Annotated in this window: 57 protein-coding genes (1 of these 57 running past the window's edge); 17 read left to right on the top strand and 40 right to left on the bottom strand. The window is 76.0% G+C overall.

Annotation, left to right across the window (positions count from 1 at the left end; translation table 11 throughout):
* The 3 genes from ACI796_RS17725 to ACI796_RS17715 all read left to right on the top strand — a co-directional run.
* On the top strand, positions 1-845 hold the 3' portion of the coding sequence (locus tag ACI796_RS17725; RefSeq protein WP_387992337.1) for a bifunctional o-acetylhomoserine/o-acetylserine sulfhydrylase. The gene continues 448 nt to the left of window position 1, outside the view; only the last 845 of its 1,293 coding nucleotides appear in the window; its start codon lies beyond the left edge, outside the window; the stop codon is at positions 843-845.
* 10 nt (positions 846-855) lie between these two features.
* Positions 856-1,929 carry a homoserine O-acetyltransferase MetX gene (gene metX, locus ACI796_RS17720; RefSeq protein WP_456942538.1) on the top strand — a complete coding sequence of 358 codons (1,074 nt, stop codon included), beginning with the start codon at positions 856-858 and terminating at the stop codon, positions 1,927-1,929.
* 86 nt (positions 1,930-2,015) lie between these two features.
* Positions 2,016-3,083 (top strand): threonine aldolase family protein, encoded by a 1,068-nt coding sequence (locus tag ACI796_RS17715; protein ID WP_456942537.1) that lies wholly within the window; start codon positions 2,016-2,018, stop codon positions 3,081-3,083.
* Between the two features lie 76 nt (positions 3,084-3,159).
* Here the strand turns inward: ACI796_RS17715 and ACI796_RS17710 are convergent, their stop codons facing one another.
* Positions 3,160-3,747, bottom strand: coding sequence for a gamma carbonic anhydrase family protein (locus tag ACI796_RS17710; RefSeq protein ID WP_456942536.1), 588 nt, complete (start codon positions 3,745-3,747; stop codon positions 3,160-3,162).
* A 44-nt stretch (positions 3,748-3,791) separates the two neighbouring features.
* On the opposite strand from ACI796_RS17710, the gene ACI796_RS17705 reads away from it, so the two are divergent.
* Both ACI796_RS17705 and ACI796_RS17700 read left to right on the top strand, forming a co-directional pair.
* The gene (locus tag ACI796_RS17705) at positions 3,792-4,829 is read left to right on the top strand and encodes a uroporphyrinogen decarboxylase family protein (RefSeq protein WP_456942535.1); all 1,038 of its coding nucleotides are present in this window, start codon (positions 3,792-3,794) and stop codon (positions 4,827-4,829) included.
* Between the two features lie 28 nt (positions 4,830-4,857).
* Positions 4,858-5,424 carry a YdeI/OmpD-associated family protein gene (locus ACI796_RS17700; protein WP_456942534.1) on the top strand — a complete coding sequence of 189 codons (567 nt, stop codon included), beginning with the start codon at positions 4,858-4,860 and terminating at the stop codon, positions 5,422-5,424.
* 3 nt (positions 5,425-5,427) lie between these two features.
* Here ACI796_RS17700 and ACI796_RS17695 read toward each other — a convergent pair whose 3' ends face one another.
* The 7 genes from ACI796_RS17695 to ACI796_RS17665 all read right to left on the bottom strand — a co-directional run bounded on the left by ACI796_RS17695 (position 5,428) and on the right by ACI796_RS17665 (position 12,572).
* Positions 5,428-6,912 (bottom strand): APC family permease, encoded by a 1,485-nt coding sequence (locus tag ACI796_RS17695; protein ID WP_456942533.1) that lies wholly within the window; start codon positions 6,910-6,912, stop codon positions 5,428-5,430.
* A 50-nt stretch (positions 6,913-6,962) separates the two neighbouring features.
* Positions 6,963-7,991 (bottom strand): C40 family peptidase, encoded by a 1,029-nt coding sequence (locus tag ACI796_RS17690; protein WP_456942532.1) that lies wholly within the window; start codon positions 7,989-7,991, stop codon positions 6,963-6,965.
* A 174-nt stretch (positions 7,992-8,165) separates the two neighbouring features.
* Positions 8,166-8,639: a hypothetical protein gene (locus ACI796_RS17685; RefSeq protein ID WP_456942531.1), complete on the bottom strand. Its 474-nt coding sequence runs from the start codon at positions 8,637-8,639 to the stop codon at positions 8,166-8,168.
* 102 nt (positions 8,640-8,741) lie between these two features.
* A complete protein-coding gene (locus ACI796_RS17680) occupies positions 8,742-9,044 on the bottom strand; it encodes a hypothetical protein (protein WP_456942530.1) in 303 nt (100 codons plus the stop codon).
* Positions 9,045-9,298: 254 nt separating this feature from the next.
* Positions 9,299-10,687 carry a metallopeptidase TldD-related protein gene (locus tag ACI796_RS17675; protein WP_456942529.1) on the bottom strand — a complete coding sequence of 463 codons (1,389 nt, stop codon included), beginning with the start codon at positions 10,685-10,687 and terminating at the stop codon, positions 9,299-9,301.
* Positions 10,684-12,195, bottom strand: a complete 1,512-nt coding sequence (locus ACI796_RS17670; protein ID WP_456942528.1) for a TldD/PmbA family protein — start codon at positions 12,193-12,195, stop codon at positions 10,684-10,686. Before ACI796_RS17670 ends, ACI796_RS17675 begins: the two co-directional genes overlap by 4 nt.
* A gap of 38 nt (positions 12,196-12,233) precedes the next feature.
* The gene (locus tag ACI796_RS17665) at positions 12,234-12,572 is read right to left on the bottom strand and encodes a UBP-type zinc finger domain-containing protein (RefSeq protein WP_456942527.1); all 339 of its coding nucleotides are present in this window, start codon (positions 12,570-12,572) and stop codon (positions 12,234-12,236) included.
* A 117-nt stretch (positions 12,573-12,689) separates the two neighbouring features.
* Here ACI796_RS17665 and ACI796_RS17660 point away from each other — a divergent pair, with 117 nt between their 5' ends.
* A complete protein-coding gene (locus tag ACI796_RS17660) occupies positions 12,690-13,535 on the top strand; it encodes an MBL fold metallo-hydrolase (RefSeq protein WP_456942526.1) in 846 nt (281 codons plus the stop codon).
* A gap of 92 nt (positions 13,536-13,627) precedes the next feature.
* On the opposite strand, the gene ACI796_RS17655 is transcribed toward ACI796_RS17660, so the two are convergent.
* The 5 genes from ACI796_RS17655 to ACI796_RS17635 form a co-directional block, all read right to left on the bottom strand.
* Positions 13,628-14,035, bottom strand: coding sequence for a VOC family protein (locus tag ACI796_RS17655; protein WP_456942525.1), 408 nt, complete (start codon positions 14,033-14,035; stop codon positions 13,628-13,630).
* On the bottom strand, positions 14,028-14,510 hold the full coding sequence (locus ACI796_RS17650) for an SRPBCC family protein (protein WP_456942524.1): 483 nt from the start codon (positions 14,508-14,510) through the stop codon (positions 14,028-14,030). The genes ACI796_RS17655 and ACI796_RS17650 overlap by 8 nt, the downstream gene beginning before the upstream one ends.
* Complete coding sequence (locus ACI796_RS17645) at positions 14,507-14,869, bottom strand: metalloregulator ArsR/SmtB family transcription factor (RefSeq protein ID WP_456942523.1); 363 nt, start codon at positions 14,867-14,869, stop codon at positions 14,507-14,509. The genes ACI796_RS17650 and ACI796_RS17645 overlap by 4 nt, the downstream gene beginning before the upstream one ends.
* Positions 14,870-14,930: 61 nt before the next feature.
* Positions 14,931-15,770 (bottom strand): endonuclease/exonuclease/phosphatase family protein, encoded by an 840-nt coding sequence (locus ACI796_RS17640; protein WP_456942522.1) that lies wholly within the window; start codon positions 15,768-15,770, stop codon positions 14,931-14,933.
* A 50-nt stretch (positions 15,771-15,820) separates the two neighbouring features.
* On the bottom strand, positions 15,821-17,116 hold the full coding sequence (locus ACI796_RS17635; protein WP_456942521.1) for an amidohydrolase family protein: 1,296 nt from the start codon (positions 17,114-17,116) through the stop codon (positions 15,821-15,823).
* Between the two features lie 89 nt (positions 17,117-17,205).
* Here ACI796_RS17635 and ACI796_RS17630 point away from each other — a divergent pair, with 89 nt between their 5' ends.
* From ACI796_RS17630 to ACI796_RS17620, 3 genes are read left to right on the top strand one after another with little or no spacing between them, the layout of a single operon-like run.
* On the top strand, positions 17,206-17,889 hold the full coding sequence (locus ACI796_RS17630; protein ID WP_456942520.1) for a DedA family protein: 684 nt from the start codon (positions 17,206-17,208) through the stop codon (positions 17,887-17,889).
* Positions 17,886-18,542 carry an HAD family hydrolase gene (locus tag ACI796_RS17625; RefSeq protein WP_456942519.1) on the top strand — a complete coding sequence of 219 codons (657 nt, stop codon included), beginning with the start codon at positions 17,886-17,888 and terminating at the stop codon, positions 18,540-18,542. The genes ACI796_RS17630 and ACI796_RS17625 overlap by 4 nt, the downstream gene beginning before the upstream one ends.
* Positions 18,539-19,180 (top strand): alpha/beta hydrolase family protein, encoded by a 642-nt coding sequence (locus tag ACI796_RS17620; RefSeq protein ID WP_456942518.1) that lies wholly within the window; start codon positions 18,539-18,541, stop codon positions 19,178-19,180. The genes ACI796_RS17625 and ACI796_RS17620 overlap by 4 nt, the downstream gene beginning before the upstream one ends.
* A 140-nt stretch (positions 19,181-19,320) precedes the next feature.
* On the opposite strand, the gene ACI796_RS17615 is transcribed toward ACI796_RS17620, so the two are convergent.
* From ACI796_RS17615 to ACI796_RS17580, 8 genes are all read right to left on the bottom strand, one after another.
* Positions 19,321-20,418: an SRPBCC domain-containing protein gene (locus ACI796_RS17615; protein ID WP_456942517.1), complete on the bottom strand. Its 1,098-nt coding sequence runs from the start codon at positions 20,416-20,418 to the stop codon at positions 19,321-19,323.
* Between the two features lie 92 nt (positions 20,419-20,510).
* A complete protein-coding gene (locus ACI796_RS17610; RefSeq protein ID WP_456942516.1) occupies positions 20,511-21,368 on the bottom strand; it encodes an FAD binding domain-containing protein in 858 nt (285 codons plus the stop codon).
* A gap of 28 nt (positions 21,369-21,396) precedes the next feature.
* A complete protein-coding gene (locus tag ACI796_RS17605) occupies positions 21,397-23,898 on the bottom strand; it encodes a xanthine dehydrogenase family protein molybdopterin-binding subunit (protein ID WP_456942515.1) in 2,502 nt (833 codons plus the stop codon).
* Entirely contained in the window at positions 23,895-24,389 is a 495-nt protein-coding gene (locus ACI796_RS17600; protein ID WP_456942514.1) for a (2Fe-2S)-binding protein, read from the bottom strand. Before ACI796_RS17600 ends, ACI796_RS17605 begins: the two co-directional genes overlap by 4 nt.
* Positions 24,390-24,607: 218 nt before the next feature.
* Positions 24,608-25,831, bottom strand: coding sequence for an MFS transporter (locus ACI796_RS17595; protein ID WP_456942513.1), 1,224 nt, complete (start codon positions 25,829-25,831; stop codon positions 24,608-24,610).
* Positions 25,832-25,926: 95 nt separating this feature from the next.
* The gene (locus tag ACI796_RS17590; RefSeq protein ID WP_456942512.1) at positions 25,927-27,249 is read right to left on the bottom strand and encodes a GAF domain-containing protein; all 1,323 of its coding nucleotides are present in this window, start codon (positions 27,247-27,249) and stop codon (positions 25,927-25,929) included.
* A 79-nt stretch (positions 27,250-27,328) separates the two neighbouring features.
* Positions 27,329-28,762 (bottom strand): mycofactocin biosynthesis glycosyltransferase MftF, encoded by a 1,434-nt coding sequence (gene mftF, locus ACI796_RS17585; protein WP_456942511.1) that lies wholly within the window; start codon positions 28,760-28,762, stop codon positions 27,329-27,331.
* On the bottom strand, positions 28,759-29,298 hold the full coding sequence (locus tag ACI796_RS17580; RefSeq protein ID WP_456942510.1) for a cysteine hydrolase family protein: 540 nt from the start codon (positions 29,296-29,298) through the stop codon (positions 28,759-28,761). Before ACI796_RS17580 ends, mftF begins: the two co-directional genes overlap by 4 nt.
* A gap of 81 nt (positions 29,299-29,379) precedes the next feature.
* On the opposite strand from ACI796_RS17580, the gene ACI796_RS17575 reads away from it, so the two are divergent.
* Positions 29,380-30,393 (top strand): iron-siderophore ABC transporter substrate-binding protein, encoded by a 1,014-nt coding sequence (locus tag ACI796_RS17575; RefSeq protein ID WP_456942509.1) that lies wholly within the window; start codon positions 29,380-29,382, stop codon positions 30,391-30,393.
* Positions 30,394-30,398: 5 nt separating this feature from the next.
* On the opposite strand, the gene ACI796_RS17570 is transcribed toward ACI796_RS17575, so the two are convergent.
* The 3 genes from ACI796_RS17570 to ACI796_RS17560 form a co-directional block, all read right to left on the bottom strand.
* Positions 30,399-31,901 (bottom strand): purine-cytosine permease family protein, encoded by a 1,503-nt coding sequence (locus tag ACI796_RS17570; protein ID WP_456942508.1) that lies wholly within the window; start codon positions 31,899-31,901, stop codon positions 30,399-30,401.
* A 66-nt stretch (positions 31,902-31,967) separates the two neighbouring features.
* Entirely contained in the window at positions 31,968-32,651 is a 684-nt protein-coding gene (gene mftE / locus ACI796_RS17565) for a mycofactocin biosynthesis peptidyl-dipeptidase MftE (RefSeq protein ID WP_456942507.1), read from the bottom strand.
* Between the two features lie 37 nt (positions 32,652-32,688).
* Positions 32,689-33,951 carry a multidrug effflux MFS transporter gene (locus tag ACI796_RS17560; protein WP_456942506.1) on the bottom strand — a complete coding sequence of 421 codons (1,263 nt, stop codon included), beginning with the start codon at positions 33,949-33,951 and terminating at the stop codon, positions 32,689-32,691.
* 90 nt (positions 33,952-34,041) lie between these two features.
* Here ACI796_RS17560 and ACI796_RS17555 point away from each other — a divergent pair, with 90 nt between their 5' ends.
* Positions 34,042-34,533, top strand: coding sequence for a pyridoxamine 5'-phosphate oxidase family protein (locus tag ACI796_RS17555; RefSeq protein ID WP_456942505.1), 492 nt, complete (start codon positions 34,042-34,044; stop codon positions 34,531-34,533).
* A gap of 265 nt (positions 34,534-34,798) precedes the next feature.
* Here ACI796_RS17555 and mftC read toward each other — a convergent pair whose 3' ends face one another.
* From mftC to mftA, 3 genes are read right to left on the bottom strand one after another with little or no spacing between them, the layout of a single operon-like run.
* Positions 34,799-36,043: a mycofactocin radical SAM maturase gene (gene mftC / locus ACI796_RS17550; protein WP_456942504.1), complete on the bottom strand. Its 1,245-nt coding sequence runs from the start codon at positions 36,041-36,043 to the stop codon at positions 34,799-34,801.
* A complete protein-coding gene (gene mftB, locus ACI796_RS17545; protein WP_456942503.1) occupies positions 36,040-36,333 on the bottom strand; it encodes a mycofactocin biosynthesis chaperone MftB in 294 nt (97 codons plus the stop codon). The genes mftC and mftB overlap by 4 nt, the downstream gene beginning before the upstream one ends.
* A gap of 10 nt (positions 36,334-36,343) precedes the next feature.
* The gene (gene mftA / locus ACI796_RS17540) at positions 36,344-36,469 is read right to left on the bottom strand and encodes a mycofactocin precursor MftA (RefSeq protein WP_456942502.1); all 126 of its coding nucleotides are present in this window, start codon (positions 36,467-36,469) and stop codon (positions 36,344-36,346) included.
* 133 nt (positions 36,470-36,602) lie between these two features.
* Here mftA and mftR point away from each other — a divergent pair, with 133 nt between their 5' ends.
* Complete coding sequence (gene mftR / locus ACI796_RS17535; protein ID WP_456942501.1) at positions 36,603-37,337, top strand: mycofactocin system transcriptional regulator; 735 nt, start codon at positions 36,603-36,605, stop codon at positions 37,335-37,337.
* Here mftR and ACI796_RS17530 read toward each other — a convergent pair.
* Both ACI796_RS17530 and ACI796_RS17525 read right to left on the bottom strand, forming a co-directional pair.
* Complete coding sequence (locus tag ACI796_RS17530; protein WP_456942500.1) at positions 37,280-38,494, bottom strand: cysteine desulfurase-like protein; 1,215 nt, start codon at positions 38,492-38,494, stop codon at positions 37,280-37,282. The genes mftR and ACI796_RS17530 overlap by 58 nt on opposite strands.
* Positions 38,495-38,566: 72 nt before the next feature.
* Entirely contained in the window at positions 38,567-39,535 is a 969-nt protein-coding gene (locus ACI796_RS17525) for an oxidoreductase (RefSeq protein WP_456942499.1), read from the bottom strand.
* A 164-nt stretch (positions 39,536-39,699) separates the two neighbouring features.
* On the opposite strand from ACI796_RS17525, the gene ACI796_RS17520 reads away from it, so the two are divergent.
* Positions 39,700-40,164: an SRPBCC family protein gene (locus tag ACI796_RS17520; protein WP_456942498.1), complete on the top strand. Its 465-nt coding sequence runs from the start codon at positions 39,700-39,702 to the stop codon at positions 40,162-40,164.
* Between the two features lie 67 nt (positions 40,165-40,231).
* Here ACI796_RS17520 and ACI796_RS17515 read toward each other — a convergent pair whose 3' ends face one another.
* From ACI796_RS17515 to ACI796_RS17505, 3 genes are all read right to left on the bottom strand, one after another.
* On the bottom strand, positions 40,232-42,481 hold the full coding sequence (locus ACI796_RS17515; protein WP_456942497.1) for a glycoside hydrolase family 15 protein: 2,250 nt from the start codon (positions 42,479-42,481) through the stop codon (positions 40,232-40,234).
* A gap of 151 nt (positions 42,482-42,632) precedes the next feature.
* Entirely contained in the window at positions 42,633-42,863 is a 231-nt protein-coding gene (locus ACI796_RS17510) for a hypothetical protein (RefSeq protein ID WP_456942496.1), read from the bottom strand.
* 17 nt (positions 42,864-42,880) lie between these two features.
* Entirely contained in the window at positions 42,881-44,341 is a 1,461-nt protein-coding gene (locus ACI796_RS17505; protein WP_456942495.1) for a bifunctional 3-(3-hydroxy-phenyl)propionate/3-hydroxycinnamic acid hydroxylase, read from the bottom strand.
* Positions 44,342-44,393: 52 nt separating this feature from the next.
* Between ACI796_RS17505 and ACI796_RS17500 the strand changes: the two genes are divergently transcribed.
* The 3 genes from ACI796_RS17500 (at position 44,394) to ACI796_RS17490 (ending at position 46,641) form a co-directional block, all read left to right on the top strand.
* Complete coding sequence (locus ACI796_RS17500) at positions 44,394-45,200, top strand: class E sortase (RefSeq protein ID WP_456942494.1); 807 nt, start codon at positions 44,394-44,396, stop codon at positions 45,198-45,200.
* Between the two features lie 11 nt (positions 45,201-45,211).
* Positions 45,212-45,376 (top strand): hypothetical protein, encoded by a 165-nt coding sequence (locus ACI796_RS17495; RefSeq protein ID WP_456937563.1) that lies wholly within the window; start codon positions 45,212-45,214, stop codon positions 45,374-45,376.
* Positions 45,377-45,513: 137 nt separating this feature from the next.
* Positions 45,514-46,641, top strand: coding sequence for an NDMA-dependent alcohol dehydrogenase (locus ACI796_RS17490; RefSeq protein WP_456942493.1), 1,128 nt, complete (start codon positions 45,514-45,516; stop codon positions 46,639-46,641).
* Between the two features lie 142 nt (positions 46,642-46,783).
* Here ACI796_RS17490 and ACI796_RS17485 read toward each other — a convergent pair whose 3' ends face one another.
* From ACI796_RS17485 to ACI796_RS17450, 8 genes are all read right to left on the bottom strand, one after another.
* Complete coding sequence (locus ACI796_RS17485; RefSeq protein WP_456942492.1) at positions 46,784-48,649, bottom strand: AAA family ATPase; 1,866 nt, start codon at positions 48,647-48,649, stop codon at positions 46,784-46,786.
* 39 nt (positions 48,650-48,688) lie between these two features.
* Positions 48,689-49,267 carry an MOSC domain-containing protein gene (locus tag ACI796_RS17480; RefSeq protein ID WP_456942491.1) on the bottom strand — a complete coding sequence of 193 codons (579 nt, stop codon included), beginning with the start codon at positions 49,265-49,267 and terminating at the stop codon, positions 48,689-48,691.
* Positions 49,268-49,354: 87 nt separating this feature from the next.
* A complete protein-coding gene (locus tag ACI796_RS17475) occupies positions 49,355-50,020 on the bottom strand; it encodes an ATP-dependent Clp protease proteolytic subunit (RefSeq protein WP_456942490.1) in 666 nt (221 codons plus the stop codon).
* Positions 50,017-50,283 (bottom strand): helix-turn-helix domain-containing protein, encoded by a 267-nt coding sequence (locus ACI796_RS17470; protein WP_456942489.1) that lies wholly within the window; start codon positions 50,281-50,283, stop codon positions 50,017-50,019. Before ACI796_RS17470 ends, ACI796_RS17475 begins: the two co-directional genes overlap by 4 nt.
* Before the next feature lie 39 nt (positions 50,284-50,322).
* On the bottom strand, positions 50,323-51,444 hold the full coding sequence (locus tag ACI796_RS17465) for an XdhC family protein (RefSeq protein WP_387991691.1): 1,122 nt from the start codon (positions 51,442-51,444) through the stop codon (positions 50,323-50,325).
* Entirely contained in the window at positions 51,437-52,486 is a 1,050-nt protein-coding gene (locus ACI796_RS17460; protein ID WP_456942488.1) for a vWA domain-containing protein, read from the bottom strand. Before ACI796_RS17460 ends, ACI796_RS17465 begins: the two co-directional genes overlap by 8 nt.
* Before the next feature lie 121 nt (positions 52,487-52,607).
* The gene (locus ACI796_RS17455; RefSeq protein ID WP_456942487.1) at positions 52,608-53,519 is read right to left on the bottom strand and encodes an AAA family ATPase; all 912 of its coding nucleotides are present in this window, start codon (positions 53,517-53,519) and stop codon (positions 52,608-52,610) included.
* 160 nt (positions 53,520-53,679) lie between these two features.
* A complete protein-coding gene (locus tag ACI796_RS17450) occupies positions 53,680-54,663 on the bottom strand; it encodes a PRC and DUF2382 domain-containing protein (RefSeq protein ID WP_456942486.1) in 984 nt (327 codons plus the stop codon).
* Between the two features lie 324 nt (positions 54,664-54,987).
* Between ACI796_RS17450 and ACI796_RS17445 the strand changes: the two genes are divergently transcribed.
* Positions 54,988-55,797: a DUF3097 domain-containing protein gene (locus ACI796_RS17445; RefSeq protein ID WP_456942485.1), complete on the top strand. Its 810-nt coding sequence runs from the start codon at positions 54,988-54,990 to the stop codon at positions 55,795-55,797.
* Positions 55,798-55,895: the final 98 nt, after the last annotated feature.

Genomic DNA, 55,895 nt, shown 5'->3' with positions numbered 1-55,895 from the left:
ACACCAAGGCGTTCTACGGGGAGTCGATCGGCAACCCGAAGGGCGACGTCCTCGACATCTCCGCGGTGTCGGAGGTGGCGCACCGCAACGGCGTGCCGCTGATCGTCGACAACACCATCGCCACGCCGTTCCTCGTCCGCCCGCTCGAGCACGGCGCCGACGTCGTCGTCCACTCGGCCACCAAGTACCTGGGCGGCCACGGCACCGCGATCGCCGGGGTCATCGTCGACGGCGGGAACTTCGACTGGACCCGCGGCCGGTTCCCCGGCTTCACCACGCCGGACCCGACCTACCACGGCGTCGTCTACGCCGACCTGGGCGCCCCGGCCTACGCGCTCAAGGCCCGGGTGCAGCTGCTGCGCGACCTCGGCCCGGCGATCAGCCCGTTCAACGCCTGGCTGGTCGTGCAGGGCATCGAGACGCTGTCGCTGCGCATGGAGCGGCACGTGGCCAACGCCCAGCGGGTGGCCGAGTTCCTCGAGGCGCACGACGAGGTGGAGTCGGTGCACTACGCCGGCCTGCCGTCCTCGCCGTGGCACGCCGCCCAGCAGCGCTACGCCCCCCGTGGGGCCGGCGCGGTGCTGGCGTTCGAGATCCGCGGCGGCGTCGAGGCGGGCAAGCGCTTCGTCGAGGCGCTGGAGCTGCACAGCCACGTGGCCAACATCGGCGACGTCCGCAGCCTGGTCATCCACCCGGCGTCGACGACGCACTCGCAGCTCACGCCGGAGGAACAGCGGACCACCGGCGTCACGCCCGGCCTGGTGCGCCTGGCCGCCGGCCTGGAGGGGATCGAGGACATTCTCGCCGACCTCGAGGCCGGGTTCCGCGCCGCGAAGGGCGCCTGACGTGGGCGGGGTGCGGGACCTCCCGGGGTCCCGCACCCCGCCGCGCACCGGCGGGTGGCGCGACGGCGACCCCGCCGGGGACCGGCTGTTCCTCGACCTGGACGGACCGGTCCGGCTCGAACGCGGCGGGGTGCTGCCCGGCGTCCGGGTGGCCTACGAGACCTGGGGCACGCTCGCCCCCGACGGCGGCAACGCGGTGCTGGTCGAGCACGCGCTCACCGGCGACAGCCACGTCACCGGCCCCGCGGGGCCCGGCCACCCGACGCCGGGCTGGTGGGCGTCGCTGGTCGGGCCGGGCGCGGCGCTGGACACCGACCGGTTCTTCGTCGTCTGCGCCAACGTGCTCGGCGGGTGCCAGGGGACGACCGGGCCGTCCTCGACCGCGCCCGACCGCCGGCCGTGGGGGCAACGGTTCCCCGAGGTGACCGTCGGCGACCAGGTGCTGGTCGAGGCGGCGCTCGCCGACACGCTCGGCGTCGACCGCTGGGCCGCCGTCGTCGGCGGGTCGATGGGCGGGATGCGGGCGCTGGAGTGGGCGGTCGCGCTGCCCGACCGGGTGGCCGGGCTGTTCTTCCTCGCCTCGGGCGCGGCGGCCACCGCCGACCAGATCGGCACCCAGACCACCCAGCAGGCCGCGATCCGCGCCGACCCGGTCGCCGGGCTCGGCGTCGCCCGGCGGATCGCGCACCTGACCTACCGCAGCGCGTTCGAGCTGGAGGAGCGGTTCGGCGCGACCGTGCAGGCCGACGGCCGGTTCGCCGTCGCCTCCTACCTCGACCACCACGCCGACAAGCTCACCCGCCGGTTCGACGCCGGCAGCTACCTGGTGCTCACCGAGGCGATGAACACCTGGGACGTCGGCCGCGGCCGGGGCGGGGTCGAGGCGGCGCTGGCCCGGGTGACCGCGCGGGCGGTGGTGGCCGGCGTCGACTCCGACCGGCTCTACCCCCTGGAGCTGCAGCGGCGGGTGGCCGACGCACTCGGCGTGCCGCTGCGGGTGGTGACCTCGCCGTACGGGCACGACGGCTTCCTCATCGAGGCCGGCCCTGTCGGCGCGCTCCTCCGCGAGCTGCTCGACGCCTGACCCGTCCCCCGGTCGAGATCGCGCGATCTCGCACGCTCCCCCGGCCCCGGGCGTGCGAGATCCCGCGATCTCGACAGACTGGGGCCGTGGACGACGACCTCGACGCCCTCCGGCTGGCCTGCGACCGCGCCCTGACCGGCCACGGACCCCAGCGCGCCGCCGACCTGCTGGCCAGCATCCCGCCGGACACCGCGCTGGACCGGTACGGCGCGGGCGGCGTCGTCGCGGAGCTCGAGGCGGAGGTCGCGCGGCTGCTGGACAAGCCGGCCGCGGTCTACCTGCCCAGCGGGACGATGGCCCAGCAGGCGGTGCTGCGGGTGCACGCCGGGCGCAGCCGCCGGTCCACCGTCGTCGCCCACCCCGAGTGCCACCTGTTCCGGCACGAGGGCGGCGCGCTGGCGCGGCTGCAGGGCCTGGTCGAGCGGCCGGTCGGCGACCGGCACCGGATGCTGCTGCGCGCCGACCTCGACGGCGTCGCCGAGGCGCCGGCCGCGCTGGTGGTGGAGCTGCCGCAGCGGGACCTGGGCGGTCCGCTGCCGCCGTGGGACGACGTCGTCGAGCAGGCCGCGTGGGCGCACGACGTGCACTCGGTGGCCCACCTCGACGGCGCCCGGCTGTGGGAGGCCGCCGCCGGCTACGAGATGCCGCCGGCCGACGTCGCGGCGCCGTTCGACACCGTCTACGTCAGCTTCTACAAGGGGATCGGCGCGCTGGCCGGGTGCTGCGTGGCCGGGCCCGCGGACGTCGTCGCCGAGGTCCGGGAGTGGCGCGGGCGGATGGGCGGCACGCTGTTCGGCCTGTGGCCGGGCGCGGCCTCGGCGCTGTCGTGCCTGCGCCGCCGGCTGCCGCTGTTCCCCGCCTACCTGGAGCGGGCGCGGGAGGTGGCCGAGACCGTCCGCGGCCTGCCCGGGGTGCGCGTGGTGCCCGACCCGCCGCAGACACCGATGCTGCACCTGCTGCTGTCGACCACCCCGGACGCCTTCGGCGCCGCCGCCCGCGCGCTGGCGGAGGAGGGGCTGTGGACCTGGGCGCAGGCGGGCGTCACCGGCGACCCGACCGTGGTGCGCGTGGAGCTCCCCGTGGGCGACGCGACGCTGGCGCTGTCCCTCGACGAGGTCCGCGACACGGTCGCCCGCCTCGCCGGCGCCCTCTGAGGTGACGTGAGGGAACGGCCGCCCTCCAGGGGCCCGCGCCGAGCATGCGAGGCGTGGGGGGAAGGGCGGTCCTTCGTCAGTCCGCGGCGTCGCCGGGGGTGTAGCCGGCCGGGGGCAGCGGACGGCGCACCACCGGCCGCACCTTCCGCGCCGCCTCGAGCCGCTCGGTGTAGCTGGCCGCGTTGAGCCGGATGTGGGTGAGGTCGTCGTCGGTGGTCGGCCGCAGCACCCGCGCCGGGACGCCGGCCACCAGCGACCCCGGCGGCACGACCGTGCCCTGGGTGACGACGGCGCCGGCGGCCACGATCGAGCCGGCGCCGATGTGCGCGCCGTTCATGACCACGCTGCCCATGCCGACCAGCACGTCGTCGTCGACGCGGGCGCCGTGCAGGACGACGCGGTGCCCGACGGTGACGCCGCGGCCGACGAGGAGCGGGAAGCCGGGGTCGGAGTGCAGCGTGCTGCCGTCCTGGATGTTCGAGCCCTCGCCGATCTCGATGACCTCGGCGTCGGCCCGGGCGACCGCGCCGTACCAGATGCTGGCGCGCGGCCCCATGGTGACCGCGCCGACCACCACCGCCGTCGGCGCGACGAAGGCCTCCTCGTCGATGGCCGGGGCGCCGAAGGGCAGTTCCGCGATGTAGTTGTCCGCCACGGCGTCCACCCCAGCACACCCGGAGCCCGGTCGGCGCGGGCAGGATCCTCCCCGTGCCCGCTTCCCTGCCGCCGCTGCCCACCACGGTCGTCGGGAGCCTGCCCCAGCCCGGGTGGCTCATCGACCACGAGCGCCTGGCACACCAGTTCCCGCCCCGGGTGCGCGCCCGGGAGCTGTGGCGGCCGGCGCCGGACCTGCTCGAGGAGGCGCAGGACGATGCGACGCTGCTGGCGGTCCGCGCCCAGGAGGCGGCCGGCCTGGACCTGGTCGGCGACGGCGAGCAGCGGCGGGAGTCCTACTCCAACCACTTCGCCACCGCGCTGGACGGCGTCGACGTCGACACCCCCGGCACCGTGCTCAACCGCTCGGGCCGGCCGATCCCCGTGCCCCGGGTGGTCGGCGAGCTCCGCCGCCGCGGCCCGATCCAGGCCCGCGACGTGCGGTTCCTCCGCGCCGCCACCGACCGGCCGGTCAAGATCACGCTGCCCGGCCCGTTCACCATGGCCCAGCAGGCGGCCGACGAGCACTACGGCGACGACCGGGCCCTGGCGCTGGCCTACGCCGACGTCGTCCGCGAGGAGATCGCCGACCTGTTCGCCGCGGGCGCCGACGTCGTGCAGATCGACGAGCCGTGGCTCCAGGCCCGGCCCGAGGTGGCCCGCCGGTACGGCGCCGAGGCGGTGACCCGCGCCGTGGAGGGCGCGCCCGGCCCGGTGCACCTGCACCTGTGCTTCGGCTACGCGGCCATGGTGAGCGAGCGCCCCGAGGGCTACTCGTTCCTGCCCGAGCTCGCCGACACCCCGGTCGACACGGTCTCGGTGGAGACGGCGCAGGCGCACCTGGACCCGGCGCAGCTGCAGCCGCTGCGCGGCAAGGGAATCGCCCTCGGCGTGCTGGACCTGTCCACGCCGGAGGTGGAGACGCCGGAGGTGGTGGCCGACCGCGTCCGGCGGGCCCTCGACGACGTCGACGTCGACCGGCTGGTCCTCACCAGCGACTGCGGCCTGAAGTACCTGCCGCGGGCCTCCGCCGAGGGCAAGATGCGGTCGCTCGCCCGGGCGGCGGAGGTGCTGCGCGCGGAGCTGTCGTGAGCGCCCGGCAGGGGCCAGGATCCCCGTCGTGACCCCGCCGACCGACCTGCCGGTCCTCGCCTTCTCCGATCAGGCCGCGTTCGAGGCGTGGCTGGAGGCCGAGCACGCCACCGCCCCGGGCCTCTACGTGAAGCTGGCCAAGAAGGGGGCCGGCGTCCCCTCGCTCACCTACGCCGAACTCGTGGAGTCGGTGCTGTGCTTCGGGTGGATCGACGGCCGGTCCAACCGCCTCGACGAGCGGTGGTACCTCATCCGCGTGACGCCGCGGCGGCCGCGCAGCGTGTGGTCGCAGAAGAACGTCGACGCCGTCGCCGAGCTCACCGCGGCCGGCCGGATGCGCCCCGCGGGGCTGGCCCAGGTCGAGGCGGCCCGGGCCGACGGCCGCTGGGACCGCGCCTACGCGGGCCCGGCCACCATCACCGTCCCCGACGACCTCGCCGCGGCACTGGCCGCCGAGCCCGCCGCGGAGCGGGCCTTCGCCGCGCTCGGGGCGCAGGACCGCTACTCCGTCCTCCACCGGGTGCAGACCGCGGCCACCCCGGCGACCCGCGCGAGGCGGATCGCCGCGGCGGTGGCGCAGCTGGCCGGGGGCTGAGGATCAGCCCACCAGCGGGTCGGCGTCCTCCGGGGCCACCGAGGGCCGCTCCTGCCAGAAGCGGGCGTCGCGCCACCGCCACAGCAGCATGAGCACGATCCCGGCGACCATGATCCCGACGCCGATCACCAGCGGCGGGCCGAGGCCGAGCCAGGCCTGGCCGGTGTAGCTGTTCTCCGGGTCGGCGAGGTCGCGCACGGAGAGCACCAGCAGCCAGCCGAGCATCGCCGCCCCGGCCAGGGGGCCGACGCCGAGCAGCAGCGCGTCGCGCAGGCTGCGGACCAGCCGGCGGCGGAAGTACCAGGCGCAGGCCAGGCCGGTGAGCGCGTAGTACAGCGCGATCAGCAGCGACAGCGCGGTGATCGAGTCGAACAGCGCGTTCTCGCTGACCAGGTGCACGCCCACGTACCAGGCGACCGCCACGCCGGCGACCCACCAGGTGGAGACGTCCGGCGTCCGGAACCGCTCGGACACCGACCCGAACCGCGCCGGCAGCGCCGCCCGCCGCGCCATCGACAGGCCGGTGCGCGAGGCCGGGATGATCGTCGTCTGCGTGGAGGCGATCGCCGAGGTGGCGACGGCGGCCAGCACCACCCAGTCCCAGCCCCCCAGCGCCTGCGTGGACAGCAGCGCGAAGACCGCCTCCTCCTCGTCGGCGTTGCCGGCCAGCCACGTCGTCCCGGCGAAGGAGACGACGGCGACCGCGACGCCGACGTAGGTGAGCAGCAGGACGACCGTCGACAGCACGCCGGCCCGGCCCGGGGCGACCCGCGGGTCGGCGGTCTCCTCGGTCAGGTTGACCGCGGACTCCCAGCCCCAGTAGGCGAAGACGCCGAGCAGGAGACCCCCGGTCAGCGCCGCCCCGCCGGCGCCGAAGGGGTCCAGCCAGTCCCAGGACGGCGTCAGCCCGCCGAACGGCGAGTCGCCCCGGACGCCGCGGACGACCGCGACGACCGCGAACGCCAGCAGCGCCGCGGTCTGGGCGAGGATCAGCCCGTCCTGCAGCCGGGCGGAGATCTCCGTGCCGAGCACGCAGATCGCCGACATGACGACGACCAGCAGCACGCTCAGCGCGACGACCGCGGGCGTGGAGTCGGCCAGGGCGTCGAGGCCCAGCACGAGCAGGGTGAACCGGACGCCGACCTCGGCCAGCGACCCGACCACCAGGACGCCGGTCATCGTGATCGCCCAGCCGCCGATCCAGCCCGCCGTCGGGCCGAAGGCGCGGGTCACCCAGGAGAACGTCGTCCCGCAGTCGGGGTCGGCCCGGTTGAGCGCGGCGAACGCGCCGGCGATGAGCAGCATCGGTACAAACGACGCCAGCATCACCCCGGGGGCGTGCACCCCGACCAGGGCGACGACGGGGCCGATGACCGCCGCCAGCGAGTAGGCCGGCGAGGTCGCGGCCAGGCCGATGACGAGCGAGTCGAGGAAGCCGATGGCCTCGGGCCGCAGGGCGGGTTCCTCACGCGGCAGTGCCCGGGTCACGGAGGGCAACGCTACGGCCCCTCCGCGGGCGCAGCGCGCCCGACGGGCGCCTAGGCCACGCGGACGGCGCCGCGGTACCCCGACTGGTCCACGCTGGTCACGGCGACCGGCTGGCCGTAGGTGCGGGCGTGCACCATCTTCCCGTCGCCGATGTAGAGGCCGACGTGGCTGACCGGCGAGTAGAAGTAGACGATGTCGCCGGGCATGAGGTCCGCCCGTGCCACCGGCGTCCCCATCGTCGACTGCGCCTTGCTCGAGTGCGGCAGCGCGATGCCCGCGGCGGCGTAGGCGTAGGAGGTCAGCCCGGAGCAGTCGAAGCCGTCGGGCCCGGAGGCGCCCCAGACGTAGGGGTCGCCGAGCTGGGCCAGCGCCGTCTGCACGGCGATCGCGGCGGCGGGGCCGGGTGCGGCGGCCGCGGCGGCGGCGGCCGACGGCGCGTCGAGGACCGGGCCGGCCAGCGCGGTGGTGACGCGGGCCTGCTCGGCGGCCGACAGCCGCTCGAAGTCGGCCTCGTACGCGTCGGCCTGGGCCTGGGCCTGCGCCTGCTGGTCGTGCAGCGCGGTGAGCGCGGCGGTGGCCTCGGCGGCCGCGGCGTCGGCGTCGGCCCGGGCCTGCTCGGCCGCGGCCTGGGCGGCGGCCACCTCGGTGAGGACGCCGTCGGTGTGCTCGGCGATGAGGTCGATCATGGTCATCTGGGCGACGAGGTCGTCGGCGGAGTCGCTGCCCAGGAAGGCGGCCACGCGGGAGCGGGTGGTGCCGGTGTAGCCGCTCTGCGCGATGGCGCGGATGGCCGGGGCGTACTGCGCGAGCGTCGCCTCGGCGGTGTCGGCGGCCGCGTCGGCGGCGGTGGCGGCCTGCTGCTGGGCGGCGACCGCCAGCTCGGCCTGGTGCACCTGCTCGTCGAGGGCGGTCAGCTGCCGGCCGGCCTCCTCGACCAGCTGCGCGGCCTCCGCGGCGGTGGCGGGCGGCGTGCCCGGCTCGGCGGAGGCGGACGAGGGGGCGAGCACGAGGGCCACCAGGCCGGTGGCGGCGACGACCGCGCCCGTCCAGCGCCGTCCCGTCGTCCGGTTGCGCTGCACGATCGGCCTCCCCCTGCCGCCTCCCGGCGGCGCTCCCCGTGGTCTCGTCGGTACGGACCGTAGGGAGGAGGTCAGCGGAGCGTGCGCAGGGCGCGCGGTTCCCGGGGCCGGCGGGACCCCACGCGCCCCGTCCGTCCCACCCGCCCCGGCCGTACCGCGAGGAGGCCGGTCCTGTCAGGGGGAGGTGCTGCGGCGGCGGTCGGGGGCGAGCGGGACCAGCGCGTCGGACACCGCGCCGGTGACGAGGGAGTAGACGGCCTTGCCGGCGACGTCGACGACGCGGTCCTGCCGCGACCAGGTCCACGGCGGGTCGCCGACCCCGGTGGCGTTCTCCAGCGTCTGGTCGGTGGCCAGCCGGACGGAGGTGTGCCAGGCCGAGGCGCGCCAGCCGCGCAGGCCGCTGGCCGACCAGATCCCCCGGAGCGCACCGACGGCGGCGCCGGTGCCCCAGTGCATGAGGTGGTTGCGCACGAACGGCCGCTCGGACCCGGGCGGCCGGCGCCGGGTGGCCAGCGCGGTGAGCGTGCGGGCCGGCACGTAGGAGTCGGGCCGGCCGGTCACCCGCTGCTCGGCCTTCGTGACCAGGGTCATCGCCGCGGTGCCGGCCAGTCCGGCCAGGGCACCGCGCACCGCCGCTCGTCCCAGCATGCGAGGCCGGGTACCCCGCGGGGCGGGCGCCGAACGGCGCCCGCCCCGCGGGTCGGTCTGTCCGGGCCGGCTCTGGCAGCGGCCGACTCCGTCCGGGCCGGCTCAGCCGGCGAGCGGCTCCTCGGCGTCGAGCCCGGCGACGCGCTGCAGGTCGCGCAGGACGGCGGACAGCTCGTCGGCGGTCCACGGCTCGCAGCAGTCGCAGCCGTCCTCGTCGAAGCAGCGCAGGCCCAGCGTGCCGCCGGCCTGGTCCTCGTCGATGGAGAGGTGCCCGCCGACGGGCGAGCGGTGGCAGGCGCAGGCCGAGGCGCACAGCCCGATGCCCCACCCGGAGACGACGACCGTGCGGCCGTCGTCCCAGATCTTGCCCACCTGGAACACCGAGGGCTTCTGGTTGCGGGTCATGGCGTGCTCCCCTCGCGCCCCCGGGACCCGGAGGCTCTCTGCGGTTCGCCGGAAAAATATCCGGGATCCGTGTTTGAGGGGAGCAGCCGTGCGGTATGGGTGCTCCTTTTCACTCCTGCGTCACAGCGGCCCCACGCGCCCCCGTCCGGGACGCTGCTCATCGCCGGTGCGGGCCCCCGGGTCTTCCTCGCGGTCCCGGGGTGCTGCAGGGCTCCGGGACGGCGAACTCGACCCGAGGAGCGGGCCGACGGCGTCTAGCTGGCCGGGGACACCGAGCTCATGTTGAAGTCCGGCACGCGCACCGGCGGCATCGCGGCGCGGGTGAACCAGTCGTTCCACTCGCGCGGCAGCGTCCGCTCGGTGCGCCCGACCTCGCCGATCCGCGCCAGCAGGTCCACCGGCGACTCGTTCCACCGGAAGTTGTTCACCGCGCCGGTGACCTCGCCGCCCTCGACGAGGAACACGCCGTCGCGGGTCAGGCCGGTGAGCAGCAGCGTCTGCGGGTCGACCTCGCGGATGTACCAGAGCGTGGTCAGCAGCAGCCCGCGGTCGGTGGCGGCGACCATGTCCTCCAGGGACGCCGTCGCGCCGGGCTGCTCGAGCAGCAGGTTGTCGACGGCGGCCACCGCGGGCGCCGTCGTCTTCAGCGCCCAGGCCCGCGGCCGGATCAGGTTGGTGAGGACGCCGTCGCGGATCCAGTCGACGGCGGGCGTCGCCATCCCGTTGTCGAACACGCTGGCCGAGCCGGACGAGGTGCTCACCACCTGGAACGGCGCCGTCTCCAGCCCGGGGGCGTGCGGGTCGCTGCGCAGGGTCAGCGGGAGCTGGGCCAGCCGGTCGCCGATCCGGTTGCCGCCGCCGGCCTTGGCGTAGACGTTGCGGCCCTCGTCGGCGTCGCGGGCCTCCATCGTCCAGTAGGCGTAGATCATCAGGTCGCTCACGGCCGAGGGCGGCAGCAGCGTCTCGTACCGCCCGGCCGGCAGCTCGACGCGCCGCTGCGACCAGCCGAGCTTGCGCTCCACGTCGGCGGCGAGGCCGGCCACCGACACGTCGCGGAAGTCCCGGGTGCCGACGCCGGACCACACCGACCGCGCGAAGTCGCTGCTCTTGCCGTTGAGCTCGACCCGGCCGCTGGGCTGGTCGGTGCGCAGGCGCAGGCCGGTCGAGGTGCCCACGTACGTCGTCGTCAGGGCGTGCTCGGCGTAGCCGAACAGCAGGTCGCCGCGGTCCCGCGCGGCCCCGAACGCCTCCCCCAGCGCCGGCGCGAAGTCCGCGAACACCTCGATCGAGGTCTCTGCGGGCTCGGCGTCCCAGTCCCCCGCACCCGGCGGCGTCTCGCTGACCAGCGGCACCGCGTCCTCGGCCGGGCCGGCGTCGCGGGCGGCCTGCTCGCTGGCGGCGACCAGCTCGGCGACGTCGGGCGTGCCGGTCCGCGCGACCGTGCCGGTGGCCATCCCGGCGCCGCCGTCGACGAACGACACGACGACGACCTGGCGCGAGCGCATCGCCCCGTTCGTCGTGAGGCTGTTCGACGCCCACCGCAGGTTGGCCTCGGTGCTCTCGACGACGTAGGCGACGCAGCCGTCGGCGGTCGAGGCGGCCAGCGCCTTCTCGACCAGCTGCTGCGCGGTCAGCTGGCTCATCGCCCGCCCTCCTGGACCGTGTTGAGGATGGTGACGCCCTCGAAGAGCGCGGCCGGGCAGCCGTGGCTGACCGGCGCGATCTGCCCGGGCTGGGCCTTGCCGCAGTTGAACGCGCCGCCGAGGCGGTAGGTCGAGGCGCCGCCGACGGCGCGCATCGAGCCCCAGAAGTCCGTCGTCGTGGCCTGGTAGGCGACGTCGCGCAGCTGCCCGGCCAGCCGCCCGCCCTCGATCCGGTAGAAGCGCTGGCCGGTGAACTGGAAGTTGTAGCGCTGCATGTCGATCGACCAGCTCTTGTCGCCGACGACGTAGATGCCGCGCTCGACCCCGCCGATCAGCCCCGCGAGGTCCGGCCCGTCGGCGGCCGGCTGCAGCGAGACGTTGGCCATCCGCTGCACCGGGACGTGCCGCGGCGAGTCGGCGAACGAGCAGCCGTTGGAGCGGGCCATCCCGCCGAGCCGGGCGGTGTTGCGGTCGACCTGGTAGCCGACCAGCACGCCGTCGCGGACGATGTCCCACTGCTGGGCCTCGACGCCCTCGTCGTCCCAGCCGATGCTCGACAGGCCGTGCTCGACCGTGCGGTCGCCGGTGACGTGCATGAGCTCCGAGCCGTAGCGCAGGCTGCCCAGCCCGTCGACGGTGGCGAACGACGTGCCGGCGTAGGCGGCCTCGTAGCCCAGCGCCCGGTCCAGCTCGGTGGCGTGGCCGACGGACTCGTGGATGGTCAGCCAGAGGTTGGAGGGGTCGACGACGAGGTCGTAGCGGCCCGGCTCCACCGACGGCGCCTTGGTCTTCTCCCGCAGCAGCTCGGGGATCTGCGCGAGCTCGGCGTCCCAGTCGACGTGGTCCCCGGTCAGGTACTCCCAGCCGCGGCCGGCCGGCGCGGCGAGGGTCCGCATGCTCTCGAACGCGCCGGTGCCGCGGTCGACGGTGAGCGCGGTGAACTCCGGGGAGATGCGCACACGCTGCTGGCGGGTGCGGGTGCCGTTGGTGTCGGCGTAGTACTTCTGCTCCTTGACGTGCATGCACCCGGACTGCACGTGCTCGACGCCGTCGGCGGCCAGCAGCCGCTCGGACAGCTCGGTGAGCAGCGCGGTCTTCTCGGCGTCGGGCACCTCGAACGGGTCGACGTCGTAGGACGACACCCAGGAGCCCTCGTGCTGCGGCTCGGGGGCGAGCTCGACCCGGTCGGTGGCCAGCGCCGCCGATACCTGCGCGACGGCGACCGCCTGCTCGGCCAGCCGCACCGCCTCGGCCGCGGTGAGGACGACGCCCGCGGCGAACCCCCAGGTGCCCTCGTGCACCACGCGGACGGCCAGGCCCAGGTCCTCGCCGTCGGCCAGGGCCTCCAGCCGCGCGTCGCGCAGGCTGATCGACTGGGTGCGGATGCGCTCCACCCGGATGTCGGCGTGCTCGCAGCCGAGGTCGACCGCGCGGGTCAGCGCCGCCTCGGTGAGCGCGGACAGGGGCAGGGCGAGGAAGGACTCGTCGACGTCGCGGGGCTGCACCACCGCCCCTGTCTACCAGCCGGGTCCTCCCCGCCCCGCCCTCAGTGCAGGTGCCGCTGCCAGTCCGCGGGCACCCGGCCGGCGGGCCCGGGCGCCGGCTGGCCCACCGGGTGCGAGGTCGGCGGTGCCAGCCGGAGGTCCCCACCGAACTCCCCGGCGGCGTAGTCCCAGGTCCAGTCCTCACCGGGCTCGAAGCTCTGCGCGATCCGGTGCCCGGTGACCGCGGCGTGCGCCGAGGCGTGCTGCGACGGCGAGGAGTCGCAGCAGCCCACGTGGCCGCAGGCGGCGCAGCGGCGCAGGTGGAACCACCACCCGCCGGTGGCGTCGCAGTCGGCGCAGCCGGTGCCGCTCGGCGGGACGGACGGATCGACCTGGCTCATCGGGCTCCTCCTGGGTCCTGCGACGGGTCCTCCCGGGAGGCACCCTCCCGCGGCCGGCGACCCGCCGACAAGGCCGGCCGGGTTGCAGGACGACGGCTGACGGGTAGCCGCCCGGGCATGACCGCCGACCCGGGCAGCGCCGACCGCAGCACCGCGCCGACCGACGAGAGCACCTCCGACGTCACCCTCACCTTCGGCGGCAACGCGACGACGCTGCTGCGGCTGGGCGGGTTCACCCTGCTCACCGACCCGAACTTCGTCCGGCGCGGCGAGCGCGTCTACCTGGGCAAGGGGCTGTTCGCCAGGCGGCTGACCGACCCGGCGCTGCTGCCCGAGGACCTGCCCGACCTCGACGCCGTCCTGCTGTCCCACCTGCACGGTGACCACTGGGACCGGGTCGCCTACGCGACCATCGACAAGGCCACGCCGGTCGTCACCACCCCGGCGGCCGCGCGCACGCTGTCCTCGCGCGGCTTCTCGGCGACGGCGGACCTGCGGCCGTGGCAGGTGCACGAGGTCAGCCGCGGCGAGGAGACGCTGCGGATCACCTCGGTGCCCGGCGTCCACGGCCCCGGCCCGCTGGCCCGGGTGCTGCCGCCGGTGATGGGCAGCGTGCTGGAGCTGCTCCGCGACGGCGAGGTGTCCTGGCGCGGGTACGTCACCGGCGACACCCTGTTCCGGCCGTGGCTGGGCGAGGTGCTGGAGCGCTGCGGGCCGCTCGACGTCGTCGTCCCGCACCTGGGCGGCACGAAGGCGCTGGGCGTCACCGTGACCATGGACGGCCGGCAGGGCGCCGACCTGGTGGAGCTGCTGAAGCCGCCGGTGACCGTGCCGGTGCACTACGACGACTACGACCGGTTCGCGTCGCCGCTCGGCGACTTCGTGCGGGAGGTCGCCGAGCGGCGGGCGCCCGGGCAGCTGCGGACCGTCGTGCGCGGGGAGACGATCTCGCTGCGCGCCTAGGAGGCCGCGCACCTGGAAGGCGTCGCACCTAGAAGGCCGCGCACCTGGAAGGCCGCGCACCTGGAAGGCCGCGCACCTGGAAGGCCGCGCACCTAGAAGGCGTCGCCCGTCCGCCAGGCCATCTCCTGGAGGGTCAGGGTGTTGCCGTCCGGGTCGGCGATCGCCGCGTACTTCACCCCGCCCCCCACGTCCACCACGGGCCCGACGTCGGCACCGCGGCTCACCAGGTCCGCACGGGCCTGCTCGATGTCGGCGACGACGAGGTGCAGCGCCCGCACCGAGCCGGGAGTGCCCTCGTAGGCCGCCAGGCCGGTGCCGAAGCCGACGGAGCAGGCCGAACCCGGAGGGGTCAGCTGGACGACCCGCACGCCGTCGGCCGGCCGCACGTCGACGTCGACGGTGAAGCCCAGCCGGTCGGCGTAGAAGGACTTCGCCCGGTCGACGTCGGCGACGGGGATCGGCACGAGCTCGAGCTTCATCTCCACGGCGTGTTCAGCCACGCGCGAGCACCTCGTCGAGGCGCTCGTAGCCCTCGACGACGCCGACCTCCATGCCGCTGGCGAGCATCGCGTCGCGGTCGGCGAACGAGTCGCACAGCGAGGTGGCGGTGAGCCGGGTCCGGCCGTCGCCGAGGTCCTCGAGCACGAGCTTCTCCAGGGCGACGCCGTCGGGCTGCCCCTCGAAGGTGAACGTCTGCACGATCAGCTCGTCGGGCCGGACCTCGTGGAAGGAGCCGTGGAACGCGTACTCGCCGTCGGCGTCGCTGTGCACGTAGCGGTAGGAGCCGCCGGTGCGGCAGTCGTAGCGGTCGATGCGCATCTCCAGCCCGCGCGGGCCCATCCACTGCACGAGCAGGTCCGGGTCGGTGTGCGCGCGGAACACCTTGCTGCGCGGGGCGTCGAACTCCCGGGTGATGCGGATCAGCGGGACCTCGGGGTCGGCGGCGATCTGCGTCTGACGCGTGCTGGTGGTCATGACCGGTTCTCCTCCTGCGCGATGGGCGGGGAGACGTCGTCCGGCATGGACCGGAGGACGTCGTCGAGGCGGCGGTAGCGCTCCTCGGCCTGGCGCCGGTAGCGCTCGATCCACTTCGTCATCAGGTCGAACACCTCCGCCTCCAGGTGCACCGGGCGGCGCTGGGCCTCCCGGCTGCGGCTGACCAGGCCGGCGTCCTCGAGCACCTTCAGGTGCTTGGAGACCGCCTGCACGGTCACGTCGTAGGGGGCGGCGAGCTCGCCGACCGTCGCGTCGCCGATCGCGAGCCGCGCGACCATGTCGCGCCGCGTCGGGTCGGCCAGCGCCGCGAACACCCGGGAGAGCGGGTCTGCCGCCACCAGCGACCTCCTTCGTCAACCTCTCGGTTGAACACAACGGTAGGGTCGGCAGACTCCCTTGTCAACCGATCGGTTGAGCAGCCCAGGAGCCCGGCGGGTGGCCGGGCAGGTCGAGGTCGGCGACGACGCCGGAGTGGTCGCTGGCCCAGACGCCGGCGACCGGCTCGTCCAGCACCCGGGCGCAGGAACGGACCTGCAGCGTCGGCCCGTGCGCGCCGCTGCGCACGAGGACCCAGTCGATGCGCCGGCTGACCGCCGTGGCCACCTCGCCCGCCCGCACCAGCGGGTTCCGGGCGTCGAAGGTGAACCCGGGATCGGCCGGGTGCAGGGTCTCCCAGGCGTCCTGGAAGCAGACGCTCGTCCCCTCCAGCGACCGGCGTCCGCGCAGGAACTGCGCGCTCGCCGCGTCCGGGGTCGCGTCGAGGTCGCCGAGGAGGACGGCGTGGTCCACCCTGCCGGCCCGGCGCTCGACCGCCCGCGCGGCGGCGAGGGCCTGCTGCTCGCGTTCGAACTCGAACCCGAACTGCCAGCTCGGCTTGTGGTGGGCGACCAGCACGCGGCCGACCGCGGTGTCCACCTCGGCGAGCAGCGTCGCGCACCAGGGGAGGTCGTGCGCCCGCGGCGTGCAGCGCTGGTCGACCTCCTCGACCACGCGGTGCGGCGCCCGCGTGGCCAGCACGCCGCCCACCCCGTCGTCGGCGGCCCGGGAGAAGGGGGTCATGTGATACCCGGGGCCGAGCAGCTCCTCCACGGTGCCGTCCGCGACGGGCACCTCCTGCAGCGCGACGACGTCGGCGGCCAGCCGGCGCAGCGTCTCCGCGACCAGGGCGCTGCGCCGGGCCCAGTCCGGGTTGGCCGGCCCGAGCACGTTCATGGTCAGGACCCGCAGGGACGCCGCCATGCGGCGCAGTCAACCGCCGCGCGCCCCGGTCCTCCAGCCCCGCGGGCGCCTCAGCCGGCCAGCCGGGCCGCCCGCTCGGCGACCTCGGTGCGCAGCGCGTCGACGTCCACGGTGGTGACCGCGCCGCCGGCGACCACCTGACGGCCGCCGACCCAGACGTCGCGGACCAGCCGCGAGGCGCCCGACCAGACGAGGTGCGTGAGCAGGTCGGTCTCGTCCCCGACCGGCTCGAAGCCGAGGTCCCGGGTGTCCACGTGCACGAGGTCCGCGCGCCGGCCCGCCTCGACCTGGCCGAGGTCGGGGCGGCCGATCGCTGCGGCGGCCCCGCCGGTGGCCAGCCAGAACGCCTCCGCCGCGGTGAGCGCCGTGGCCGAGGACTCGCGCAGCCGCGCCAGCCCCGCGGCCAGGCGGACGTCGGCGAGCAGGTCCAGGCCGTCGTTGGACGCCGGCCCGTCGGTGCCCAGGCCCACCCGGATCCGGCGGTCGAGCATCGCCCGGACCGGCGCGATGCCGCTGGCGAGCTTGGCGTTGCTGGCCGGGCAGTGCGCGACGGCGACGTCGTACTCGGCCCACAGCTCCAGGTCGGCGTCGTCGAGGTGCACGCAGTGCGCGGCCAGCACCCGCCCGCCCAGGACGTCGTGCGCGGCCAGCAGCGCGGGCACCGACAGCCCGTGCGCCGCGAGCAGGCCGTCGCCCTCGGTGGCGGTCTCGGCCACGTGCAGGTGCAGGTGCATCCCGTGCTCGCGGGTGAGCTCGGCGGCGCGGCGCAGCAGGGGCAGCGGCACGGTGTAGGCCGCGTGCGGGCCCAGGCCGTACTCCACCAGGCCGTCGGCGTCGGCGTGCCCGGCCAGGTCCACCGCGGCGGCCATCTGCTCCTCCAGCGGCGGCATGCCCGGCAGCGGCACCATCGGCGCCGCGACCACCGCCCGGGCGCCGGTGGCCCCGACCGCCGCGGCGATCCGCTCGGGCGAGAAGTACATCTCCACGCTGGCGGTGACCCCGCCGCGCAGCATCTCCGCCGACGCGGCGGCCATCGCCACCTCGACGTCGTCGCCGGTCAGCCGGGCCTCCCGCGGCCACATCACCTCGCGCAGCCAGCGGTCCAGCGGCAGCCCCTCGCCCTGGCCGCGGAACAGCACCATCGGCGCGTGCGAGTGGGCGTTCACCAGCCCCGGCACGAGCAGGCCGGGCAGCGCCACGACCTCGGCGTCCCCGGCCGGCGGGGCGTCGGCGGCCGCGCCGGCCCACGCGATGCGCCCGTCCTCGACGTCGACGACGGCGTCCGGGACGACGGTCCCCGCCCGGTCCCCCACGACGACGGCCCGGGCGGTGAGGCGCTGACGCATGGCGGCACGCTAGCCCCATCCGTCCCGGCCGTCCGGGCAGCGCTCCGAGGTCCGGGCGACGTCCGGATGCCGCCCGTACCGTGGGGACCATGTCCTTCCTGGCCGCCGCGGCATCCTCCGACCAGGGTGGGCTCACCGCCTGGCTGCTCTCCCTCGTGGACTCGCTGGGCCCGATCGGCGTCGGCTTCAGCATCCTGCTGGAGACGGTCATCCCGCCGATCCCCAGCGAGGCCGTCCTCGGGGCGGCCGGTGTGCTCATCGACAGCCCGTTCGCGTTCGTGGCCGTCGTCGGGTGCGCCACGATCGGCTCGATCCTGGGCGCGATCTTCTTCTACTACGTCGGCCGGGCGCTGGGCCCGCGCCGGTCGCACGCCTTCCTCGACCGGCTGCCGCTGGTGGAGACCGCCGACGTCGACAAGACCTTCGCCTGGTTCGAGCGGCACGGCCGCTCCGCGGTGTTCTTCGGCCGGATGGTGCCGATCGTGCGCAGCTTCATCTCCGTGCCCGCGGGCGTGGTGCGGATGCCGTTCGGCCAGTTCCTCCTCTACTCCGCGGCCGGCAGCCTCATCTGGAACACCGTCCTGGTGACGCTGGGCTGGCTGGCCCGTGACTTCATCGAGGCGAACCTGCACTACCTGGACTACGTCGTCGTCGCCGTCGCCGTCCTGGCCGTGGGCTACCTGGTCTACAAGCGGGTGAAGGACGTCCGCCACCACCGCCGGCGGCAGACCACCGCGGGCCGCGCCGAGGACCCGCGCGGCGCCGACGCGTGACGCGCCCCGAGGTCGTCGCGTTCGACGTCAACGAGACGCTGCTCGACCTCTCCCCCGTCGGGGCCGCGCTCGTCGAGCACGGGCAGCCCGCGGAACTGCTGCCCACCGTGTTCGGCCGCACCCTGCACACCGGGACGGCGGCCACGGTGACCGGCGTCTGGCTGCCCTTCCGCGCCGCCTTCGACTCGGCGCTGGCCCAGCTCACCGACCTGCCCGACGGCGCCCGCGCGGAGGTCGCCGACTCCTTCCTCGAGCTGTCACCGCACCCGGACGTCGAGCCCGCGCTGCGCCGCCTCCACGACGCGGGCGTGCGCGTGGTGACGCTGTCGCACGGCTCCCCCGGCGTGGCCGAGGCGGGGCTGGAGCGCGGCGGCGTCACGCCGCTGGTCGAGCGGACGCTCACCAGCGAGACCGTGCGCGCCTGGAAGCCCTCCCGCGCGGCCTACCTGTGGGCCGCGGGCGCCTGCGGGGTCGAGCCGTCGCGGATGGCGCTGGTCGCCGCGCACGGCTGGGACGTGCTCGGCGCCGAGCGGGCCGGCCTCACCGGGGCGTGGTTCCCGCGCAGCGAGCGCGTGTACCCGCCGGGCTACCCCGCGCCGGCCGTCGTCGCCCCGGACCTCGCGGGGGCGGTCGACGCGCTGCTGGCACGGTGAGCTCCCCCGCGCCGGTCGCCACCCCGCTCGGCCCGGCCGCGGTGCATGCCGACGGCCCGGCCGACGGCGCCCGCGGCACCCTCGTGCTCGGGCACGGCGCCGGCGGGGGCGCCGGGTCGGCCGACCTGGTCGCCGTGACAACCGCGGGCGCCGCGGCGGGCTGGCGGGTGCTGCGGGTGGAGCAGCCGTGGCGGGTGGCCGGCAGGCGGATCGCGCCCGCGCCGCCGCGCCTCGACGTCGCCTGGACCGCCGTCGTGGAGGCGCTGCGGGCCGGTGGCGCACTGACCGGGCCGCTGGTGTTCGGCGGGCGCAGCGCCGGGGCGCGGGTGGCCTGCCGGACGGCGACGGCGCTCGGGGCGGACGGCGTGCTGGCCCTGGCGTTCCCGCTGCACCCGCCGGGCCGGCCCGAGCGCAGCCGCGCGGGCGAGCTCACCGGCGCCGGCGTGCCGCTGGTCGTGGTGCAGGGCGAGACCGACGCCTTCGGCCGGCCCGCGGAGGTCGCGGCGGCGCTGGACGGCGTGCCGGCGGCGTCGGCGTGTCCGGTGCCGGGCGACCACTCGCTGGGGAAGGCGCCCGAGGCCGTGGCCGCCGCCGCGCTGGCCTGGCTGGAGGAGCTGGCGGCCGTCCGGGCGGGTTGATCATCGGCTGCGTGCACGCGACACGGACGGACACGCCGCCCGCCCGTGCACGCGTCCGATGATCATCGGGTCGTTGCCGCACGAACCGGCGTGTCCGCGCGTGTCGGCGGCAAGGATCCGATGATCAACGGGCCCGACGCTCAGGAACGACGGCGGCGGGCTGCGAAGAGGATGAGCAGCAGCACCGCGAGGACGGCGGCGCCGGGACCGGCGTAGCGGGCGAGCGCGGCGCCGCCGGCCACCTCGAGCAGGTCGATCGGCTCGGGCTCGGCGGCCGGCTGGCGGCTGACCGGAGCCGCGGCCGGCGTGCTGCGCGGCGGGGCACCCGTGCCCGGGCGGCTCGGCGGGGCGGTGTTGCGCGACGGCGGCGTGCTCGGCACCGGACCGACCGCCGCGGCCGGCGCGGTGTCCGAGGCCGACGGGGCGGCGTCCGCCGCGGCCGGCGCGGTGTCCGACACCGCGGGGATGGAGACGGTGTCGGTGGCGCCGGTGACCGGGGCGGTGATCGGCGCGGTCTCCGTCGGCGACGGGGAGGACGACGCCGCCGCGGCTGCCGCCTTCTTCGCGGGGGCCTTCTTCGCGGGCTTGCGCGCGGCGTCGGTGGCGGACGCCGCGGCCTCCCGCGCCGCCGTGCCGGCCCCGCGCACCTTCGCGGCGACCGCGTTGTCGCCGGGCACCTGCTCGACCGACTGGGCGACCTCCTCGGCGACCCCGGCCGCGGTGGCGGCGACCTTCCCGGTGACGGTCGGCTCCTGCTGCTCCGCGGCGGCCGCCTGGTCGACGGTCACGTCGTCGCCGCTGGCCAGCTGGGCGGCGAGCTTGTCGGCGAACTGGCCGAGCAGCTTGTTGCCGACGTCGGTCATGACGCCGCGGCCGAACTGGGCCGGGCGGCCGGTGATGTTGAGGTCGGTGAGGACGTCGACCCGCGTCGTCGTCCCCTCGCCCTGGAGCTGGGCGGTGATGGTGGCCGCCGCCGTCCCGTTGCCCCGCTGGTCCTTGCCGCGCGCGTCGATGACGGCGCGGTGCGCGGCCTCGTCCTTCTCCACGAACGACGCCTTGCCCTGGTAGGTCAGGTTGATCGGGCCGAGCTTGACCTTGACCCGGCCGGTGAAGTCGTCACCGGAGACCGAGTCGAGCGCGGCGCCGGGCATGCACGGGGCGATCCGCTCGATGTCGAGCAGCACCCGCCAGGCCTCGTCGACGGGCACGGGGACGGTGAACGAGTTCTCCAGCTGCACGGTGCGACCTCCGGGGTGGGAAAGGACCTCGGCCGGTCCGCCCGGGAGGGCGGGCCGGCCGAGGGACGGCGGAGCCGGGGTTGTGTCGGACGCTACAACCCGGCGGCGGCGGTGACCGCGCGGCGGGTGAGCACCTGCGCGAGGTGCTCGCGGTAGTCGGCCTGGGCGTTGAGGTCGCTGCTCGGGCTGGTGCCCTCGGCCGCCGACCGCGCCGCGGAGGCCACCGTGTCCGGGGACGCGGCGGCACCGCTGAGCGCGGCCTCGGTGGCCGACGCCCGCAGCGGGGTCGGGCCCATGTTGGTCAGCCCGATCCGCGCCTCGGCGATGTGCCCGTTCTCGCGCCGCACCGCCGCGGCGACCGCGACGATCGACCACGCCTGCGCCACGCGGTTGAACTTCTCGTAGCGCACGCCCCAGTCGCCGGCCAGCTTCGGCACCCGGATCTCGACCAGGACCTCGCCCTCGTCGAGGGCGGTGGTCAGGTAGTCGACGAAGAACTCCCGCGCGGGCACCGTGCGGCGCCCGCCCGGCCCGGCGACGACCATCTCGGCGTCCAGCGCGAGCGCCACCGCCGGCAGGTCGCCGGCCGGGTCGGCGTGCGCCAGGGCGCCGCCGAAGGTGCCGCGCCGGCGGGTCTGCCGGTCGGCCACCGTCTCGGTCGCCTCCGCGACGAGCTTCGCGTGCTGCGCGATCAGCGGGTCGGTGAGGACGTCGGCGTGCGTGGTCATCGCACCGATGACCAGCGAGTCGCCCTCCTCGCGGACGCCGCGCATCTCCGCCACCCGGCCGAGGTCGACGATCGTCTCCGGCGCGGCCAGGCGCAGCCGCATGACCGGGATGAGCGACTGGCCGCCGGCCATGACCTTGACGTCCTCGCCGCCCTCGGCGACCGCCTGGACGGCCTCCTCGACCGTCGTCGGCCGGACGTACTCGAACGGGGCGGGGATCACGGCTCTACTCCTTCGTCGTGTCGGCCGGTCACCGGTCGCCTCCGAGAGCGGACTGGGGGGTCGAGACACCGGCGGTGGTCTCGGTCTGGGCGCCGCCGTAGGCGTTGGACCCGGCCGTGGCCCGGTCCCCGCCGTCGCCGCCCTCGTGGATGGCCCGCCACACCCGCTCGGGGGTCAGCGGCATCCGGATGTCCTCCACGCCGAGGTGCCGGACGGCGTCGAGCGCGGCGTTGACCACCGCCGGGGTGCTGGCGATGCAGCCGGCCTCGCCCACGCCCTTGGCGCCGATCGGGTTGCCCGGCGCCACGTGCACGGTGTTGCCGGTGTCGAAGTGCGGCAGGTCGGCGGCCGAGGGGACCAGGTAGTCGACGAAGGTGCCGGTGGTGAGGTTGCCGTCGGCGTCGTAGACGGCCTCCTCGTACAGCGCCTGCGCGATGCCCTGGGCCAGGCCGCCGTGCACCTGCCCCTCGACGATGAGCGGGTTGACGATCGTGCCGACGTCGTCGACGCAGGCGTACTTGCGGATCTTCACGAACCCGGTCTCGGTGTCGACCTCCATCGCGCACACGTGCGTGCCGTGCGGGAAGGAGAAGTTGACCGGGTCGAAGGTCGCGTCCGCGTCGATCGAGGGCTCGATGTCCTCGGGGTAGTCGTGCGCGGCGAAGACGGCGAGCGCGATCTCCTGGATCGACATCCCGGTGCCCGGCGTCCCGCGGACGGTGAACTTCCCGCCGGAGAAGTCCAGGTCGTCCTCGTTGGCCTCGAGCAGGTGCGCGGCGACCCGGCGGGCCCTGGCGATCACCTTGTCGGCGGCCTTGACCACCGCGGTGCCGCCGACGACCAGCGAGCGCGAGCCGTAGGTGTCCATGCCCTTGTGGGCGACGGCGGTGTCGCCGTGCAGCACCTCGACGTCCTCGAACGGCACGCCGAGCTGGTCGGCGACCAGCTGGCTCCACGCCGTCTCGTGGCCCTGGCCGTGCGGCGTCGAGCCGGTGACGACCTCGACCTTGCCGGTGGGCAGCATCCGGATCGACGCCGACTCCCAGCCGCCCGCGCCGTAGGACAGCGAGCCGAGCACCCGGGAGGGCGCCAGGCCGCACATCTCGGTGAAGGTGGAGAAGCCGATGCCGAGCTGCACCGGGTCGTTCGACTCGCGCCGGCGGCGCTGCTCCTCGCGCAGCTCGTCGTAGCCGAGCAGCTCCAGCGCCTGCTGGGTGGCCGAGTCGTAGTCGCCGCTGTCGTACTCGAGGCCGGCGACGGTGGTGAACGGGAACTCCGCGGCGTCGATCCAGTTCTTGCGCCGCAGCTCGAGCGGGTCCATCCCGAGCTCGACGGCGAGCTCGTCCATGATCCGCTCGACGGCGAAGGTGGCCTCGGGCCGGCCGGCGCCGCGGTAGGCGTCGGTGGGGACCTTGTTGGTGAAGACGCCGTCGCACTCGAAGCGGTAGGCCGGGAACTTGTAGATGCCGGGGAACATGAACGCGCCCAGCGCCGGGACGCCCGGGGTGATCAGCCGCAGGTAGGCGCCCATGTCGGCGAGCAGCCGCACGCGCAGGCCCTTGACGTTGCCCTCGCGGTCGGCGGCCACGTCGATGTACTGGATCTGGTCGCGGCCGTGGTGGGCGGTCATCAGCGACTCGCTGCGCGTCTCGGTCCACTTGACCGGCTTGCCGAGGCGGCGCGCGATCAGCAGCGCGAGGATCTCCTCGGGGTTGACCTGCAGCTTGCCGCCGAAGCCGCCGCCGACGTCGGGGGCGACGACGCGCAGCTTGTGCTCCGGGATGCCGGTGACCATCGCCAGCATCACCCGCAGCACGTGCGGGATCTGGGTGGCCGACCACAGCGTGAAGTTCTCGCCCTGGGGCTGGACGACGACCGAGCGCGGCTCCATGAATGCCGGGATCAGCCGCTGGTTGACGAACCGCCGGCTGACGACGACGTCGGCGTCGGCGAAGGCCTGCTCGGTGTCCACGCCCGTGCCGGCCTCGCCGGCGTCGAAGACGAAGTGGTAGCTCGTGTTCGTGCCGAGCTCGTCGTGCACCAGCTCCGCGCCGTCGCGGACGGCCTCCTCCATGTCGAGGACCGGCGGCAGCGTCTCGTAGTCGACGTCGACCAGTTCGACGGCGTCGGCGGCCGCGGTGCGCGAGCGGGCGACGATGACCGCCACCGCCTCACCCACGTGGTTCACGCCGTCGACGGCGATCGAGGGGTGGCCGGGGTTCTTCATGTCCGGCGTGACCGGCCAGGCGCAGGGGATGGAGCCCTGCTCGTCGGCGAGGTCGCGGCCGGTGAACACCGCGACGACGCCGGGGGCCTCCTTCGCCGCCGAGACGTCGATCGAGGTGATGCGGGCGTGGGCCACGGGGCTGCGCACGACGCTGAGGTGCAGCATCCCGGGCAGGACCATGTTGTCGGTCCAGGTGGTGCGCCCGGTGATGAGGCGGGCGTCCTCCTTGCGGCGGCGGGCCTTGCCGACCTCCTTGTCCGGGGCCGGGGTCTGGGTGGTGGCCGCGTCCTCGGTGACGGTCACGCCTGCGCTCCCAGGGTCTCGGAGGAGCCGGACATCTCCCCCGCGGCCTGCTGCACCGCGCGGACGATGTTCTGGTAGCCGGTACAGCGGCAGAGGTTGCCCTCGATGCCCTCGCGGACCTCGGTCTCGCTGGGGCTCGGGTTCTCCTTGAGCAGGTCGATCGAGGCCATGATCATCCCGGGCGTGCAGTAGCCGCACTGGAGACCGTGCATCTCGTGGAAGGCCTTCTGCACCGGGTGCAGTGCGCCCTCGCTGCCGATGCCCTCGATGGTGGTGACCTCGGCGCCGTCGGCCTGGACGGCGAGGACGGTGCAGGACTTCACGGCCTGCCCGTCGAGGTGGACGGTGCAGGCGCCGCAGTTGCTGGTGTCGCAGCCGACCACGGTGCCCACCTTGCCGAGGGCCTCGCGCAGGTGGTGGACCAGCAGGGTCCGGGGTTCGACCTCGTCGGTGTAGGTCACGCCGTCGACCCTCATGCTGACCTGGGTCATGGATCCTCCGCTCCGGTGCAGGGGGCGATCGCGCCCGTCCCGCGGGCGCTCCGCGGCGGAGTCTGTCAACGGCGGAGTGACTTAGGCCACGCTTACCTGTGACCGGGTGACCTGCTTGTCCGCAGTTGCGGAGGTCCGCGGGCGTACTGGCCGCAGCTGCGGCGCAGCGGCGGCCGGTCTGCCGCAGCGGAGAGGTTGCAGGCCCGTTGCAGCGCGCGTCAGGCGGGGACGGCGCGCAGCTCCCGCCGCCGCAGGGCCGCGCTGCCGGCCAGCGCGACCAGGCCGAGCACGGCCAGCCCGACGCCGACCAGGCTCGGTGCGGTGTAGCCGTACCCGGCGGCGATGACCACGCCGCCCAGCCACGCGCCGAGGGCGTTGGCCGCGTTGAGCGCCGAGTGGTTGAGCGCGGCACCGAGCATCTGCGCCTCCCCGGCGACCTCCATCAACCGCAGCTGCAGGCACACCACCAGCGTCGACGCGGCGACCGCGAGCAGGAAGATGCCGGCCAGCAGGGTGGGGCCGGTGGCGGCGGCGGGGCCGACCAGCGCCAGGAGGACGGCCAGCGCGACGAGCGTGGCGACCAGCGAGCGGAACAGCGCGATGTCGGCCAGCCGCCCGCCGAGTGCGGTCCCCACGACGCCGCCGATGCCGAAGGCGAGCAGCACCCAGGGGACGACGCCGCGCGAGAGGCCGGTGACCTCGGTGGTCAGCGGCGCGACGTAGCTGTAGACGGCGAACATGCCGCCGAACCCGACGGTGGCCACGGCCAGGGTGAGCAGCACCTGCGGGCGGCGCAGCGCGCCGAGTTCGGCGCGCACGCTCGCCTCCTGCGACCCGGGCGTGGAGGGGACGACGGCGAGCACGGCCGCGACGGTGAGCGCGGCGAGGACCACCACGGCCCAGTAGGCCGAGCGCCAGCCCAGCGTCTGCCCGAGCCAGGTGGCCGCGGGGACGCCCGCGACGTTGGCCACGGCCAGCCCGAGCATCACCGTGCTCACCGCCCGGCCGCGCAGCGACGGCGGCACCAGGGAGGCGGCGACCAGCGAGGCGACGCCGAAGTAGGCGCCGTGCGGCAGGCCGCTGACGAACCGGGCCAGCAGCAGCGACGCCGACCCGGGCGCGAGGGCGCTCAGCGCGTTGCCGGCGAGGAAGGCGGCCATGAGCCCGACGAGCAGGGCGCGGCGGGGCAGCCGGGCGCCCAGCGCGGCGATGACCGGGGCGCCGACGACGACGCCGAGCGCGTAGGCGGAGATGACGTGGCCCGCCGTCGGGATGTCCACGCCGACGCCGGCGGCGATGTCGGGCAGCAGGCCCATCGTGACGAACTCGGTGGTGCCGATCGCGAACCCGCCGAGCGCGAGCGCGACCAGCGCGACGGCCACGCGCGGCGTGGCCAGGGACGGGGTCGCGGGAGCCGGCGGGGCGGCGGTGCTGGCACTCACGTGACCGTGCCAAGTGAACGCCGCCGGGCCGTATTCCCCGGGTGGCGGAAATGATTCCCCGGGTGGCGGAGATGGCCATCTCTGCCGCAGGGGCCTCAGGCGCGGGGGGACCGCCGGAGGGCGAGCAGGTGGGCGGCGACGGCGCCACGGCGCGGGGACCCGGCGGGCAGCGCCTCGAGGCAGGCCTGCCAGGCGGCGGCGTCGTCGCGGGCCTCGGGCAGGGCGGTCCAGCGCAGCAGCAGCTCGGGCCGGCGGCTGCCGAGCACGGCGCCGCGCAGCGCGGCGACCAGGCGGCGGCGGGCGAGGGCGACGCCGGGCGCGGTCGAGCGGGGCAGGACCGGGCCGGGGTAGCGGTCCAGCGCCGCGGCGACGGCGCCGCGGTCGAGCAGCCGGCGCACCGCCTCCAGGTCGGTCTCCAGCGGGCGCAGCAGCCGGTAGGGGCGCGAGCCGACCAGGTCGTCGCCGACCAGCCGGCGCAGCCGGGACAGCTCGGCGCGCACGGTGACCGCGGCGGTGTCGCCGGCGTGGCACTCGGCGGCCAGCTGCTCGGTGCTGCGGCCCTCCCCCGCGGCGGCCGCCTCGGCGAGCAGGAGCAGCAGCTCGGAGTGGCGCAGCGAGAGCTCGACCGGTCCGCCGGGCAGGGTCAGCCGGGCGCGCTCGCGGCCGAGGACGTCCAGCCGGGGCGCGGCGGGCCGCACCGGCGGTGCGGGCCGGGGACCGCGGGCGGCGTCGCGCTGCTCCTCGCGGTGCAGCCAGCGCAGCTCGGACTCGACGGCGGCCACGGTCGCGCGGACGAGCGTGAGCACGTGCGGGCTGGCCACGTGGTCGCCGCCGGTGACGTCGATGGCGCCGAGCAGCACCCCGGTGACCGGGTGGTGGACCGGCGCGGCCGAGCAGCTCCACGGCTGCACCGGGCGGCGGTAGTGCTCGCTGCCGTAGATCTGCACCGGGTGGTCGAGGGCGAGCGCGGTGCCGGGGGCGTTGGTGCCGGCGACCTCCTCGGCCCACCGGGCGCCGGCGACGAAGTTCATCGTCTCGGCCAGCGAGCGCAGGCGGCGGTCGCCCTCCACCCACAGCATCCGGCCGTCGGCGTCGGTGACCGCGACGATCATCCGGTCGGCCTCGGCGTCCTCGACCAGCAGCCGGCGGATCACCGGCAGCACCGGGGCCAGCGGGTGGGCGGCGCGGTAGCCGGCGAGGTCGTCGTCGAGCAGGTCGACCGGCGGGCCCTGCCCGTCGGGGTCGACGCCGCTGCCCAGGCTGCGCCGCCAGGAGTCCCAGACCACCGACCGCACGTCCGGGCGGGGCGGCGGGGCGCCCCGGGTCACCAGCGTCTCGTGGGCCGCGCGCAGGCGGCGGGTCAGTCCGGGCGTGGGACGCCCCTCGGGCAGCGCGAGCCACGGGCTGGCGCCGGTCACGGCGTGTCCCCCGAACAGAGAGTCATGGCCCGCACATGGTGACCCGGATCGCACGATTCCACCAGGGACGGGCCGGGCCTCAGACCGCCGGCGGTCGCGCGGGGAGCAGCGCGGCCGGGTCGCGGCGGCGCAGCGCCCCCGCCCAGAGCCCCGCGCCGTAGGCCAGGTCCTCCAGCCGGCGGGCGGCAGCGAAACGCAACGGGCCCACCTCCGCCCGGTGCGGCCACCAGGCGAGGACGGCGTCGGCGACGGCGACGGCCAGTGCGGCCCGCCGCGCGCGGCGGGAGACCAGCGCCGCGACGGCGGTCAGCGGCCAGTGGTGCCGGGTGGCCGAGCGGGCCAGCGTGCGGCCGGCCGCGGCCGTGCCGCGCAGCACCAGCGCCGCGGCCAGGCCGTACGGCGGCCGGCGGCCCGGGCCGGCGACGCGGCGCGCCAGGCGGACCGTCGCGTCGCCGAGCACGGCGGCCGCCAGCACCCGGCCGGCGCGCCCACCGGCCAGCGCCAGGGCCAGGGCCGCGGCCGACCACGGGCTCACGACCACCGGCGCGACGGCGCGGCCGTGCCGGGCGGCCAGCGGCGCGGCCCCCGTGCCGTAGAGCGCGCGCCGGCGCAGCCACGCCCCGGTGGCCGACGGGTGCTCGTGGTCCACCCGCGCGGCCGGCTCGTAGCGCACCCGCCAGCCGGCCGCGGCCAGCCGCCAGACCAGGTCGACGTCCTCGGCCACCCGCATGCCGGCGTCGAAGCCCTCCCCCAGCGCCGCCCGCCGGACCAGCAGCGCCGCGCTGGGCAGGTAGGGCAGGCCCGACAGCGGCGCGACCGGCCCCGGGTCCGGGCCCATGTCCAGGGCGCTGACCGCCGTCTCGTAGGCGGTCACCCACCCGGGGTCCGCGGCCGGCAGGGCGGTGATCCGCGGGGCGACGACGGCCAGCCGCGGGTCGGCGAGGTGCGGCAGCAGGGCCGCCAGCCAGCCGGGCCGGGGCACGCAGTCGGAGTCGAGGAAGGCGACGGCGCCGGTCGTCGCGGCGCGCAGCCCGGTGTTCCGCGCGGCGGCGGGCCCGAGCGAGCGGTCGTGCCGCAGCACCTCCGCCCCGCCCGCGGCGGCGGCCGCGGCCGGCGCGGCGGCGTCGGCCGAGCCGTCGTCGACGACGAGCACGCGCACGGCGGCGGTGTCCGGGTCGGCGCGCAGGGCGGCCAGCAGGCGGGCGACCCCGGCGGCGCGGTCGCGCACGGGGACGACGACGGTGACGCCGTCCGGGCCGGGCGCGGGACCGGCGGGCTCGGGGACGGCGACCCCGGCGTCCTGCAGGCGGGCCGCGAGCGCCGCCGTGGCCGGGCCGGTGACGACGAGTCGGTCGCCGGCGAGCAGGTCGCGGGCGCGGGGCGCCAGGCGCAGCAGCCGCAGCGGCGAGCCGCCGAGCAGCGCCGCGCCGTCCTCCAGGCGGCGGGTGCGCGGGTCCAGCCGCACCGCCCAGCCGTCGGGCAGCCGGGCGTCCGGAGGCGGCGGGAGGCTCACCCGGCCAGCACGTCGCCGGTGGTGGTGACCTCGACCAGCGGGGCGTAGAGGCCCATGAGGTCCAGCGCCTTGCGGTGGTCGTCGTCGCTGCTGCCGGCGCAGGCGTCGGCGACCACCCGCACCGGCACGCCGGCGTCGGCGGCGGGCAGCACGGTGGAGACGACGCAGCAGTCGGTGGCCACGCCGGCCACCGTCAGCGGCCCGTCTCCGACCACCTCCGCCAGCTCCGGGCCCCACTTGCCGAAGGTGGTCGCGGTGAGCACGCGGGCCGGGCCGGGGTCCTCGACCAGGTCCCACAGCGGGGCGTCGGGCGGCTGGAGCGCGAAGGGGTACCGCTCGTAGTAGCCGACCCAGGCGCCGGTGGGCTCCTGCGGCGCCACGAAGCGGGTGAGGACGACGCGGTCTCCGAAGGCGTCGACCAGGCGCCGGACGCGCGGGCGGACCTCCTCGAAGCGGGGCGCCGTCCACGAGGAGTCCGGGTCACCGAACACCCGCTGCAGGTCGACGACGACGAGCCAGCCGGAGGGGTGCGTCACGGCCGGACCCTAACCGCCCGCGGCGCAGCGGCCAGGTGAGGTCAGGCTAGCCTTACCGCGACCGACCGAAGGAGAACGTCCATGTCCCGTCCCCTGACCCGGCGCGCCGCCCTGGCCGCGGCCGCCTTCACCACCGCCGCGGCACTGGCCGCCTGCGGCTCCGACGACGGGGGCTCGACGGCGGGGTCCGAGGCGTCCTCCCCCGCGGCCGGCGGCGACGGCGCCTTCCCCGTCACCGTCAGCACCGCCTTCGGCGACGTGGAGGTCGAGGAGGAGCCGCAGCGCGTGGTGGCCCTCGGCTGGTCCGACGCCGAGACCGCGCTGGCGCTGGGCGTGCAGCCGGTCGGCGCGAGCGACTGGCTCGGCTTCGGCGGCGAGGGCGTCGGCCCGTGGGCCGAGGGGCTCTACGACGAGGCACCGGAGATCATCGAGACCCTCGAGCCCAGCCTCGAGGCGATCGCCGCGCTGGAGCCCGACCTCATCCTCGACACCCGCTCCGACGCCACCCAGGAGCGCTACGACTCCCTGAGCGCGATCGCCCCGACGATCGGCCAGCCCGAGGGGGTCGGCGCCTACCAGACCACCTGGCAGCAGCAGCTGGACCTGGTCGGCCAGGCGCTCGGGAAGGGCGACGAGGCCGCGCAGCTGCAGAGCGACCTCGAGCAGCGCTTCGCCGACGCCGCCGCGGCCGACCCGGCGTTCGACGGCACCGAGGTCGCCGTCGGCGCGTACACCTCCGAGGGCTTCGGCGCCTACGTCCGCGGCGACACCCGGGTCGACTTCATGGAGGCGCTGGGCTTCACCAACAAGCAGGCGATCCAGGACCTCGCCACGGAGAACTTCTTCGTCCCGGTCTCCGACGAGCAGGTCTCGCTGCTCGACGCGCCGCTGACCGTCGTCTTCCCGATCTTCGTCGACCCGGCGCAGATCACCTCGAACCCGCTGTGGCAGACGCTGCCGTCGGTGCAGCAGGGGAACGCCCTCGTGCTCGAGGACGAGACGCTGGTCAGCGCCTTCTCCAGCGGCTCGGTCCTCGGGACCCGGTACGCCCTGGAGAACGCCGTGCCGCTGTTCGCGGAGACCCTGCAGGGCTGACCGGCTCAGTACGCAGGAGGCCGTCCCGGCACCGCCGGGGCGGCCTCCTGCGTCCGCACGGCCCCGCGGCGCAGCGCGAGCGTGCCGAGCAGCCCGACGAGGAAGGCGGCCAGGACGCCGAGGTTGGCGAAGGCCCACTCGCCCTCGCGGCCGCCGAGGCCGAGCGGGCCGAGCAGGTAGCCCTGCCAGTCCAGCCAGCCGGCGTAGGTGTTGGTGACCAGCCCCCAGCCGAGCACGGTCCCCACCCCGAGCAGCGCCAGCGGCACCGGCGGGACGGCGCCGTAGCGGCCCCGCGCGTCGTAGAGGTCGGCCTCCGCGTAGTGGCGGCGGCGCAGCGCGAGGTCGCCGAGGAAGACCCCGCACCAGGCGGCGATCGGCACGCCGAGGGTGATGAGGAACCCCTGGAACTGGAACGAGAAGTCCGCGTCCGCGAGGAACACCACCCAGATCGCGCCCAGCACCATGAGGGTGCCGTCGATGCCGGCGGCGACCGGGCGGGGCACCCGCACCCCGGCGGCCAGCAGCGACAGCCCCGACGAGTAGATGTCCAGCAGCGCGCCGCCGACCAGGCCGAGCACCGCGACGACGACGAACGGCACGAGGAACCAGGTCGGCAGGATCGCGCCGAGCGCGCCGATCGGGTCGGCGCCGATCGCGCCCGACAGCTCCGGGTCCGACGCGGCCAGCAGCAGGCCGGTGCCCAGGAGCACCACCGGGGCCAGCGCGCCGCCGAACGTCGTCCAGCCGACCACGCCGCCGGTCGACGCCGTCCGCGGCAGGTAGCGCGAGTAGTCCGCGGCGGCGTTCACCCAGCCGAAGCCGTAGCCGGTCATCGCCAGCACCAGCGCGCCGACGACGGCCGCCGTCGTGCCGCCCGGGACCGCGGTCACCGCCGACCAGTCGACGTCGTCGGCCACCAGCACCACGTAGACGACGGTGAGGACGCCGCTGACGACGGTGATCACCGCCTGCATGCGCATGATCGCGTCGAAGCCGAGCACGCCGCCGGCCACGACCAGCGCGGCGACGACGAGCAGCGCGACCACCTGGGTCGTCGTCCCGCCGCTCCACCCGAGCTGCCCGAACACCGTCGCCGTCGCGAGGGTGGCCAGGCTGACCAGCACCGTCTCCCAGCCCACGGTGAGCACCCAGGACAGCGCGGCCGGGACCCGGTTGCCGTGCACGCCGAACGCGGCGCGGCTGAGCACGAGGGTGGGCGCCGAGCCGCGCTTGCCGGCGATCGCGACGAGCCCGCAGAGCAGGAACGAGACGACGATGCCGACCGTCCCGGCGACCAGCGCCTGCCCGGCGGAGATGCCGAAGCCGAGCAGGAACGAGCCGTAGGCCAGGCCCAGGACGCTCACGTTGGCGCCGAACCACGGCCAGAACAGCTGGCGCGGGCGGCCGCGGCGCTCCTCCTCGGCGATGACGTTGATGCCGTTGGTCTCGACGGCGCCGCGCCCCGCGGCCACCTCCGCGCCCTGCTCTACGGCCGGCTGCTGGGTCATCGGCGTCTCCTCCCCGTGTCGTGTCCCCGCCATCCTGGCGCGCGGGGGAGACCGGGGCCCGCGGGGCTAGCGGAGCCGCCCGTCCTCGCCCACGTCCCAGCGGGCCACCGCCGCCGCCAGGCGGACCGCCAGGCCGGCCAGCAGGCGGGCGCCCTCCTCCGCCGAGGCGCCGGCCGGGTCGCCGAGCACGCCGGTGGGGCTCACCCCGTGCACACCGTCGGCGCGCAGCCGGGGCAGCAGCTCGCCGATCGGCGTCGTCACGCCGGCGACGGACCGGTCGGCCCGCACGGCCGACGGTTCCACGTGCAACAGCAGCGAGGTCTCGGTGCGCCCGGCGTGCGCGTCGCCGCCGGGGACGCCGCAGGGGAACCAGGCGGCGTCGCGGCCCTCGGTGCGCAGCAGCGGCACGGCCCGGCGCAGCGCGTCGAGGTTGCCGCCGTGCCCGTTGACGACGAGCAGCCGGCCGGCCCAGCGGCAGGCGGAGCGGCCGTACTCGACGAGCAGCGTGGCCAGCGCCTCGGTGCCGATCGAGACGGTGCCGGGGAAGCCCTCGTGCTCGCCGCTGGCGCCGTAGGGCAGGGCGGGGGCCAGGACGCCGTCGAGGTCCGCCGCCCGTGCCACCGCCTCGGCCACGACCGTGTCCGTGGCGAACGGCAGGGCGGGCCCGTGCTGCTCGACCGAGCCGAGCGGGACGACCAGCAGCGGGCGCTCGGGCAGCTCCGGCCACGCGGCGGCGGCCAGGTCGGGCACCGGGTCAGCCTAGGCAGTCCCCCCGCGGCCGGGCGGCTCAGGCGGGGACGGCCTCGGCGTCGACGTCCACGGGGAGCTGCCACGGCCGGACGACGAGCAGCAGGACCGCGATCGCCACGACCAGCGCGGTCAGGACGACGACGCCCATGGCGACCGCGTCGTTGCCGAGCACGCCGACCAGCGGGGCCACCGCCGCGCCGACGCCGAACTGCACCGCGCCGAGCAGCGCCGCCGCGGTGCCGGCCGCTTCGCCGTGCCGGGACAGCGCGAGCGCCGGGGCGTTGGGCAGCGCCAGGCCGGAGGCGAACAGCACCGCCCACAGCGGCAGCGCGACCGCCCACAGCCCGCCGGTGCCGGTGCCCGCGAGCACCAGCAGCACCGCGCCCGCGAGCGCGCCCACGACGACGCCGGTCACGAGGACCTGGGCCGGGGAGAACCAGCGCAGCACGACCGGGTTGAGCTGGGTGGCGCCGATCAGCCAGACCGCGCCGGCGCCGAAGAGCAGGCCGAACTGCTGCTCGTCGAGGCCGAACTGGTCCTGGAAGACGAACGAGGAGCCCGACACGTAGCTGAACAGCCCGGCCATCGTCAGCCCGGCGACCAGCACCAGTCCGACGTAGGCGCGGTCGCGCAGGAGCGCCCGGTAGCCGCGCAGCGTCCCGGCGACGCCGCTGCTGCGCCGCCGCTCCTCCGGCAGCGTCTCGCGCACGGCGAACCAGCCGACGGCGAGCAGCGCCAGGCCGTAGACGGCGAGCAGCAGGAACACGCCGCGCCACGAGGTGACCCGGAGTACCTCCCCGCCGACGGTCGGCGCGAGCACCGGCGCCGCGCCGAGGACGAGGAACAGCCGGGACAGCATGGTGGCCGCGGCCCGGCCCTCGAACAGGTCCCGCACGACCGCGAGCGCGATGACCGCGCCGGCCGCCGTCCCCACGCCCTGCAGGAAGCGCAGCACCCCGAGCACCGCGATCGACGGCGCGACGAGCACCAGCAGCGAGGCGACGACGTGCAGCGCCGTCCCGGCCAGCAGCGGGCGGCGGCGGCCGAGGGCGTCCGACAGCGGCCCGAGCACCAGCTGGCCCAGCGCCAACCCGACCAGCGTGCCGGTGAGGGTCAGCTGCACCGTGGCCGAGCTGGTCCGCAGGTCGTCGGCGATGGTGGGCAGCGCCGGGAGGTACATGTCCACGGTGAGGGGGCCGAGCGCCACGAAGGCGCCGAGGGTCAGCGCGGTACGGGCGGTCCCGGGCCGGTCGGGGGTCGTCGCCGGTCGCGTCTCCGGCCGGTCCTGGATCGTCGTCACGACGTTGCCCAAGGCAACCGGCTGCCGGTCCATTCCGGGACGCCGGGGTGTCGCCCGTGTCACGTGGCCGATCCGGGGAAGGGCAGGGACATGACCACCGACTCGCAGGACGCCACCGCCAAGGTCGCCGGGCTCATCAAGGGCCAGAAGTTCGGCTTCCTCACCACGACCATGCCCGACGGCCGGCTCACCAGCCGCCCCATGGCGCTGCAGGAGGTCGAGTTCGACGGCGACCTCTGGTTCTTCGCCGAGCACGACGCCCCGTGGCTCGGCCACGTCCAGGCCTCGCCGCAGGTCAACGTGGGCATCGGCTCGGGCGGCACCTGGGTCTCGCTGACCGGGACCGCGCGCGTCGTCGACGACGTCGAGAAGAAGAAGGAGCTGTGGAACAGCGGCGTCGAGGCGTGGCTGCCGCAGGGGCCCGAGGACCCCTCCGTCGTCCTGGTGAAGGTCGACGGCGACACCGCCGAGTACTGGGACAGCCCCGGCAACCGGCTGGCGACGGCGCTGAGCTTCGTCAAGGCCAAGACCACCGGCTCGAAGCCCGACACCGGCGAGAAGGACGTCGTCGACCTCCCGTGATGGAGGACCCCCTCGCCCCCCGGCCCACGCTCCCCGCGGGCCGGGGCCCTGCGAGGGGGCCAGGGGCACCCAGCGGACTCCCAGGCAGGTCACCGGGCCCGGTCAGGGGCGACGGTCAGCCTGGGGGCACGTCCACCGGAGGTGCCCCGTGCTCACGCTCGCCCTGCTCGTCGCCCTGCTCCTGACCATGACCCTGGCCGACCTCGCGCCCGGCCTTCTCCCCGACGGGCCCGGGCCCGCCGGGGTGGCGCCGATCCGCTGAGGCTCAGCCGAGCTGCAGGCCGGCCAGCGGGGACTCGTCGCACGCCCGGGCGGGCGGTGCGGGTGCGGGTGCGGGTCGAGCGGGGACCGCGGGCATGCCCAGCAGCGTGGGCTGGCCGCGGACCGGGCCGGTGTGCGAGTGGTCGAGGTGGCTCTTCGGCGTGACCAGGTCGGCGTCCCGGGCGGCCAGCGCGGTCTCGCCGTACCCCTGCACGCACTCGGGGTCGGGGCCGTCCAGCGGCAAGCCGGTGAAGAACTTGGCCGCCATGCAGCCGCCGCGGCAGGCGTCGAAGTGCGCGCACCTGGTGCAGGCGCCGCCGGTCTGCGGGCTGCGCAGCTCACGGAACAGGTCGGACTGCTGCCACACCCGCTGGAAGCCGCCCTCGTCCCGGACGTTGCCGGCGAGGAACTGCTCGTGGATGGCGAACGGGCAGGCGTAGACGTCGCCGACCGGGTCGATCAGGCAGACCACCCGCCCGGCGCCGCACAGGTTCAGCCCCGGCAGGGACTCGCCGTAGGCGGACAGGTGGAAGAACGAGTCGCCGGTGAGCACGCGGTCGCCGTTGGCCAGCAGCCAGGCGTAGAGCTCCCGCTGCTGGGCCTGGGTGGGGTGCAGCTGGTCCCAGACGTCGGCGCCGCGGCCGGAGGGGCGGAGCCGGGTGATGCGCAGCTGGGCGCCGTACCGGTCGGTGAGGGCCTTGAACGCGTCGAGCTGCGACACGTTCTCCCGGGTGACGACGACGGAGACCTTGAAGTCCCTCATCCCGGCCTCGGCCAGGTTCTCCAGCGCCCTGGTCGCGGTGGCGAACGAGCCGGTACCGCGGACCCGGTCGTTGACCTCGGCGGTGGCGCCGTCGAGGGAGATCTGCACGTCGACGTAGTCGGTGGCCGCCAACTGCCGCGCCCGCTCGGCGTCCAGCTTGACGCCGTTGGTGGAGAACTTGACCCCGACGTCGTGGCCGATGGCGTAGTCGAGCAGGTGCCAGAAGTCCGGCCGCACGGTCGGCTCGCCGCCGCCGACGTTGACGTAGAAGACCTGCATCCGCTGCAGCTCGTCGATCACCGCCTCGGCCTCGGCGGTGCTCAGCTCGCGGGGGTCGCGCCGGCCCGAGGAGGACAGGCAGTGCACGCAGGCCAGGTTGCAGGCGTAGGTGAGCTCCCAGGTCAGGCAGATGGGGGCGTCCAGGCCGTACTCGAACTGGTCGACCAGCCGGCCGCCCACAGGCCTCTCGGGGACGACGGCGGTCATGCGCGCACCTCGATCATCTCGGAACGGGCCAGGTCGGCCAGCGCCTTGACGTAGGCGGGCCGCTGCGCCTCGGGGACGCTGCACGCGAGCAGGGCGGCGTCGGCGCTGGGGTGGTCGGCGAGGCTCTCCACGACGCTGACCAGCGTCCTCGACTTCAGGAACGACAGCTTGCGGTTGCCGAAGTGGTAGACCAGCGCCCCGAACGGCTCCGGCCGCAGCGCCACCGACCGGGCGCGCCGCCACGGCCGGGCAGGGTCGAACACGTCCGCGGCCGGAGCGGTCGGGGTCATCGCGGACGGCTCAGTAGACGCCGCACATGCCGTCGATGGAGACCTCCTCGACGAGGGACTCCTCGACCAGCTCCTCCTCGGCGGCCGCGGTGGGGGCCACGTCCTGGGGCTCGGTCTGGGCGGTCGTCTCGGGCATGCGGGGCCTCCGGAGGACGGCGGAACGGGATGCGGGGGACGTTAGAGACACCGGGTGCCACCGGCAAGCGAGGGGGTGGCCCGCCGGCCGGCGAGGGGCTGACCGGCACGTCCGGGTGGGCCAGGATGGGCGCGTGAGCCCGCCGACGATCACCGCCGTCCCGCCGGCCGTGGGCGACGGCCTCGCCAGCACCCGCGCCCGGATCGAGAGCGCGGCCCTCGAGCTGTTCACCGCCGAGGGCTTCGAGCAGGTGACCATCGAGGAGATCGCCGCCGCCGCGGGCACCAGCCGGCGCACGTTCTTCCGGCACGTGGGCGGCAAGGCCGACGCCGTGTGGGGCGACTTCGCCGGCCACGTGTCCCGGCTGGCCGCCCTGCTGGACGCCGCCGGCGACGACGTCCCGGTGCTGCCCGCGGTGTTCGGCGCCTACGTCGAGGTGAACGACTACGCCGAGGCCGACCTGCCGGTGCTGCGCCGGCGGATGCGGCTGATCCTCACCGAGCCGGCGCTGCTGGCGCACTCGCAGCTGCGCTACGCCGAGGTCGACGCGGTGGTGGCGCGCTACGTCGCCCGCCGCCGCGGCCAGGACCCCGCCGACCTGCTCCCCCGCCTGGTCGCCACCGCCACCCGCGCGGCCGCCACCACCGCGTTCGAGGTGTGGCTGACCGGCGGGGACGACTCCCTGGCCGAGGCGCTGCGGACCGCGTTCGCCCAGCTCGCGGAGGGCTTCCCCGACCTGCGTCAGCCGAGGTGCGGATCCTCTCCTCCCGTCGCGCCGCCCGGGACGAGGGGAGAGGCTCCGATGCCGGGTCAGGCGGCGGCGCGCAGGCCCTCGAGCAGGCGGTCGACGTCGTCGTCGTCGCTGTAGGGCGCCAGCCCGACCCGCAGCCCGCCGGCGTCGCCGAGCCCGAGCCGCCGGGAGGCCTCGATCGCATAGAAGTTGCCGGCCGGGGCGTTGACCCGCCGCTCGGCCAGCGCGCGCGAGACCTCCGCGGCCGGCCGGTCGGCGAAGGTGAGCAGCAGGGTCGGCGTCCGGTGCCGGGCGCGAGACCACAGCGTGACGCCGGGCAGCTCCGCGACGCCCTCCTCGACCCGCTCGCGCAGCCGGTCCTCGTGCGCCTCGACGGCGGCCATCCCGGCGGTCAGCCGGGCGCGCCGGTCGCCCTCGGGGCCGCCGAGGGCGGCGAGGTAGTCGACGGCCGCGGTGGTCCCGGCCAGCAGCTCGTAGGGCAGGGTGCCGAGCTCGAACCGCTCCGGGACGGCGTCGGTCGAGGGCAGCAGCTTGTCCGGGTGCAGCGTCTCCAGCAGCGCCGGCGCGGCGGTCACGCAGCCCAGGTGCGGCCCGAGGAACTTGTACGGCGAGCAGGCGTAGAGGTCGGCGCCGAGCGCGGCGACGTCGACCGGCGCGTGCGCGGTGAGGTGCACGCCGTCGACGTAGGTGAGCGCCCCGGCGTCGTGGGCCAGTGCGGTGAGCGCCGCGACGTCGGGCCGGGTGCCGATGAGGTTCGAGGCGCCGGTGACCGCGACCAGGCGGGTGCGGTCCGACAGCACCGCGCGCAGCGCCTCGGGCGTCAGCTCACCGGTGTCCGGGTCGAGGTCGGCCCAGCGGACGGTGGCCCCGCGGGTGGCGGCGGCCTGCACCCACGGCCGGACGTTGGCGTCGTGGTCCAGGCGGGTGACGACGACCTCGTCACCGGGACCCCAGGAGGCGGCCAGGGTGCGGGAGAGGTCGTAGGTCAGCTGGGTCATCGAGCGGCCGAAGACGACGCCGCCCGGGTCGCCGCCGACGAGGTCCGCGACGGCGGCGCGGGCGGCCAGGACGACGTCGTCGGCGTTGCGCTCGGCCTCGGTCAGCCGGCCGCGGTTGGCGATCGGGGAGCCGAGGGTGGCCGCGACGGCGTGCGCGACCTGACGAGGCACCTGCGAGCCGCCCGGCCCGTCGAAGTGGGCGGCCCCGGCGCGCAGGGCGGGGAAGTCCGCGCGGACGGCGGCGACGTCGTAGGCGGTGCTCGCGGGTGAGGTCACCCCCGCAGCATGCCCGCCCCGGCCGCTGCTACCGCGAGGAGACCGGCGCCCCGCCCCCTCGTCAGCTGCCGCTCACGGGCTCGCGGCGGGGCGCTGCCCGGGGCTCCTCCCGCCGCCCCACACCGGCGGGCCGCCGGGCGGCGGTCCTCCCAGCGCCGCGATGCGGTCGAGCTCCTGGACGTCCGCGGGGCGCAGTGCCACGTCGCCCGCCGCGAGGAGGTCCTCCAGCTGGTCGACCGAGGTGGCGCTCGGGATGACCAGCAGGTTCGGCGAGCGCGCCAGCAGCCACGCGACGGCCGTCTGCACGGGGGCCGCCCCGAGCCGCAGGGCGACGGCGTCCAGGGCCGCCGCCTGCGCCGGGCCCAGTTCCCCCACCGGGAAGAACGACGTGTAGGAGACCCCCTCCAGCGCGGTGTAGGCGATCCCGTCCCGGGCCAGGTCGTCGACCAGGGCGTCGTCGGTGCGGTGGATGAGGTTGTAGTGGTTCTGCACGCAGGCCAGCGGCGCGATGCGGCGCGCCTCGGCGACCTGCCGGGTGGTGACGTGGCTGATGCCGAGCTGACGGACCAGCCCCTCCTGCCGCAGCCGCTCCAGCGCCTCGAGCGGCTTCCCGAGCGAGCGCTCCGCGGGTTCCCCGAGGCCCGGCATCCGCAGGTTGGCGACGTGCAACGCGTCGAGCCCGAGGTGCTCGAGGTCCTCCTCCACCGACCGGCGCAGCTCGCCCGGCGTCAGCGCCTCGTCCCAGCCGCCGTCCGGCGTCCGGCGGGCGCCGACCCGGGTGACGATGACCAGGTCCTCGGGGTAGGGGTGCAACGCCTCGCGGATCAGGTCGTTCACCACGTGCGGCCCGTAGAGGCCGCTGGTGTCGACGTGGTCGACACCCAGCTCGACGGCCCGGCGCAGGACGGCGAGCGCGGTGCCCCGGTCGGCCGGGGGGCCGGTGACCCGTGGCCCGGTGAGCTTCATGCCGCCGAACCCCAGGCGGTGCACGGCCCGGTCTCCGAGGAGGACCCGTCCGGACCTCGTCGCGGTGGTCGCCATGCCGCGCGAAGCTACGGTCGGCGGGACGCCGGGCGACACCGCCCGAGGGCGCCGCCCGGCGCGTCTGTCACGGGTTGTGGAACCGGATCGAGCGTGTCGCAGACCGCTCCAGGCGTGTCACCGCGTGTCGTCGGCGAGTCGGGGGCCGGTGCGAGACTCCCCGGGTGACCACCTCGCTGACGCACTCGGACTCGATCGTCGTCGCCGCCTCGCCCGAGGAGGTCTACGACCTGGTCAGCGACGTGACCCGCACCGGGGAGTGGAGCCCGATCTGCGCCGCCTGCTGGTGGGACGAGGGCGCCACCGGGCAGGTCGGCGAGTGGTTCACCGGCCGCAACGTCACGCCCGAGCGCACGTGGGAGACGCGCAGCCAGGTGGTGGCGGCCGACCGCGGCCGGGAGTTCGCGTGGCTCGTCAGCGGGCGGCTGGTCCGGTGGGGCTACCTCCTCGAGCCGGTCGACGGCGGCACCCGGCTGACCGAGACGTGGGAGTTCCTGCCCGCCGGCCTGGAGTTCTTCGCCGAACGGTACGGCGAGGACGCCCCGCGGCAGGTCGAGCAGCGCACGCGCGCGGCACACGAGGGCATCCCGGCGACGCTGGCCGCGATCAAGCGCATAGCCGAGGCCTGAGGCCCGTGCACGTCCGCGGAGGTGCACGGGGCACCTCCGCGGACGTGTACGGCGGGCCGACCGGGTCTCACTCCTGGCAGAGCGACGTCCCGTACCGGCAGGCCACGACCTCGGGCGTGTCCACGGGACGTCCGGCGTCGACGGCGTGCGCCAGCCGGATGAACCCCGCGTGGCTCCAGGACAGCGGCGTCGCGGAGAACGTCGGCTCCCCCGGCACGAACTCCGTGCCCTCGGCCGACGGCGGCTGGTCGTCCCAGACCTGCTCGGCCATGAAGAACGACCGGTCGTCGGCCGCCCGGGCCATCGTGTCCAGCCGCTCCTGGGCGGTCGCGGCGGCGTCGCCGCCGAGGGCCAGCTCGTACTCGCCCCGCTCGCCGGTGAGCAGCGGCCACCCGCGGCCGATCGTCTCCCGCGAGCCCGGGTCCACCGGCTCCCACTGGGTGCCGTCGGCCTTCTCCCCGTACCCGTCGAAGCTCGACCGGTGCCAGAACCGGCCGTTGGCGGTGTCGTAGGCCAGCTGCTCGTCGACCAGCCGCAGGGTGGTGGTCACGACCGGGTCGTCGGCGGGCACGACGCCCAGCCGGACCAGGTCGAGGAAGCTCGGGTCGAGCACCTCGCGCTGGTCGACCAGCGGGCCGCCGTCGGCGATCTGGATCTGCGTGCCCGCGTCGGCGTCCCCGTCGGCGGTGATGCGCAGGTGGTACGGGTCGGGCGACAGCGGGCCGGTGGTCGTCACCGTCCACTCCGCCAGGCCGGCCCGCCACTGGTCGGCAGTGGCCAGGTAGGTGTCGGCCCGGGTGTCGTCACCGTTGGCGCGGGCGATCTCGGCCGCGGTGACCAGGCCGGCGATCTCGGCGGCGATGGTGTTCGGCGACCACCCGCCGAGGTTCTCCCAGCGCTCCTGCTCGGTCTCGGGGCCCTCGGCCACGAGGAAGTCCGCCGAGAGCCGCACCCGCTCCCAGTCCTCCGGCCCGGTGCGGCCGAGCTGCCAGGCGAGCACGATCGGCAGGGCCACCTCGTCCATCTGCAACCCGCCGAAGACCGCCTCCCCGTCGAGGCGGGCGTTCTGCGGGAACGACCCGTCGGGACGCTGCTGCACCGTCCACAGGTGGTCCAGTGCCCGCTCGGCGGCGGCGACGTCGCCCATCGCGATCAGGGCGGTCGCGTGCTGGTACAGGTCGCGCGACCAGACCTCGTGGTAGACCGGGAAGTGCTGCAGCTCGTTCGCCCACGCCCACGGCTTGCCCGGCGAGGCGACGAACCCGCCGCGGAAGGTCTTGTCCTCGCTCGCCGCGACCACCATCGCCGACACGTCGTACTCCGTGCGCCACCGCCCGGCGCTGGCCGGGACGGGCGCGAGGCCGTCGAGGTAGTCGTGCCAGGCCTCGGTGTAGGCCGCCAGGGCGTCGTCGAAGCCCCGCTCCAGCGCGCGGTCGGCGGCCTGCGCGGCGTCGTCCTCCGTCGTCCCGAAGCCGAGCGACAGGGTGAGCTGCTGCCCGTCGCCGGTGCCGGTGAGGCCGGTGCGGCCGATCTGCACCACGTTGCCGGGGGTCGGGGCGTCCCAGGTGTCGTCGAGGACGTGGTCGTCGCGCAGGTCGGCCCAGCCGTCGCTGCGCTCCAGGTAGCCGCTGGAGGTGTCGGTGAGGCCGCCCGAGACGGTGACGGCGCTGCTCAGCGCACCGTCGGTCGCCAGCAGCCGCCCGTCGGCGGAGCGGCCGGTGTCGTCGTTGGCGTTGAGCCCGAGGCCGACGTCGTGGAGCAGGTAGACCTGGTACGGCTGCCCGTCGAGGGACTCGAAGCGCACGTCGACGAGGACCGCGGGCCGGTCCGGGTCGGTGGTGTAGGTCTTGGTGATCCGGTAGCGGCCGCTCTGCGCGGTGTTGACCTGGCGGTAGACCAGGGCCCGCGCGTCGACCAGCTCGACGACGGAGTCGGTGGCCTCGTCCTCCCGCTCGGCGAAGGTGGCGCCGTCGGTGACGACGAACTGGGTGTCCCGGGAGCTCGGCGTGTCGATCCGCGGGGCGTAGACCTCGCTGAGCGTGCCGTCGTTCAGCGTGTACCAGACCGTGCTGTCGAGGGCGCCGATCGCCGTCCCGAAGCCGTCCTTGTCCCCCGGCGACCAGTCGGCCGCCTCCCCGGGGTACCCGGGCGCCGCGTCCGCCGCCTGCGCCGACGCCGGCACCACCGCGCCGAGGACGAGGACGCCGGCGACCACGGCCCCGCTGACGACCGGCCGCCTGCCGGACCTCCTCGGCCGCGTCGCTCCGTGCGGGCGCCTGCGGCGCAGCGGGGTGTGGGGCAGGTCGTACGGGCTCACCGGCTGTCCTCCGTCCGGGCCGCCCCCGTCCGGCCGTCGTGTGATGTGCACCACACCGTAGGAGGGCTCGGAGGTCCCGGCCACCGGCCGGGCGGGCCGTGCACTCCCGCGGCGGTGCCCGGGCACCGCTGCAAGAGTGCACGGAGGGGTGCTACCGGCCGAGGATCCCGCCGATCGCGCCGCCGAGGCCGCCGCCCTCACCGCCGCCACCGCCGGTGACCATCTTGATCAGGTCGCCCGGGTCCAGGCCCAGGCTCTGCAGGATCCCGGCGTGCTGGTCGGTGTCGACCTGACCGGGCAGTTCCTGGTCGGCCTGCTGCGCCTTGGCGTCGTCGCCCTGGGAGCGCAGCAGCTGGAGGATCTGGTCCTTGTCGATCTGCATGACGCCCCGCTACCCACTCACCCGGCGGCTCGCACCACCCGGTCGGGCCGGACGACGGCGAAGCGGGCCCGTCCCGCCCGCAGCCACGCGGTGAGCGTGCCGTCGACGTCGTCCACCTCGGTGCGGCAGCCACCCGCGGTGACCGCCACGCGCCCCGGCGCCGCCAGCGCCACGACCGCGGTGCCGGTGCCGAGGACCTCGTCGAGCCGGCACTCCCGCCCGCCGGCGCGCACGCGGGCCCGCGGCACGAGGGTCCCGGCCAGCCGTCGGCCGGCACGGCCCCGCCGGTCGACCAGCGGCCCGGGGCGCAGCGCCGGCGTGCGGCTGTCGGTGGCGTAGGCGGCCAGCGCCGGCACGCCCGCCACGGCGGCGAGCACCACCCGGCGGACCGGCACCGCGCCCGCTCCCCCGCCGGTCATCAGCCGCCCGACCACCGCCGCGAGACGGACCAGCGCCCGGGCGTGCGGCTCGCGCTCGGCCCGGTGCGTGTCGAGCAGCTCCTCGCCGGCCGCGCCGCTGACGACGGCGGCCACCTTCCAGGCCAGCTGGTGCACGTCGCGCAGGCCCAGCGCCAGGCCCTGGCCGACGAAGGGCGGGGTGAGGTGGGCGGCGTCCCCGGCCAGCAGCACGCGGCCGCGCCGCCAGCGGTCGGCCACCTGCGCCCGGTGGACGTACTCGGTCGCGCGGACCACCTCGGCGTCCTGCGCCCCGAACGGCGCGAGCAGGTCCGCCAGCGCGACACCGGTCAGGTCCGCGGCCGTCTCGCCGGGCCGCAGCCGCGCCTCGAAGCGGTAGCGGTCGCCGTGGACCGGCATGAACGTCGCGGCGCGGTCCGGGTCGCACACCTGGTGCACGCCCGGCCACACCGGCAGCGGCACCCGCGCGCGCAGGTCCACGACCAGCCACCGGTCGGGCCGGCCGAGGTCGCGCATCCGCGCGCCCACCAGGCCCCGGACGGTGCTGCTCGCACCGTCGCACCCGAGCACGGCCGAGGCGACGACGTCCCGGCGCCGTCCGGTGGCCCGCTCGAGCACCGCCACCGTGACGGAGCGGTCCGCCTCGGCGAGCCCGACGACCTCCTCGCCGCCGCGCAGCTCGATGCCCGGGGTGTCGCGCACCGCGGCGCGCAGCAGCCGCTCCAGGTCGGGCTGGTGGAACATCGACGCCTGCGGCCAGCCGTGCCGCCCGGCGTCCCCGGCGCGGCGGAACTCGGCGAGCGTGCGGTGCCGCGCGTCGAGCAGCCGCAGTCCCGCCATCGGCCGGCTGACCTCCAGGAACGCCTCGACGACGCCGGCGTCGGCCAGCGCCCGCAGCGCCTCGTCGTCGAGGTGTACCGCCCGCGGCAGCCCGTACGGACGGGGCTGGCGGTCGAGCAGCAGGACGGGCAGGCCGCGCCGGGCGAGCAGCAGCGCGGCCGTGGTGCCGACCGGCCCGGCTCCGACCACCACGACGGGCGGGATGACCGGCTGCGACGACACGCCGCCCAGTGTCGCCGACCGCACCGGACCGGGCTGGCACAGTGGCCCGGCGATGGCACCGACAGACGCCCCCGCGCCGGTCGGGGGCCGCCGGTACGGCCGGACGCGCGGCGACCGCCGGCGCACGCTGGCCAGTGGGCTGGGGCAGACGCTGGTCACCGCCGGCGTCGTGCTGCTGCTGTTCGTGGTCTACGAGCTGTGGGTGACCGACCTGTCCTCCGCGCGCGACCAGGACCGGCTCTCCGACGAGTTGCAGACCGAGTGGTCCGCCGAGCAGCCCACCGCCGAGCAGCCCACCGCCGGGGTGCCCACCGTCCCCGCGGAGGTGCCGGTGGGCGAGCCGTTCGCGGTGCTGCACGTCCCGCGGCTGGGCGCGGACTGGTCGCGCGTCGTCCTCGAGGGGACCAGCGAGGACCATCTGTCCCAGGGCCCGGGCCACTACACCGGCACGGCGATGCCGGGGGCGCCGGGCAACGTCGCGCTCGCCGGGCACCGGGTGGGCCGGGGCTCGCCGTTCCACGACCTGGACCTGCTGCAGCCGGGCGACCCGGTCGTCGTCGAGGTGGCCGACGGGTGGTTCACCTACCGGGTGCTCGGCGACGCCTCCGGGGACCTGACCGTGCAGGACCCCAACGGCGTCCCCGGCCGGCAGATCGTGACGCCGGCCGACGTCGACGTCATCGCCCCGGTCCCCGGGGGCGCCGCCGACGCCGCGCCCGCCGGGTCCTACCTGACGATCACCACCTGCCACCCGCGGTACTCGGCGCGGCAGCGGCTGGTGGTGCACGCCGTCCTCGACGGCCCGGGCGTGACCCGGGCGGAGGCACCCGACGGGCCGCCGGCCCTCACCGAGGGCTGAGGAGGACCCCCGTGTACCGCTGGATCTGGCGGCACCTGCCCGGGGGGACGGCGACCCGTTCGGCGCTGTCCCTGCTGCTCGCGCTGGCCGCGGCGGCGCTGCTGCTGTTCGTCGTCTTCCCCTGGGTGGAGCCGCACCTGCCGTTCACCGCGGTGACCGTCGACCCCGGGCGCTGAACGGGACGTTGCAGTCCGTTGCGGCCCCTTGACGGCACCCGGTGCCGCGGTGAGTCTGTGGCCCGGCGCACACTCCAGCGGGGTGTGCCCACCAGGCTGCCCGCCAACGACGGCGGGCCGGACCGAGAGGACACCGGGTGAAGACCAAGGGCGCGATCCTGTGGGGCGTCGGCGAGGAGTGGTCGGTCGAGGAGATCGAGCTGGGTGACCCGAAGGAGGGCGAGGTCCAGGTCGAGCTGGCCGCCTCCGGGCTGTGCCACAGCGACGAGCACCTCGTCACCGGCGGCACCCCGGTCGCCTTCTACCCGGTCATCGGCGGGCACGAGGGCTCCGGCGTCGTCACGAAGGTCGGCCCCGGCGTCACCGGGCTGCAGGAGGGCGACCACGTCGTCACCGCCTTCATCCCCGCCTGCGGCCAGTGCCCGCCGTGTTCCAAGGGGATGCAGAACCTCTGCGACCTCGGCGCCAACCTGCTGGCCGGCACCTCGATCTCCGACGGCAGCTACCGCATCCAGGCCCGCGGCAAGGACGTCATCCCGATGTGCCTGCTCGGTACGTTCTCGCCGTACATGACCGTGCACCAGGCGTCGGTCGTCAAGATCGAGCCCGACATCCCGCTGGAGATCGCCGCGCTGGTCGGCTGCGGCGTCACGACCGGCTGGGGCTCGGCCACCAAGGTCGCCGACGTGCGGCCGGGCGAGAACGTCGTCGTCATGGGCGCCGGTGGCGTCGGCATGAACGCCGTCCAGGGCGCCGCGGCGGCCGGCGCGAAGCGGGTCATGGTCATCGAGCCGGTGGCGAAGAAGCGCGAGTGGGCGATGGACCTCGGCGCCACCCACGTGTTCGAGTCGGCCGAGGAGGCCACCGAGAAGGTCAACGAGCTGACGTGGGGCCGCATGGCCGACAAGACGATCATCACGGTCGGCGACATCCAGGGCGAGGACATCCAGACCGCGCTCAGCCTCACCGGCAAGGGCGGCCGCGCCGTCGTCACCGGCATGGGCAACGCCGCCAACACCGACGTCAAGCTCAGCCTGTTCGAGCTCACCCTGCTGCAGAAGGACCTGCAGGGCGCCATCTTCGGCGGCCTGGCCCCGCGGGCGGCGATCCCCGAGCTGCTCAGCCTCTACCAGGAGGGCCAGCTCAAGCTCGACGAGCTCGCCACCACGAAGTACAAGCTCGAGGACATCAACCAGGGCTACCAGGACATGCGCGACGGCAAGAACATCCGCGGGATGGTCGTCTACGGCGACTCCGACCGCTGACGCCGTCCCCGTGCCCGCCGGCGTCCCCGGCGGGCACGGGGAGCGGCCCCATCCGGTCCGGCCCTGGTGACCATCGGCTGCGTGCACGCGCCCGATGATCAGCCGTCCGTCCTGCCGGTGATCGACGCGGCAGCCGGCGACCTCAGCCCAGCAGGCGGGTGAGGGCGGGGCCGAGGTCCCGGACCGTCCGCACCATCTGCGCCGTCCCCGCGCCCCGCGCGGCCAGCGCGCGCGCCGCCGTCTCGGCCTCGGGCGTGGGCAGCGGGCAGAGCACGTGCAGCCGGTCGATGCCCGCGAGCGCGGTCTCCGGCGGGTCGCCGGTGGTGTGCAGGCAGTCCGACAGCAGCACGACCACCCGCTCGTCGGCGACCTCGGCGGCCAGCTGCAGCCGGGCCGCCCGCAGCGCGCCGGCGACGTCGGTCGTCCCGTGCCCGCGCAGGCCGAGCAGGTGGGTGACGACGTCCTCCGCGGCCCGCCGCTGCCCCGGGCGCTGCACGACGTCGACGTCCCGGCCGAAGGTGATCAGGCTGGTCCGCAGCCGCTCGTCGCCGGTGAGGACGACGCCGGCCGCCGCCACCGCCGCGATCGCCACCCCGAGCCCGGTCATCGAGCCGGAGGTGTCGACGGCGAGGCAGACCGCGCGCCGGTGCCCGGTCCACCGCCGCGTGACGAGGTCGCCGGGCTGCAGCGGCGTCCCGACGTCCCACCGGTCGAGCGTGCGGTCGAGGTCCAGGTCGCCGTCGCCGTGCCGGTCGGGCACCAGCCGCCGGGTGCCGCGGGTGCGCGACCGGCCCACCCGGCCGACCTGCACGAACACCCGCCCGGCCAGGCGCCGGGCGGCGGCGCGCAGCTCCCGGTCGGTGGCCGCGGCCAGGTCGGTCAGCAGCGCGGCCGCGGCGTCGGCGTCCTGGGCCATCAGCTCGGCGAAGGCCTCCTCGTCGAGCTCGCCGACCTCCGGGCTGACCTCCTCGAACGCGTCGTGGCGGGCGGCCATCTCGCGGCGGCCGGTCTGCCGGCGGCCGCCCCCGCCGCGGCGGTCGCGGCGCGGGGAGGAGGGGTCAGGGCCCGCCGGGAACTCCGGCGGGCCTCCTGCTTTTCCCTCGCCACCCCCCTCGGCGGGAGCGGGGGGCTCCTCCTCCTCCGGCGGTGGCGGCCCGTCCGGCGGCCACACGCCGTCGAGGATCTCGTCGATGACCGCCTCGGGCGTCCGCTCGACCCCCTCGGCGACCCGGATCCGGCCCGACAGCGCCGCGTACGCGGCGTCGCGGGCGGTCTCGCGGGCGCCGTCGACCCCCAGCCCGGCCTGCCCGCGCACGTCCAGCAGCCCGCCGAGCAGCAGCACCAGGTCGGTGGCGCCGCGCACCGACGAGCCCATCCGGACGTCGCGGTGCTCCCGGGAGGCCCGCACCAGCCGGACGGCGAGCCCGATGAGCGACGGCGGCGCGCCGGTCACCGCGGCGACGATGGCCCGCTCGGCGGCGGCGTCCTGGTAGCCGAGGACGACGCGGCACATGCGGTCGGCGATCGCCTGCCCGACGCGCGCGGTGCCGATGGCGTCGAACGGGTTCATCGCCGCGATCAGCCGGAAGCCGGCGGCCGCCCGCACGTGGCCGAGCCGCGGCACGGTGATCTCGCCCTCGGTGAGCACCGTGATGAGGACGTTGAGCGTCTCCTCGGGGATCCGGTTGAGCTCCTCGAGGTAGAGCAGGCCCGAGCCGCGCATCGCCGTCAGCAGCGGCCCGTCGGTGAAGCTGCCGGGCACGTAGCCCTCGGCCAGGACGGCGGCCGGGTCGTACTGGCCGATCAGCCGGGCCGGCGTCAGCTCGGCGTTGCCCTCGACGAACACGACCTCCTGGCCGGCCTCGGCGGCGATCGCGCGCAGCAGCGTCGACTTGCCGGTGCCCGGCGGCCCCTCGAGGACGACGTGCCGGTTGGTGCGCAGCGCGACGGTGAGCACCTCGCGCTCGCGGCGCAGCCCGATGACCGGGTGCGGCACGGTCGGCGTCACGCGGCTCCCCTCTGAGCACGGCGGTGGCTGTGAGGCAGGTTACGGACGGGGCCGCGGCAGCACGCGGCGGGCCTCGCCGGCGCGGGCCGGGTCGAGCGGGACGGCGCTGGTGAGGACGGCGGGGCCGAGCCGCAGGACGCCGTCGGTCAGCGGGGCGCAGCGCACCCCGCCGCGGCCGCGCATCCCCCGGTGCGCGCCGGGTGCGAGCACGGTGTCCAGCCAGGCGCACGGGTTGGCCGGCCGCCCGCCGCGCAGCACGACCACGCCCTCGCCGCAGTCGAGGGCGAACACCTCCCCGCGTAGGGCCTCCACCTCGGCGCTGCGCAGGACGACGTTGCGCCGGGCGAGCAGCGGGTCCAGCGGGCCAGCGCCGAGCTCGGCGGCCAGCGCCTCGACCGACTCGGCGGCGAGCACGGTGACGGCGGCGTCGCGGTGCGCGGGCCGGCCGGCGTAGCGGTCGCCGACGATGCCGTGCCCCGCGCGCACCTCCACCCGCTCCACCCGGTCGCCGTCCTGCGGCGGGACGACGCCGCCGGGCCGCCCGTCGTACCGGTGCACCGGCGAGACGAGCAGCCCCACCACCTCGACGTCGTAGCGGTACCCCAGCTCCACGCTCACCGGTCGATCATCGATCCCGCGCCCGCCGCGCTCCCCGGCCCCGGTGCAGGGGCCCGCGCCGAGCACCGGGGGCACCGGGTCCTCCCGTCAGCGGTCGACCAGCCCGTACTCGCGGGCCTCCTCGGTCGAGAGCAGGCGGCCGGCGCGCATGTCGGCGGCGACCTGCTCGACGTCGCGGCCGGTGGCCCCGGCCAGCCGCTCCTGCAGCCGGCGCAGCCGCCGGGCGTGCTCGGCGGCGAGGACCTCGACGTCCCGGCCGAGGCCGCTGCCCGGCGCCCGCGGCTCGGTCAGCTGGAACAGGGCGTGGGTCCCGGCGGTGCGCCGGTCGGCCACCGCGAGCACGGCGACCGCGGCGCCGGCGATCGTGCCGAGGCACGTGACGTGCACCGGGGCGCCCATGAGGTCGACCGCGTCGACGAGGGTCAGGGCGGCGTCGAGGTCGGCGCTCACGCCCGAGAGGCGCAGGTGCACCGGGTCGTCGCCGTCGGCGTCGAGCAACGCCAGCTCGGCGACCGCCCGGTTGACCGCGTCGGCGTCGAGCTCGCCGGCCAGCGTCACCATCCGGTGCTCGACCAGCCGCTCGGCCAGCCAGTCGGGCGAGCCGACGACGACGGACATCGTCGTCGCGCCCTGCCCGGGGACGGCGGGCGGCCGGGGCGGCGGCTGCCACGGGCTGCGCGGGTGGTCGGGCGGCGGCAGCGGGAACGGGGGCTCCGGCGGGAGGGGCGGCCAGGTGCCTGAGGGACGGGTCATCGTGCCTCCTCGGACGTGCGGACCTGCCAGTCGACGGTGCGGCCCAGGGCGGCCGCGTAGCGCTCCAGCGTCGACAGCCGCGCGTCCAGCTCCCCGCTCTCCAGGCGGGCGACGGCGGACTGCGACGTCCCCATGCGCGCCGCGACCTGCGTCTGGCTCAGCTCGCTCTCCCGGCGGAGCCGGACCAGCTCCTCGATCAGCCCGCGCCGGCGCTCACCCCGGTCCTCCAGGCCGGGGAAGCGGCTGCGGCGCGGCGGCGGCACACCGGGAACGGTATGCCTCTTCCGCTATGGGGACGACCCTCAGCGCTCCGCGGTGTGGTGGATCGGCCCCGCGGTGCCGCTCAACCGCTCGCCCGTGCCGCCCCAGCGCCCGGCGATGATCTCCGCGGCGATCGAGACGGCGGTCTCCTCGGGCGTGCGGGCCCCCAGGTCCAGGCCGATCGGCGAGGACAGCCGGGCCAGCTCGGCCTCGGACAGCCCCGCCTCGCGAAGCCGCTCGAGCCGCTCGTCGTGGGTGCGCCGCGAGCCCATCGCGCCGACGTAGGCGACCGGCAGCCGCAGCGCGACCTCCAGCAGCGGGACGTCGAACTTCGGGTCGTGGGTGAGCACGCACAGCACGGTGCGCTCGTCGATGCGCCCGGCGTCGACCTCGGCCTGCAGGTACCGGTGCGGCCACTCGACGACGACCTCGTGCGCGTCGGGGAAGCGGCGGGCGGTGGCGAACACCGGGCGGGCGTCGCAGACGGTCACCCGGTAGCCGAGGAACGCCCCCACCCGGGCGACGGCGGCGGCGAAGTCGATGGCGCCGAACACGACCATCCGGGCCGGCGGGGCGAACGAGGAGACGAACAGCGTCAGCTCGTCGCCGCGCCGCTCGCCGTCGTGGCCGTAGGTCAGCGTGCCGGTGCGGCCGGCGGCGAGCATGCCGCGGGCGTCGTCGGCGACGGCGTCGTCGAGGCGCTGCAGGCCGAGGGTGCCGGAGCTGCGGTCGGGCCAGAGCACCAGCCGGCGGCCGATGCGGTCCTCGGGCCCGCGCACGCAGGTGACGACGGCGACCGGCTCGTGCCGGCCCACCGACTCGGCGATCTCGCCGAGCTCGGGGAAGGACTCGCGCGAGACCGGCTCGACGAACACGTCGAGGATCCCGCCGCAGGTCAGCCCGACGGCGAACGCGTCGTCGTCGCTGACCCCGTAGCGCTCCAGCGTCGGGACGCCGGACTCGACGACGTCCCGCGCCTCCTCGTACACCGCGCCCTCGACGCAGCCGCCGGACACACTGCCGACCGCCGTCCCGTCGGGACCGACCAGCATGGCCGCCCCGGCCGGCCGCGGCGCGGACCGCCAGGTGGCGACCACCGTCCCCATCCCGACCGTCTCCCCGGCCTGCCACCAGCCGACCAGGTCGTCCAGCACCTCACGCACGCGAGATCACCCCAGACAGCTCCTCGAAGGCGGCCAGGCTGTGCCCGGACACGAACGCGTCGACCGACGGCAGCGCCGCCTGCATCCCACCGGTCAGCGGCTCGTAGCCGGCCCGGCCCTTGTGCGGGTTCACCCAGACGACGGCGTGCGCGAGCCGGCGCAGCCGCGCCATCTGCTCGCGCAGCAGGTCGGGGCTGCCGCGCTCCCACCCGTCGCTGCACACCACGACGACGGCGCCGCGGGCGGTCCCGCGCTGTCCCCACCGGTCCAGGAAGGCCTTGAGCACCTCGCCCAGCCGCGTGCCCCCGGACCAGTCGGGGATCGCGCCGCCGCTGGCCGCCAGCGCCCGGTCCGGGTCGCGCAGCCGCAGCTCGCGGGTCACCCGGGTCAGCCGGGTGCCGATGGTGAACACCTCGGTCGAGGCCGGCCGGGCGCGCACCGCGGCGTGCGCGAAGCGCAGCAGCGCGTCGGCGTAGGGACTCATCGAGCCGGAGACGTCGACCAGCAGCACCACCCGCCGCGGCCGCGGCCGCGCCCGCCGGTGCAGCAGCCGGGTGACCTCACCGCCGTCGCGCAGCGCCCGCCGCACCGTGCGCGCCGGGTGCACCGCGCCGTGCGGCGCCGGCCGGCGGCGGCGGGCCGGGCGCATCGGTGCCGCGGGCTGCACCAGCGCGAACAGCCGCCGCAGGTGCTCGCGCTCGGCCGGCGTCAGGTCGGCGACGTCGCGGTGCCGCAGCACCTCGTCGGCCGAGGCGGCGACGGCGAGGTCCGCCGGGTCCTCGCCCTCCTCGCCGCTGCCGCTGCCCTGGTCCAGCGGGGCGGTGACGGCGATCCGCGGCGGGGTGGCCGGACCGGTGGCCGTCGGCCGCCGGGGCGCCTCGCCGCCGAAGTACGCGGCGAAGGCGGCGTCGTAGCGGTCGAGGTCGTCCGGGCCCGAGCACAGCGTCAGCCGCCCGGCCCAGTAGACGGCGGTGGCGTCGAGGACGTCGAGCACCGCCACCGCCGACAGCATCGCCTCGACCCGGTCCGGGGAGGCGGCCACCCCGGCGGCGCGCAGCGTCCGGGCGAACCCCAGGACGACGGCGACGACGTGGTGACGTGCTGGAACGGCCCCGTCCGGAGGCTCGCGCCGAGCCTGCGAGGCGTGAGGGGGACGGGGTCCTTCATCCACCGAACAGCGCTCCGCGGGCCAGCGCGTGCACCCGGTCGGTGTCCTCGCGGTACTTGAGCACCGCGCCGAGGGTGCGGGCGGCGAGGTCGGGGTCGAGGTCGCGGGCGCCGAGAGCGTGCAGCGCGGTGGCCCAGTCCATCGCCTCGGCGACGCCCGGCGGCTTGAGCAGGTCCAGCGTCCGCAGCTGCGCCGTCGCCCGGGCCACCTCGCGGGCCAGCTGCTCGGTGACCTCGGGCAGCCGGGTGCGCAGGATGGCGACCTCGCGGTCGAAGTCGGGGTGCTGCAGCCAGTGGTAGAGGCAGCGGCGCTTGAGCGCGTCGTGCACCTCGCGGGTGCGGTTGGAGGTGAGCACCACCAGCGGCGGCACCTCGGCGCGCACGGTGCCCAGTTCCGGGATGGAGATGGTGAAGTCCGACAGCACCTCGAGCAGGAAGGCCTCGAACTCGTCGTCGGCGCGGTCGACCTCGTCGACCAGCAGCACGCTCGGGGAGTCCTCCAGCGCCTGGAGGAGCGGGCGGGCGAGCAGGAACCGGCGGTCGTACAGCGAGGCCTCGAGCGCCTCGGTGTCGCCGGTGGCGTGCGCGGCCTCCGCGGCGCGCAGGTGCAGCAGCTGGCGGCCGAAGTCCCAGTCGTAGAGCGCCTGGCTGGCCTCCAGGCCCTCGTAGCACTGCAGGCGGTACAGCGGGCGGCCGGTGACCTCGGCCAGCGCCCGGGCCAGGGCGGTCTTGCCGACGCCGGCCTCGCCCTCGAGGAACAGCGGGCGACGCATGACCAGCGCCAGGTAGGCGGCGGTGGCCAGGCCCTCGTCGGGCAGGTAGCCGGTCCCGCGCAGCGCCGCGGCCAGCTCGTCGGGTCCGCCGGGCAGGGCGCCGGTCCCGGGGAGCTCGGTCGTGGTCTCGGTCACGCCGCCGAGCATCCCACCTGCGCAGGTGGGCGACACGCCACGGTCCCGGTGCCCGCAACGGTTGCAGACGTCACGGTGGCCGGCCGGGAGTCATCGTCTCCGGCCGGCCACCGCCGTCTGGTGCGCCCGGTCAGGACCGGGCCGTGGTGCTGTTACCGGTTCAGCGACCGATCTTGCCGTCGTTGTCGCGGTCCAGGGCGTCCTTGGCCTTCTGCACGAGGCTGCGGTCGTCCCCGGTGGTGCCGGTGGTCGTCCCGGTCGTGGTGCCGGCGACGCCCGTGGTGCCGCCGTCGACCTCGATCTCCTCCTTGCGCACCTGCTCGGAGACCTGCTGCTGCTCGGTCACCGTCTGGGTGTCCAGGCGGACGCGCTCGACCGGCGTGGCCTCCTTGGACACCACGGGGCGCTCGGCGTGCAGGACGACCTCGTGCTCCTCCTCGGAGATGGCCGGCCCGTCCATCGCGTTGCCGATGTTGGCGTCGGTGATGGGCTCGCGCTCGACCCGGACCTCCTCGTGGGACACGGGGACGGTCTGGGTCACGTTCTCCGTGACGACGTACTTCCGCAGCCGCGCCCGGCCGGCCTCGACGCGCTGGGTGCCGACGTTGAGGTGCTCCTCGGAGCGGGTCATGGCGTTGTCGGTCGTCGGGCCCGAGGTGTCGTGGCCGACGGCGCCGCGGACGTCGTCGTGGACGCCGTCACGGTCGCGGTCCCGGACGGTGCCGGTGCCGGCCGTCGTCAGGTCCTGCTGGGACCGGCTCTGGTCCATCGAGTAGGTGCCGGCGGTGCCGACGTCCGTCGTGGTCTGCGTGGTGGTCTGCGTGCCCGAGCCGAAGCCGAGGCCGTAGTACCGGTACAGCTCCTGCTCCTCCTGCGGGGACAGGTGCCCGTCCGTGTCGATCTTCGGGGCGTCCTTGACCTGGGCCTTGCTGACGCGTACGCGCAGGCCGTCGTTGGTCAGGTCGGCGTCCCGCAGCGGGACGAAGGACTCCTTGGTGCCGAACAGACCGGTGCGCACCGTGGCCCACTCGGGCTGACCGGTCTCGTCGTCGAGGTAGACCTCGGAGGCCGAGCCGATCTTCTCGCCGGCCTCGTCGTAGACGTCCTGTCCGATCACGCGGCTGATGGTGTCGGTGCCGATCATCGTCGCTCTCGCTCCCATCTGAGCTGTGGTGTGACGGTCGGGTTAATGGGTGACCGGGCTCGGCGGAGCGAAACGACGGAGATCGATTGGGACGCTTCGGTCGCTGAGCGTGTGCCGCGCCGGTCGCGTGGGTTCCGGCGGCCGGGATCGCGTTTCCGCAGGTCAACGGGGCATCCGTGCATCCCCCGCCGTCGTCGACCCATCGCGACGTCCCGTGACTCTCTGGAATCAGCCGGTCGCCCGGGCGTGTCGCGACGCGACCTCACACGGCCCGCTCGGCGCGTCTGCCGGGCTCGCGCGCGGTCATCGGCTCTCCTGGGAACCGTGCCGCCGCGTTCCCCCTACGACAACCTGGTGCACCCCCGCACGGTCAAGAAGCCGCCGCCGCAGGTGGCCGCCGAGCGCGACCTCGTCGTCGAGGACCCCAGCTCGGGGTTCGTCGGTGCCGTCGTGCGCTGCGAGAAGGACGTCGTCCACCTCGAGGACCGGTTCGGGAAGGTCCGCGCCTACCCCCTCGGCCCGGGCTTCTGGGTCGACGGGCGCCCGGTGGTGCTCGTGCGCCCGACGCCGGAGGGCCCGGTGACGCCGACCCGCAGCGCCTCGGGCTCGACCTACGTGGCCGGTGCGCGCGCCCGCGTCGCCCGCGAGGGCCGCATCTACGTCGAGGGCAAGCACGACGCCGAGCTGGTCGAGAAGGTCTGGGGCCACGACCTGCGCATCGAGGGCGTGGTCGTGGAGCCGCTGCACGGGGTCGACGACCTGCCGGGCATCGTCCGCGAGTTCCGCCCGGGTCAGGGCCGGCGGCTCGGGGTGCTGGTCGACCACCTGGTGCGCGGGTCGAAGGAGTCGCGGATCGCCGAGCAGGTCACCGGCGAGCACGCGCTCGTCGTCGGCCACCCGTTCATCGACATCTGGCAGGGGGTCAAGCCCTCCGTCGTCGGCATCCGCGCCTGGCCGGAGGTGCCGAAGGGCGAGGACTGGAAGACCGGCGTCTGCCGCCGCCTGGGCTGGGAGGACGACACCGGCTACGTGTGGGCGCAGCGCATCCTGGCCCGCGTGCGGACCTGGACCGACCTCGAGCCCGCGCTCATCGGCCGCGTCGAGGAGCTCATCGACTTCGTGACGATGGACTGACCCCGCACGCCCCTCCCGGGGGGGGGGGGGGGGGGGGGGGGGGGGGGGGGGGGGGGGGGGGGGGGGGGGGGGGGGGGGGGGGGGGGGGGGGGGGGGGG

This window comes from Geodermatophilus sp. SYSU D00525 (assembly GCF_054050475.1).
This window is presented reverse-complemented; position numbering and strand designations above follow the sequence as displayed.

What these genes read in the sequence shown, in the direction of transcription:
- ACI796_RS17665 (WP_456942527.1), bottom strand. Translation starts at nt 12,572, where the DNA reads ATGAGCCAGGTCGATCCGTCCGTCCCGCCGAGCGGCACCGGCTGCGCC.
- mftC (WP_456942504.1), bottom strand. Translation starts at nt 36,043, where the DNA reads ATGACCGCCGTCGTCCCCGAGAGGCCTGTGGGCGGCCGGCTGGTCGAC.
- ACI796_RS17680 (WP_456942530.1), bottom strand. Translation starts at nt 9,044, where the DNA reads ATGACCCGCAACCAGAAGCCCTCGGTGTTCCAGGTGGGCAAGATCTGG.
- ACI796_RS17600 (WP_456942514.1), bottom strand. Translation starts at nt 24,389, where the DNA reads ATGACCCAGGTCAGCATGAGGGTCGACGGCGTGACCTACACCGACGAG.
- ACI796_RS17570 (WP_456942508.1), bottom strand. Translation starts at nt 31,901, where the DNA reads ATGACCCAGCAGCCGGCCGTAGAGCAGGGCGCGGAGGTGGCCGCGGGG.
- ACI796_RS17450 (WP_456942486.1), bottom strand. Translation starts at nt 54,663, where the DNA reads ATGATCGGCACCGACACCATCAGCCGCGTGATCGGACAGGACGTCTAC.
- ACI796_RS17475 (WP_456942490.1), bottom strand. Translation starts at nt 50,020, where the DNA reads ATGACCCGTCCCTCAGGCACCTGGCCGCCCCTCCCGCCGGAGCCCCCG.
- mftA (WP_456942502.1), bottom strand. Translation starts at nt 36,469, where the DNA reads ATGCCCGAGACGACCGCCCAGACCGAGCCCCAGGACGTGGCCCCCACC.
- ACI796_RS17525 (WP_456942499.1), bottom strand. Translation starts at nt 39,535, where the DNA reads ATGGCGACCACCGCGACGAGGTCCGGACGGGTCCTCCTCGGAGACCGG.
- ACI796_RS17635 (WP_456942521.1), bottom strand. Translation starts at nt 17,116, where the DNA reads ATGCGTCAGCGCCTCACCGCCCGGGCCGTCGTCGTGGGGGACCGGGCG.
- ACI796_RS17555 (WP_456942505.1), top strand. Translation starts at nt 34,042, where the DNA reads ATGACCACCGACTCGCAGGACGCCACCGCCAAGGTCGCCGGGCTCATC.
- mftB (WP_456942503.1), bottom strand. Translation starts at nt 36,333, where the DNA reads ATGACCCCGACCGCTCCGGCCGCGGACGTGTTCGACCCTGCCCGGCCG.
- ACI796_RS17630 (WP_456942520.1), top strand. Translation starts at nt 17,206, where the DNA reads ATGTCCTTCCTGGCCGCCGCGGCATCCTCCGACCAGGGTGGGCTCACC.
- ACI796_RS17500 (WP_456942494.1), top strand. Translation starts at nt 44,394, where the DNA reads ATGGCACCGACAGACGCCCCCGCGCCGGTCGGGGGCCGCCGGTACGGC.
- ACI796_RS17510 (WP_456942496.1), bottom strand. Translation starts at nt 42,863, where the DNA reads ATGCAGATCGACAAGGACCAGATCCTCCAGCTGCTGCGCTCCCAGGGC.
- ACI796_RS17675 (WP_456942529.1), bottom strand. Translation starts at nt 10,687, where the DNA reads ATGAGCCAGCTGACCGCGCAGCAGCTGGTCGAGAAGGCGCTGGCCGCC.
- ACI796_RS17575 (WP_456942509.1), top strand. Translation starts at nt 29,380, where the DNA reads ATGTCCCGTCCCCTGACCCGGCGCGCCGCCCTGGCCGCGGCCGCCTTC.
- ACI796_RS17685 (WP_456942531.1), bottom strand. Translation starts at nt 8,639, where the DNA reads ATGCTGGGACGAGCGGCGGTGCGCGGTGCCCTGGCCGGACTGGCCGGC.
- ACI796_RS17640 (WP_456942522.1), bottom strand. Translation starts at nt 15,770, where the DNA reads ATGGCGGCGTCCCTGCGGGTCCTGACCATGAACGTGCTCGGGCCGGCC.
- ACI796_RS17660 (WP_456942526.1), top strand. Translation starts at nt 12,690, where the DNA reads ATGACCGCCGACCCGGGCAGCGCCGACCGCAGCACCGCGCCGACCGAC.
- ACI796_RS17650 (WP_456942524.1), bottom strand. Translation starts at nt 14,510, where the DNA reads ATGACCACCAGCACGCGTCAGACGCAGATCGCCGCCGACCCCGAGGTC.